Consider the following 56,743-nt stretch of genomic DNA (forward strand, 5'->3'; position numbering starts at 1 on the left):
GGTGAGATCACCGTGTTCGGCATTGCCGCACTGGTCGTGCATGCGCTGCTGCGGCGTACGCGGATGGCGCCGGAGCAGATCATGCCCGGCCCGCCGATCAAGCTGCCGGTGCCGGCCGATCTGGCCCAGATCATGTTCCCGCTGACCCTGACGGTCTCCATCTTCCTGTTCCTGCGCGGCCACAACGCGCCGGGCGGGGGCTTCATCGCCGGCCTGGTGCTGGCGGTGCCACTGCTGATCCAGTACGTGATCCAGGGCACCGCGTCGGTGGAATCGCGCTTCGGCTTCGACTACATCCGCTGCATCGGTACCGGCCTGCTGATCGCCATCCTCAGTGGTGGCGCCTCGATGCTGTTCGGCGTGCCGTTCCTGACCAGTGGCCACCTGGACCTGCACCTGCCGTTGATCGGTGATGTACCGCTGGCCAGCGCGATTGGTTTTGATATCGGCGTGTACCTGGTGGTGTTCGGTGGCGCGATGCTGATGCTGTCGATGATGGCCACCGTCAAACCCTCGCGGACGCGCACCGCGCGCAAGGGCGAGATCGACCTGCAACGCCGCTCGGCACGAACGGGGGAGATGCACTGATGGAACTGGCCCTGGCCTCTGCGATCGGCGTGCTGACCGCCATCGGCATCTACCTGCTGCTGCGCGCGCGCAGCTTCGATGTGATCCTCGGAATGACCTTCCTGTCCTACGCCACCAACCTGCTGATCTTCGCCGGTGGCCGCGTGGTGCAGGGCAAGGCGCCGGTGCTGCAGGAAGGCGTGGAGAGCCACCTCGGCAACTACACCGATCCGCTGCCGCAGGCGCTGGTATTGACCGCGATCGTGATCGCCTTTGCGATGACCGCCGTCAGCATCGTGCTGGCCATGCGCAGCCGCAGCGACAACCACAGTGACCATGTGGACGCACACGAGCCGGACGACGATGCACCGCCGCGCCGTGGCGAGGACCGCGCATGAATCATCTGGTGATCCTGCCGATCCTGGTTCCGCTGCTCGGCGCTGCGCTGTCGCTGTTCGTTGAACACCGCCGCTATGGGCCGAAGGTACAGCGTGCCGTGGCGTGGACCTCGCTGGGCGCGCTGGCGGTGGTGGTCGGCCTGTTGTTCGCCGACACCGCCGGTGGCGACATCCGCGTGTACCTGCTGGGCGACTGGCCGTCGCGGCTGGGCATCGCGCTGGTCGCCGACCAGCTGTCCGCATGGATGCTGCTGACCACCCTGCTGCTGGCCATTCCCTGCCTGCTGCATGCGTGTTCGGGGTGGGACCGGCGCGCACCGCACTTCCATGCGCTGTTCCAGTTCCAGCTGGTGGGCCTCAACGGCGCCTTCCTGACCGGCGACATCTTCAACCTGTTCGTGTTCTTCGAGGTGATGCTGATCGCCTCCTACGGCCTGCTGCTCAGTGGCGGCCGCGGCCTGCGCATGCGCATCGGCCTGCACTACGTGGTGTTCAACGTCACCGCCTCGACCCTGTTCCTGATCGCACTGGGCCTGCTGTACGCCTCGCTGGGGTCCTTGAACATGGCCGAGCTGTCGCAGCGCATTGCCGAGGTGCCGCCGGCGCAGCTGACCCTGGTGAAGGCGACGATGGGCCTGTTGCTGCTGGTGTTCTGTGCCAAGGCCGCGCTGATGCCGCTGTACCTGTGGCTGCCCGAATCGTATGCGCGTGCACCGGCGGCGGTAGCGGCGCTGTTCGCGATCATGACCAAGGTGGGCCTGTATGCCGTGCTGCGCATCCAGATGCTGTGGTTCGGCGAGGATGCGGGTGCGATGGCCGGCTACGGCCGCGACTGGCTGCTGTGGGCCGGCGTAGCGACGCTGGTGCTGGGCGGCCTGGGCGCATTGGCCGCAGCGCGCCTGCGCGTGCTGATTTCGTATCTGGTGATCGTCTCGGCAGCGACGCTGTTCATCGCCTTCTCTGTCGGCACACCGAAGGTGCTGTCTGCCGGCCTGTACTATCTGCCGCACAGCAGCTTCGTCGCCGCCGCACTGTTCCTGGTCGCCGACCTGATCCGACGCCGCCGTGGCGGCGCCAGCGACCGCAAGGAAGTGATCGCGCCGATGCCCGGCAAGGAGACGCCCGCCGTGCTGTTCCTGATTGCGGCGGTGTCGGTGGCCGGTCTGCCGCCACTGTCAGGCTTCCTGGCCAAGGCCGCGCTGTTGGCCGGTATGCCCGCGCAGTACACCGGCGCGGTGTGGACGGCAGTGCTGGTCAGCAGCCTGCTGGTCATCATGGGCCTGACCCGCGGTGGCATCCGCCTGTTCTGGCGCGTGCCGTTGCCTGATCCCGATGCACCGCCACCGCGCAAGGCACCGCTGCGCCGTGTCGAGCTGTTTGCCGCCTGCATCCTGCTGGCCTACGGCATCGGCATGACGCTGTTCGCTGCGCCGCTGATGCAGCACACCGACGCCATCGCCACCCAGCTGCTGCAGCCGGGCGACTACGTGCAGCAGTTGCGCGCGACCACGCCGGAGATCCGCCAGCCATGACCGCCAAGCGTTCCCCGATCCGCCGCCTGCTGCCCTCGCCCGCGCTGAGCGTGATGGTGGTGGTGTTCTGGCTGCTGATGTCCGACAGCTTCACGCTCGGCCAGTTCCTGCTGGGCCTGCTGCTGGGCGTGGTGATTCCGCTGTTCGCTGCGCGCCTGGACCGCGAGTTCGCCCGCATCGGCACCCTGCGGCCGCTGCCGAAGCTGTTGTTCGTGACCCTGTGGGACATCCTGATGTCCAACATCCGCGTGGCCATCCAGGTGCTGGGCCCGGAAAAGAACATCCACCCCGGTTTCATCTGGCTGCCGCTGGACATCGCCAACATCCACGGCATCGCCGCGCTGACCAGCATGATCACGCTGACTCCCGGCACGGTGTCGGCCGCGCTCAGCGACGACCGCAAGTTCCTGCTGGTGCACGTGCTGCACCTGGAAGACCCGCAGGACCTGATCGACACGATCAAGCGCCGTTATGAAGCCCCATTGATGGAGATCTTCCCATGACTGGATTCCAGATCATCCAGACCACCCTGGTGGTATGCATGCACGTGGTCGGCCTGGCCATGCTGCTGGCCACCTGGCGCCTGCTGCGCGGGCCGACCGTGCCCGACCGCATCCTGGCACTGGATACGCTGTCGGTGACTGCCATCGCCGAACTGATGCTGTTCGGCATGTACCTCAATTCGGCGATCTACTTCGAGGCGGCGCTGATCATCGCCATGCTCGGCTTCGGCAGCACGGTGGTGCTGAGCAAGTTCGTGCTGCGCCGGGACATCGTCGAATGATCACCTTCATCCAGATCGCGCTGTCGATCCTGCTGCTGTTCGGCTGCTTCTTCATCCTGGTCGGCGCGCTGGGGCTGGTGAAGCTGTCCACCTTCTTCAAGCGCCTGCACGCACCGACCAAGGCCAGCACGCTGGGCGTGGGCTGCGTGCTGGTGTGCTCGGTGTGTTACCACATCTTCCTGGGCCAGGACCCGCAGCCGCGCGAGCTGCTGATCACCGTGTTCCTGTTCATCACCGCACCGATCAGCGCGCACCTGATGGCCAAGGCGGCGTTGTCGCTGCTGATGGAAACGCGCCCCAGCCTGCCGGGCAACGAGCGTGCGGAAGAAGAACAGCTGCCGCCGCCGGAACCGGAGCGGGAAGAGGAAACCACCGCGCGTTGACGGTGGGTGCCGACCGTTGGTCGGCACTACCCCGGATCAACGCCAGTAGAGCCAGGCCATGCCTGGCTGCGAGTTCGCCGAGGTTGCCGGCCAGCGGCCGGCACTACCTCAGGCCGCGCTGACCAGCGCGATTTCCAATCCCAGCCAGGCCACGAACGCGCCCAGCAGCACCGCACCTTCGATGCGGCTGATGCGCAGGTCGCCGCGCAGCATCGGGTACAGCACCAGGGCGAACGCCAGAAGCGCCGGCAGTTCCAGGCGCACGAACGAAGCCGGCAGCGCCAGCGGCTGCAGCAGCCCCATCGCACCGATCACCAGCATCAGGTTGACCACGCTGGAACCGAGCACGTGGCCCAGCACCATGTCGCCGTGACCACGGCGCGCCGCCGCGACGGCGGCTGCCACCTCCGGCAACGCGGTGCCGATCGCCACCGGCAACAGACCGACCAGCAGCGGCGTCCAGCCCAGCACAGCACCCAAATCAGCGGCAGCACCGACCACCAGGCGCGCGCCCCAATACAGCGCCACGGCGGCAATCAACACGCGCAGCACGTTCAACGGCAGGCTGGTGCGGCTCAGTGCCGACTCGGCGATGATCGCCTGTACCTCGGCGCTCTCATGGCGCCCGCGTCGCAGCAGCAGGAACTGCACCACCACGAACCCGGCCACCAGCACGCCAGCCTCCCAGCGCAGCAGGCGGCCATCGAGCCCGAACACGATCAGCAGCAGGCCCGCGGCCAGCAACGCCCACCACAGCACCGTCTGCAGGCGGGCACGCAACAACAGCGGCGCGGCAATGGCAGCCATTGCCAGGGTCAGGCCAAGGTTGACCACGCTGCTGCCGACGGCGTTGCCCAAGGCCAGCTCCGGCTGGCCCATCACCAGTGCGCGGGCGTTGACCGCCAGCTCCGGCAGCGAAGTAGTGATGCCCAGCAACAGCAGGCCGGCGGTGAATGCGCTGGCACCGAAGCGCTGCGCCAGGCCGGAAACGGCTTTGACGATGGAGTCCCCGCCCAGGGCCAGCAACAGCAGGCCGAGCAGGAACCAGGCAATGGCAATGGCGATCATCGAGCACTCCCCAGCGGTCGTGGCGCGATTCTACGCTCGGCCCACCCGCTGCGGGTGAGCCGAGAAGGGTGGATCAGCCGCAGCCTTCGGCGTAGTCCACCTGCGGGGTCCTGCCGACCCGCCAGGCGCCGACCTTGCCGTCAGCGCCGAGGGCGAAATCGATGATCGCCGCGCCCTCCTGCGCCGGGCGCACGCGCAGGTGCTGGGCCTTGTCGTCGTACTTGTCCGGGCCAACGTCGGCGCGCTCGGGATAGAGCACCTGCAGCTCGCCGAGAGTCATGCCGACGCGGCCGCCACCGGGGGCGACGATGGACGGGCTGCGTACGTCGTAGCGGACCAGCTTGCGCGCCTCGAACATCAGGCGCGGGTCTTCGGCGTCCTGCGGGCGCAGGAAGTAGCAGCCTTCATTGGCATCGTCGGCAGGCAGCGGCTTGCCGGCGGCATCGGTACCCAGGCCCTGCAACGGCGTGCCGAAACCACTGCGGACCTCGGCGATGCCGGCGCCCAGCGTGGCACCGCCGAAGCCATCCAGGCGTGCCGGGCTGTCGCGGCGCGGGTCCACCGGCGAAGCGGTGGCCAGATCGGCGTCGGCGGGGACGGAGGCATCCTTCGCCGGTGTGGCGGCGGCGGCAGGTGCGTCCGCCGCGGCAGTTTCGGGACTACGGTTGCAGGCGGCCAGCGACAACAACAGCAGGCCGGCGATCGGGAGGTGCTTCATCGGTGCGGATCCTTGGCACAGGGTGGGTGCACGCTACCCCAGCGCGCGTGCAGGCGCTGCATTGTCATCGCGGTTTCATCGCCCTCATTCAGGCTGGGCAAGCACCGACTTGGCTGTCCTCCCCATGCAACCGCGCAAGACCGACCTCGCCCGAACCGCGCTGCAGGCCCACCGCGCGCCGCTGGACATGCGCCAGCGACGGCTGCTGATCCTGTGCGATGGCCAGCGCAGCATCGCCGAGCTGACCGCACTGCTGGGGCAGGACGCGGCAGCGATGGTGATCCAGCTGATCCAGGCCGGATATCTGGTGACCGGCGCGGACGCCGCCGTTTCCACGCAACCTGCGCCGAGTGTGGCTGCTGCCACTCTGGCGCCGTCAGCCGCCGCAGCGTCCGCCGCGCCAGTGGAGCGACGCCGCTCGCTGGTCGCCGCGCGCATCTATGTGCTGGGAATCCTGGAGATGCAGCGGCATCCCAACGCAGCGGCGTTGTTCCGCGACCTGCAGCAGGCGCGCGCGGAAGGCGAGGTCCTGCGGGTGATGCAATCGGCGCTGCAGGTGCTGCCGGCGCTGACCTCGGAAGGCTACTGCCAGCGCGTGCGGCAGCGGCTGATGGAGGCGCTGCCGGTGGAGCATTGCGGCGCGTTCGCGGCCATCGCCTGATCCGGCGAACAGCATCCACGCATGGCGTGGATCTACTGCATCACGAACGCCGATGGATCCACGCCAAGTGCGATCTCGCGCTTCCCGGTAGATCCACGCCATGCGTGGATGCGGACGATCAACGGAAATTGTTGCGCAGGCCGTTCCAGCACTGCTGGTAATCGCCCTGGCGGTGGCCCGCGGCCAGCGCCTGCGCGGTCGGGCGGATCACCCCACGGGTCTCGAACATGAAGGCCATGGTGTCCTTGATCACGTCCGGCTTGGACAGATCGGCACTGGAGGCCTTGTCGAAGGTCGGCGCATCCGGACCGTGGCCACTCATGCAGTTGTGCAACGACGCACCGCCCGGAACGAAGCCTTCGGCCTTGGCGTCGTAGGCACCATGCACCAAGCCCATGAACTCGCTGGCGATGTTGCGGTGGAACCACGGCGGGCGGAACGTGTTCTGCGCCACCAGCCAGCGCGGCGGGAAGATCGCGAAATCCATGTTGCTGGTGCCCGCGGTGTCGCTGGGCGAGTGCAGCACCAGGAAGATCGACGGATCCGGGTGGTCGTGGCTGATCGAGCCGATGGTGTTGAAGCGGCGCAGGTCGTAGCGGTACGGTGCGTAGTTGCCGTGCCAGGCGACCACGTCCAGCGGCGAATGATCGATCGGCGCACGCCACAGGCGGCCGTCGAACTTGGCGATCAGCTCGAAATCACCGTCGATGTCTTCGAACGCTGCATGCGGGGTTTCGAAGTCGCGCGGATTGGCCAGGCCGTTGGAGCCGATCGGGCCCAGGTCGGGCAGTTTCAGCAGCGCGCCGTAGTTCTCGCAGATGTAGCCACGGCTCGGACCATCAGGCAGCTCGACACGGAAGCGCACACCACGTGGAATCACCGCGATCTGCTGCGGTTCGATTTCGATCACGCCCAGCTCGGTCAGCAGGCGCAGGCTGCCCAGCTGCGGCACGATCAGCAGTTCGCCGTCGGCGTCGTAGAAGTAGCGGCCAACCATGTCACGGTTGGCGGCGTACAGATGGATACCAACACCGGCATGCGCATCAGGCGAACCGTTGCCGCCCATCGTGTACAGGCCTTCGACGAAATCGGTCGGCAGCTCAGGCAGCGGCAGCGGGCTCCAGCGCAGCTGGTTCGGCGAAGCGGGCTGCGCACCGAAATCGCCCTGCAACTGCGATTGCGCGAACGGAGTGAACTTGCCATGGGTCACCGCCGGGCGGATCCGGTACAGCCAGCTGCGGCGGTTGCTGCCGCGCGGTGCGGTGAAGGCGGTGCCGGTCAGCTGCTCGGCGTACAGGCCATGGGCCACCTTCTGCGGCGAATTCTGGCCGACCGGCAGTGCACCGGGCACGGCCTCGCTGGCGAACTCGTTGCCGAAACCGGACTGGTAGCCGCGGGCGGTGATGGCGCTGGACATGGGGGGCTCCTGGGTACGGCGGGACCGGAACGGAAAGCAGCCGAGCATGGCTCGGCTCTACAGATGGGCAGGCGCCGGGACTGGCCCGGCGCTACCGAAGACCTTACAGCACGCCGCGACGGATCTGGTCGCGCTCGATGCTCTCGAACAGCGCGGTGAAGTTGCCTTCGCCGAAGCCTTCGTTGCCCTTGCGCTGGATGATCTCGAAGAAGATCGGGCCGATGCAGTTCTGGGTGAAGATCTGCAGCAGCTTGCGCTGATGGGTTTCCGGGTCGGCGTCGATCAGGATCTTGTTCTTCGCCAGGCGGGCGACGTCCTCACCGTGGTTCGGCACGCGCTGGTCGATCACGTCAAAGTAGGTCTCCGGCGTGTCGAGGAAATCCACGCCCTGCGCGCGCATTGCTTCAACGGTCTCGTAGATGTTCTCGGTGAAGCAGGCGATGTGCTGGATGCCCTCGCCCTTGTACGCGTCCAGGTACTCGTTGATCTGGCTCTTCGGATCTGACGACTCGTTCAGCGGAATGCGCACGATGCCGTCCGGCGCGGTCATCGCCTTGGACACCAGACCGGTCTTCAGGCCCTTGATGTCGAAGTAACGGATCTCGCGGAAGTTGAACAGGCGCTCGTAGTAGTCCGACCACTGCTGCATGTTGCCGAAGTACAGGTTGTGGGTCAGGTGGTCGATGAAGGTCAGGCCGAAGCCCTTCGGGCGCAGCTCGGCGCCGGCGACCAGCTCGTAGTCGCCATCGAAGATGCTGCCAGCATCGCCGTAGCGATCCACCAGGTACAGCATGCAGTCGCCGATGCCCTTGATGACCGGGGCGTTGACCGCCTTGCTCTCCGGCTTGAAGGCGATGGCTTCAGCGCCATTGCCCAGCGCGGTCTGGTAGACCTCCGCACCCGGCTTCTTGAAGCGGATGGCGAAGCCGCAGGCGCACGGGCCGTGCTTCTCGGCGAAGTCGGCAGCGAACGAATCGGGGTCTTCATTGACCAGGAAGTTGACGTCGCCCTGGCGATAGACGGTAATCGGACGCTGCTTGTGCTTGAGCACCGCGCTGAAGCCCATCTTGCGGAAGTACTCGTGCAGCTCGGCGCCACGGCCGGCCGGTGCGGCGAATTCGACGAACTCGAAGCCGTCGATGCCCATCGGATTTTCGAAGGTGGTGACCTGCATGCCGGGGTTGGGATGCGAGGCGGACGGGACTGCGGTATTCATGGCGTGGCTCCGAATCGGTGCCGCATCGGCACAAACCAGGTGCGGGCGGGGTTGGACCCGGCGAGAATGCAGGGTACGGACCCAACACTTATAGTTACACTTGAAACCACCAGCAAGGTGCACCGCAACATGAGCCCCGCCGATCCCGCTTCCACCCGCCTGCGTGCCTCCCACGTCCTGCTCGACCTGGAACAGTTCCTGCCGTACCGGCTGAGCGTGCTGTCCAACCGGGTCAGCGGCAACATCGCCAAGCTGTACGGCGACCGTTATGGCCTGGCCATCCCGGAGTGGCGGGTAATCACCATCCTGGCGCTGTATCCCGGCTCGTCGGCCAGCGAGGTCTCCGACCGCACGGCGATGGACAAGGTGGCGGTCAGCCGCGCGGTGGCCCGGCTGCTGGAGCGCGGTTTCATCAAGCGTGAGACGCATGGCGATGACCGGCGTCGTTCGGTGCTGGCGCTGTCGGCGGCGGGGTTCGAGGTGTACGAGACGATCGCGCCGATGGTGATCGAGATCACCCGCAAGCTGATGTCGGTGCTGAGCGAAGAAGAGGAGCAGGTGCTGGAGAAGCTGATCCTGCGCCTGGCCGGCGATGGCCTGGAGCGGATGGGCGAAGGGGTCTGACCCCTTCGGGGCGGCGCCCACCCCGCCGCTCTTGGTAGGTGTCGACCTTGGTCGACACATGGACCCACGCCAAGCGTGGATGATGTCGCGGGCTGCGCTGTGAGGGGTCAGGCGCAGGCCATTGATGACGTGCAACGCGCGGGGTTCATGGCCCGCCGACGAACGGTCTTTCGGCCGGGTTCGACTCGACTTGTCGCGTTTACCACCTGATGTTTCGGCATCGGGCCGGTAGAGTCCTGGCCGACAGAGCGGTTGTATCGAAATTCGCGCATCGAATGGCATTGCCTATTGGACTGCCGGTCCCATCGGCCCGAGGGTAGGCGCGCAGCGGAGCACCGCTGCCGGGGTTGAAAGCCCGATGATCCGAAGGAAACCACGCCGCACCCGTCGCCGCCCATCGCGGGCGGCGGCGACTCGCGCTGCCCTGCTTTGGCGGGCGGTGCGTGGGGCCGCATGGCCGCCGTTCTTCCTTCGGATCACGGTCTTTCAACCACGCATCGCCTGCCGCCTTTCCGGCAGCCTCTCCCCGGAGCTTCGCCATGACACGCCCCAATCACCCCACCACCGAGCCCATCGACCGCGAAGCCGACCTGCAACGCATCGATGAGGCGTTGGCCACGTTGGAAACGGTCACCCAGGCGTGGTTCGAACATCAGCGCCTGAAGGCCTGCCAGCCGGGCCTGCTGCTGTCGTTGCACCGGCTGCTCGACCTGACCAGTCTCGCCAAGGGCTATGCCAGTGCGCTGCGGGTGATTGCTGAACCCTGACCCTGCTGGAAGGCACCTCATGGATGACACACCGCCCCTCACCCTGCCGCATACCCACGATCTGCTGGCTGATATCCGGGCACTGATATCCACGGCCCGCGCCGGGATGGTGAGGACCGTCAATGCCGAACTGACGCTGCTGTACTGGCGCATAGGACGTCGCATCCATGTCGATCAGATGGGTGGACGCCGGGCACGCTATGGAGAGGTCCTGTTCAAGCGCATCGCCAGGATACTGTCTGCCGAGTTCGGCGGTTCGTTCGGTGAAAAGAGCCTGCGCAGGATGGTGCAGTTCTCCATCGCATTTGCCGACGAGCAGATTGTCGTATCACTGCTACGACAATTGAGCTGGACCCATTTCATCGCGCTGATCCCGCTGTCTGATCCGCTCAAGCGCGACTTCTACGCCCAGATGGCCAGCACGGAAGGCTGGAGCGTCCGCATGTTGCGCCAGCGCATCGACTCGATGCTGTACGAACGTACGGCACTTTCCAGCCAACCCGAGCAGACCATTGCCAATGAGCTGTCGGCGTTGCGCAGGAACCAGCAGCTCTCCCCGGGCCTGGTCCTGCGCGACCCGTACGTACTGGATTTTCTCGGGCTGAAGGAATGCTGGGACGAGCAGGAGCTGGAAGGCGCCATCCTGCGTGAGATGCAGGGATTCCTGCTTGAACTCGGGGCAGGCTTCAGTTTCGTCGCCCGCCAGAAACGCATCCAGATCGACGACGATGACTTCCATCTCGACCTGTTGTTCTATAACCGCCGCCTGCGCAGGCTGGTGGCCGTCGAATTGAAGATCGGTGACTTCAAGCCTGCGTACAAGGGCCAGATGGAGCTCTATCTGCGTTGGCTGGATCGGTATGAGCGAGAGGAAGGTGAGGAGGCGCCGCTGGGCATCATCCTTTGCACAGGCAAGAAGGCAGGCCAGATCGAGTTGCTGGAACTGGACCGCTCAGGCATCCATGTGGCGGAGTACCTGACATCCCTTCCCTCCCGGGAAGTCCTCAAGCAACGGCTGCAGGCCGCCACGGAGCGTGCACGGCAGCGCATGGAGTTCACTGCTGCAGAGATCGACCGTTAGGGGGTCAACAGATCCACATCACGCGCGGATGGCCCACGCACTCAGCTCAGATGCTTGCGCCGCGCATGGATCCACGGCACCGCCAGCGCGCCGATGGCACCGCCGGCAAAGCCCAGCGAGGCGGCAACCGTGGCCGCTTCAACCGCCCCCGGCAGTGCCAGCGCAGCGGTGACCAGCAGCAGCGATGGCAGGCCAACAAACGTCCCAAGGAAGAACGGCCAGCGCGGCGACCAGGTGTTCAGCTGCAGCAGGCTGACCGGCTGCCACGCCTCGGACGCGGCGTCTTCGGCGATCTTCGCGACCACTCTGCCCAGATCCACTTCCGGCAGCAGCTTGCCCGGACGGGCGGCGGCAATCGCCTCGGCCACGGCCTCGACGGGCGGGAAGCTGCCCGGCCATGCCACCGGTGCGGGCACGCCATAGGCGGTCAGCAGGGGCACGCTCAGCCACGGCGCAACCAACGGGCGCAACCTGCGCCGGCCATGCACGCACCAGAGCTGCGGCTGGCCGTGCGCGGTCACGCTGTACAGCGCCAGCTCGCCCGGTGGCGGGTAGCCCAGCATGGTCACCCGCGCCGCCAGGCTGTCCTGGTCCATCGCACGCAGGAAGCCGGGGCGGCTGCGCCCTTCCTGCATCCAGGCCAGCCCCAGTGCGCCGACCAGATAGGCCTCGGCAACATCCTTGCTGCCCGCGTTGGCGCGGTCATCGCTGGCCAGGTACCAGGCCAGTGACTTCGGTTCGGGTACATCGACCAGGCCCCAGCGGCTGTCATCGCCCAGCACGTGGCGCACCGGCAGGCGGGCCGGTGCGGTCTCACCACGCTCGGCGGGCTGCAGGAACGGCAACACGCCCTGCACGAAACTGGACAGGTCGATCGCGCGCACGCCGTTGCCGTGCCATTCCGGCGGCAGCAGACCGGCCAATTGCCCTTCGGCGGCCAGTCGATCCAGCCGCGCCTTCTGTTCCACCAGCTTCTGCACCGCGCCCTTCAGCACCACGTTGTCGGGCAAGGCGATCTGCGGCAACCGATGCCGTGGCGGTGCGAGTTCAAGCGTTGCTGCGCCGGTGCCGGTGTCATCCAGCAGGGCTTCCTGCGGTGGCAGGCTCACGCCATCGCCTGCTCCGCCTTCGGCCAGTTCAGTGGCAGGTTCGTGCAGACGTTCGGCGTGATCGCTGTGCATGGGCGTTCCGGTAGGTTGCATCGACGGGTCGTCGACTGAAGTCCTTGCCGGTAACGGCGTGCGCACGCTGAAGTTGAGATGTGGAGTCGGAGAGTGTGACGGCGCGCGCAGTAGATCCACGCCATGCGTGGATGGCCGGGCAGCGGAGAGGCTGCCGGGCAGGCCCGGTGCTACCGGTCAGGCGCCCACTGCTTGAGGAACGCCATCACGCGTGCGGTCTGCACGGTCTTGCCCTTGTGCATCGCTTCGCTGGGCTGTGGCGCCAGCAGGGTGCCGTCGGCATCGATCACCAGCAGGTGCGGGTGTTCGCCTTGCAGCGGCGGGAACTGGCCCAGGAAGGCCGCGTTCGGGTTCTCGGCGCTGTCGTTGACCTTGACCCACACGTAGTGGGCATCACGGAAGCGGCGCAGATCGCCATTGCCTTCCACGGCTTCATCCAGCGCATGGCAGGGCTCGCAGGCGGCGTTGCCCACTTCCAGGATGATCCGCTTGCTGCCGCGCTGGGCTTCGACCTTGGCCGTTTCCAGGTCGGCAACGGGGTCGCGGGCCGGGTCGAACTGCGCGCCAAGCCCGGCGATGGCGGCGATATCAGCCGCCGCCGGAGTGTTGCCCGAGGCCACCGGTTCGCTGGGGTCAGCGACCGGTGGCTCGGTGGGGCGGGTATCGAGGGGCTGCGTGGGTTCGGGGGCCGCGGGAGGTTGAGGCTGCGAACAGGCGCCGATCAGCGCCGCACACACCACTGCCACCACTGCACCACCGAACGTTGTACGCATGCCCACTACCCTCTCATTACTTCACGCCGTGCATCAGCTTGTTGATCAGCGGCGCGACCAGGAACAGGACCACACCCGAACCGATCAAGGCCCAGAAGCCGAAGGTATACCCCTTCAGGGCCGATTCGACCGTCATGCCGCCTTCACCACTGACCGCACCGGCGAAGATGCCCGACAGGTTGTTGCCGATGCCGGTGGACAGGAACCAGCCACCCATGCCGAAGCCGACCAGGCGTACCGGGGCCAGCTTGGTCACCATCGACAGGCCGATCGGCGACAGGCACAGCTCACCGACCGACTGGATGACGTAGACCATGAACAGGGTCCAGAACGGGATCTTGCCGTCCACGACCATGGTCGACAGGGCGAACATCAGCAGTGCGAAGGCAGCGCCGTTGAACAGCAGGCCGAGGCCGAACTTGCGCGGGATGGACGGATTGGCGCGGCCCAGGGCCACCCAGATCCAGGCGATGATCGGCGCCAGGGTGATGATCGCCACCGAGTTGACCGACTGGAACCACGCGGTCGGGAAGGTCCACTCACCCAGCTGGCGGTTGACGATGTTCTCGGCCAGGAAGGTGAAGGAGCTGCCGGCCTGTTCGAAGAACATCCAGAACATGACGTTGAAGGCGAAGATGATCAGCATGGCGATCACGCGGTCGCGCTGCACCTTGCCCTCGCGGATGCCTTCCACCAGCAGCAGCACGGCCAGGGCGGCAAACATCACGCCGAGGATCCAGGCCAGCGCGGTGGCGCCGGTGGCGAGCAGGAAGTAAGCCACCGGAATGGCGAACAGCGAACCGACCAGCACCATGATGATGCGGCCGAAACCTTCAGCACCAGCCGGCGGTGCACCGATGCCCTTCAGGCCGGCACGACCGATGTAGAACCACACCAGCGAGATCAGCATGCCCACGCCGGAGGCGATGAACACGACCTTGTACGACGGCATTTCCGAGGTACCGAAGACCTTGCGGGCCAGGTACTCGGTCAGCACCGGGGCGATCATCGCGCCGATGTTGATGCCCATGTAGAAGATGGTGAAGCCCGAGTCGCGGCGTTCGTCCTTCAGGCCGTACAGCTTGCCGACCATGGTCGAGATGTTGGGCTTGAACAGACCGTTGCCGACGATGATCGTGGCCAGGCCGAGCTTGAAGATGTGCTCCTGCGGCAGCGAGATCATGAACAGGCCGACAGCCATGATGATCGCGCCGGTCAGGATCGAGCGCTGGTAACCCAGTACCCGGTCGGCCACGTAGCCGCCGAAGATCGCGGCGGCATACACCAGCGCCAGGTAGGCGCCGTAGATGCGGCTGGCGTCGCCTTCACCGGCGGCGTTGCCGTTGTAGAACTGGGCAACGATGTACAGCACCAACGCCCAGCGGATGCCGTAGAACGCAAAGCGCTCCCAGAACTCGGTCATGAACAGCATCCACAACGGGCGCGGGTGGCCCATCGTGGTGTTGAAGTCCGGCAGCGCCGGCTCTGGGGTGTTCGCAGTGGCGTTTACGCTCATGCGGAATTCCTGGTTCGGTGGATGGAGGCACGTCCGATGTGCGGTGAAGCAACGCGCGAGGATCACCGACTTCTGGCGTTCACGTCAAATACACGCCGTTTGAGGCAGGTCGCAGCCTGCTCGCTGAACTTGCATCTGAAACGATCCAGCCAGCCGCGGGCGGCCAAGCTGAATGGGGATCAGGCCAGATCCGGTGGGGGCGCGACCTGCAGCGTGGTGCGCACCTGGAACAATTCAGGGAAGAAGGTCAGCTCCAGCGCCTTGGCCAGGAAGCCCACGCCGGAGGAGCCGCCGGTGCCGCGCTTGAAGCCGATCACCCGCATCACCGTGCGCATGTGTCGGAACCGCCACAGCTGGAAGGCCGTTTCCAGGTCCACCAGGTCCTCGCACAGCGCGTACTCGCGCCAGTAGCGGTCAGTGTCCTGGTAGATGCGTTCAAAGACCGGCTGCAGTGCGTCATCGGCCACATGCGGCTGGGTCCAGTCGTGCGCCTCGTACACCGCCGGCACGGCATGGCCGAAGCGGGCCAGGTACTTCAGGAACTCCTCGTACAGGCTCGGCGCCTCCAGCACGGTGCGCAGCTGCGCCTGCCCGGCCGTATCGTGCTCGAACACCTGCAGCATCTGCGCGTTCTTGTTGCCCAGCAGGAACTCGATGTAGCGGTACTGCAGCGACTGGAAGCCCGAGGACGGGCCCAGCACGTCGCGGAAACCCATGTACTCGGACGGAGTGAGCGTCTCCAGTACCGACCACTGCTCGGTCAGCTGGCGCAGCACCTGCTTGCTGCGCGCCAGCACCTTGCGGCACTGCCAGACCTCGTCGCGCTGCAGGAAACCGATTGCCGCACCCAGCTCGTGGCCCAACAGCTTCAGCCACAGCTCGGAGGTCTGGTGCTGGATGATGAAGAGCATCTCGTCGTGATGCGGCGGATTGGACAGCGGCTGCTGCGCGCTGAGCAGCTGGTCCAGCCGCAGGTAGCCGCCGTAGGTCAGCCGCCCCTGCAGATCGGTGTGGATACCGGCTTCGAGATCGCGTTGGTTGTTGTCGACGGACATGGGCGGGACCAGATCGGGGGCGGCAAGGGTAGCGCGTTGCCGCCGCGCTGGCAGCCGTGATGACCGTACCGGGGCGTGCGGCGCAGCTGTGGAACGGCCGTTGCGCGTGGAACCGTTTGCGCCGTTCTACTGGCGCTCAGCCCAAGGGCATTTGTGATGCTTTGCAGCAATGGCTGAATACGTTGAAGTTATTGGCATCAAGCGCCCGGAAGGGGGTACAAAGGCCGGCAGGCCGTGCTGCGCCGCAGGAGAGCTTTTTCGTACGCATTCCTTAACATGGCGATTCATATCATTTGTAACTTCTCTGTCGAAGGTGCAGTACGCAATGACGGTTGCCGCTGAGTTCAAGATCGAATACCTGCAGTATCTGGACACGGACGGCACGCTCGTCCGCGATGACCTGCCCGAAGCCCTGCGCGACCCGCGCGCGTTGCTGCCGATGTTCAAGCAGATGCTGTTCGTGCGCGTGTTCGACGGAAAGTCGATCGCGCTGCAGCGCACCGGCAAGCTGGGCACCTACGCCGCCTGCCTCGGCCACGAAGCCGCGCATGTGGGCATCGGCGCCTCGATGCAGAAGGACGACGTGTTCGCACCGTCCTACCGCGAGTACGGCGCCATGTTCATGCGTGGCGTGCGCCCGCACGACGTGCTGATGTACTGGGGCGGCGACGAGCGCGGCAACGACTACGGCGGCAATGCAGCCAAGGACTTCCCGTTCTGCGTGCCGATCTCCACCCAGTGCCTGCACGCCGCAGGCGCTGCGCTGAAGTTCAAGCTCAACAAGGAACCGCAGATCGCGGTGGCCGTGTGCGGCGACGGCGGCAGTTCCAAGACCGACTTCTACGCTGCACTGAATTCGGCCGGTGCCTACAAGCTGCCGCTGATCCTGTGCATCGTCAACAACGGCTGGGCCATCTCGGTCCCGCGTTCGGCCCAGACCGGTGCCGAGACGCTGGCACAGAAGGGCCTGGCGGGCGGCCTGCACTGCCTGCAGGTGGACGGCAACGATCTGATCGCGGTGATGGCCGCCATGCTGCAGGCGCGCGAACGTGCGCTGGCCGGCGACGGTGGCACCGTGCTGGAACTGATGACCTATCGCCTGTCCGACCACACCACCGCCGATGACGCGCGCCGCTACCGCGACGACGCCGAAGTGAAGGATGCCTGGCAGCGCGAGCCGATGCTGCGCCTGCGCAAGTACCTGACCAACGCCGGTGTCTGGAGCGAGGAAGAAGAAGCGGCCTGGACCGCCGAGTGCGGCAAGCGCGTGGACGAGGAAGTGAACCTGTACCTCAACACGCCGGTGCAGCCGGTCGAGGCGATGTTCGATTTCCTCTATGCCGACCCGCCGCAGGACCTGCTGGCCCAGCGCGCCCAGGCGATCGCCCTGGAGCAGCGCCATGGATGAGATCAAGAACGGCGCGTCCAGCGCGCACACCAACGCCGCCGACAGCGCTGCCGTCGCGCGCGGAGAACAGAACATGACCGACACCCCGATCACCCTCATCGAAGCCATCACCCAGGCACTTGCCTGGGAGCTGGAGCACGACAAGTCGGTGCTGGTGCTGGGCGAAGACGTGGGCGTCAACGGCGGCGTGTTCCGCGCCACCGCCGGCCTGCAGCAGCGCTTCGGCGCCGACCGCATCCTCGACACCCCGCTGGATGAAACCACCATCGCCGGCCTCACCATCGGCCTGGCCGCGCAGGGCATGAAGCCGGTGGCCGAAGCCCAGTTCGATGGCTTCATGTACCCGATGGTCGACCACATCATCTGCCACGCCGCGCGCCTGCGTTACCGCACCCGTGGCCGCCTGCACTGCCCGATGGTGCTGCGCGTGCCGTGGGGTGGTGGCATCCGTGCGCCGGAACACCACAGCGAAGCCAACGAAGCGATCTTCACCAACGTGCCGGGCCTGCGCGTGGTGCTGCCGTCCTCGCCGCAGCGCGCCTATGGCCTGCTGCTGGCCGCGATCCGCGAGCCGGATCCGGTGATCTACATGGAGCCCAAGCGCATCTATCGCCAGTACAAGGAAGTGGTCGTCAACGACGGCGAAGCCTTGCCGCTGGACGTGTGCTTCGTGCTGCGCGACGGCACCGACGTGACCCTGGTGACCTGGGGTGCGCAGGTGAAGGAAGCGCTGGAAGCGGCCGACAAGCTGGCCGGCGAAGGCATCAGTGCCGAAGTCATCGACGTGGCCACGCTGCGTCCGCTGGACTTCGCCACCATCGCCGAGTCGGTGGCCAAGACCGGCCGCTGCGTGATCGTGCAGGAGGCCCCGAAGACCGCGGGCTTCGGCGCGGAAATCGCCGCACGCCTGGCCGAGGAATCGCTGTACGACCTGCTGGCTCCGGTCGAGCGCGTTACCGGCTACGACACCCACATTCCGCTGTTCCGCCTGGAGATGAAGTATCTGCCGAGCGTAGAGCGGATCGTGGCGGCGGCCAAGCGCGCGGTGGCGGCAGGCTGACATGCGGGCCCGCCTTCTCGGGGCTTACCGCAGCCAGTATCCCAACCCGCTCCGGTTCCGCACCGGCCAGATCGTCGAAGTAGGCGTACGTGACGAGGAATGGCCGGCGTTTGCCTGGGTGCGCACCAGTGATGGGCGCGCCGGATGGGCACCAGTAGCGTGGTTGCAGCTGTTGGACGATGGTCGCGCAGAAGCCCTGCGCGACTATGACGCCCGCGAGCTGGATGTGGAGAACGGCGAGATGGTCAAGCTTCATCACGAACACGGCGGGTGGTGGTGGTCCGAGCGCGCCAATGGCGCGACGGGCTGGTTGCCTGCCCGCGAACTGGAACTGCTGGAAGAGAACTGCAAATGAGCCAGACCAAGAACTTCAACCTGCCCGACCTGGGCGAAGGCCTGCCGGACGCGACTATCGTCGAGTGGTTCGTCAAGGAAGGCGATGTGATCAAGCTGGACGAGCCGCTGGTCTCGATGGAGACCGCCAAGGCCGTCGTCGAAGTGCCCTCGCCGTTCTCCGGCACGGTGCTGAAGCTGTCCGGCGCTGCCGGCGACATCATCCCGACCGGCGCGGTGCTGGCCAGCTTCGCGCTGGACCCGAACCTGCCGCAGCGCGCTGACGGCCAGGACACCGGCCACAGCCACGGTCATGCCGCTCCGGCGGCTCCGGCCGCACCGACGCCGCCGCCGCTGCCGACCGCAGCCGCCCCGGTAGCCGCTGAAGAAGCCAAGCCGGCGGCCGCCGAGCGTGATGACGCCGGCACCGTGGTCGGCGCGATGCAGAGCTCCAACGCAGTGCATGCCGAACAGGCGCTGGCCGTTGGCGGCGTCAAGGCCGTACCGGCCGTGCGTGCCACCGCGCGCAAGCTGGGCGTGGACCTGAGCCGCGTGCGTGCCACCGGCACCGATGGTGCGGTGACCATGGCCGACGTCAAGCAGGCCGCTGCCGATGGCAGCGCGAAGATCGGCGCCGCACCGGCAGCGGTTGCTGCACCGGCTGCTGCCGCATCGGCTCCGGCACAGGTGGCCGCGCCGGTACAGTCCGACGCACGCACCCCGCTGTCTGCCGCTGGCAAGCCGATGCGCACCCAGCCGCCGGGCGTGGTCGCCAAGGGCCAGCCGGAACCGCTGAAGGGCGTGCGCCGCAACATGGCCCGCGTCATGGCCGATGCGCACAGCAAGGTCGTGCCGACCACGCTGAACGACGACGCCGACATCCACGCCTGGCTGCCGGGCAACGACGTCACCGCGCGCCTGGTGCGCTCGATCGTGGTCGCCGCGCAGAAGGTGCCGGCGATGAACGCCTGGTTCGACGGTGAAGCGCTGACCCGCACCCTGCATGCGCAGGTGGACATCGGCATCGCCGTTGATACCGACGACGGCCTGTTCGTGCCGGCGCTGCGCAATGCCGACATGCTGGATGCCCGTGGCATCCGCGAAGGCGTGAACCGCCTGCGCGAGCAGGTGGAAGCGCGTTCGATCGCGGCGTCGGAACTGAGCGGCTACACCATCTCGCTGTCCAACTTCGGCATGTTCGCCGGCCGCTACGCGACCCCGGTCGTGGTGCCGCCGTGCGTGGCCATCGTCGGTGCCGGCCGTGCCCGCCACCAGATGACCCCGGTGATGGGCGGCGTGGAAGCGCACAAGGTGATCCCGCTGTCGGTGACGTTCGACCACCGTGCTGCTACGGGCGGTGAAGCGGCCCGCTTCCTGCGCGCGATAATGGACGATCTGGCGCTGGCCAGTTGATCCGGTAGGTGCCAACCTTGGTTGGCACATGAATGAAAAACGCCGGGCAATGCCCGGCGTTTTTTGTGCGTCTTCATCCACGCATGGCGTGGATCTACTTCGCGCTGATCAATCGCGCGCGACCATGCCCTCGGCGCGGCTGTAGACACGCAGGCGGTGGCCATCGGGATCGACGCCGACGAAGGTGTGGCCAAATTCCAGCGTCACCGGTGCCTGGGTGATCTGCACGCCAAGCGCGCGCCATTCGTCGTGCATGCGCTGCACCGTTGCTGCATCCGCCACCACCATCGCCAGTTCGGCTGCACCCGCTTCGGCAATGACAGGCGGCTGCACGTCATCGCGTTGCCACAGGCCCAGCGCGGCGCCATCGCCGAGCAGGAACAGGGCAAAGCCGGGCGACTGCTCGACCGGCGGCGTGCCGAGGATGCCGCTGTAGAAGGTGGCACTGGCGGCGACGTCGCGCACGTACTGCAGCAGGGTGCTGGGCTTGAACATGGGGAACCTCCGTTGTTGGAAGCGTTCATGGTGACCCTGCCCTGCTGACAGTTCCTGTCAGCAGTGTCGAGCCTGCTCGCGCCCTGGCTCTGGTAGATGTCGAGCTTGCTCGACTGCTGTTGCTCCCGCTTTGGTAGATGTCGAGCTTGCTCGACTGCTCTCCGCGAACAGCAAGAGCAGTCGAGCAAGCTCGACATCTACCAAGAGCAAAGAGCAAAGAGCAAAGAGCAAAGAGCAAAGAGCAAAGAGCAAAAGCGTCGAGCAAGCTCGACCTCTACCAAAGCTGGTCCGTCACGAACGGTCCAGCCAATCCGGGGCGATGCCCTGCGCCTTCTGCCAGCGCCGCAGCAAGGTGGCACGCGGCACCAGGTAGCACTCTTCCAACGCACGCACATGGCGGATGCGATCCAGGCGGAAATGGCGGAAGTCCTCGCGACCCTCACACCACGCCGCCAACATCGGCACTTCATCGAAGTAGCCCAGTGCGAACGGCCAGACCACGCGCTCGGTACGCCGTCCCTGTGCATCCTCATAGGCGAACTGCAGCCGCTGCTGCGTACCCACCGCTTCGCGCACGGTCTGCAGGCGCGCCGGGGGCACCTTGGCCGCTGTACGCGAAGGACCCACCCGCAGGCCGCTGTCACGCAGTGCTTCGCGGCGTGCCGCTGGCAGCACGTGGGCGATGCGTGCCAACGCATCACGCGCGGCCTCGGCCAGCGCCGGCTCGGTGCGTGCCGCTACCCAGCGCAGGCCCAGCACCAGCGCGTCGATTTCCGCCGGTGGCAAGGTCAGCGGCGGCAGCACGTCGCCCGGTTCCAGTTGGTAGCCAACACCGGCTTCCCCGCGCAGGTCGGCGCCCTGTTCGCGCAGCGTTTCGATATCGCGGTACAGCGTGCGCAGGCTGATGCCCAGCTCTTCGGCCAGCGCCTGCCCGGCCACCGGCCGGCGGTGGCGGCGCAGCACCTGCAGCAGCTGGGTCAGACGCAGCGCGCGCGACATCAGTCCACCAGGTCTTTCGAAGCCACCACGTGCTCGCCCGGTGCCGGCGCCAGTGCCGCGTTCACCAGCGCCCGCGCAATACGCGTGGCCGGGTTGATACGCCACGCTCGCGGCAGCACCGGCCGCAACGCACCAAGCACCTGCAGGGCGAACTGTTCGCCGCGGCGCGCCTGTGGGCGGTGGCCGCCGATCAGGCCCGGCCGGACCAGGGTCAGCGAAGCGAAGCCCAGCGCGCGCAGGTCGCGCTCCAGCTCGCCTTTTACCCGGCTGTAGAAGATGGCCGAACCCGGATTGGCCCCCGCCGCCGAATTCAGTACGAAGGCACGCGCGCCCTGGGTCCTGGCCAGGCGGGCGAAGGCGAGCGGGTAGTCGTGGTCGATCCGGTAGAAGGCCTCGCGGCTTCCCGCCAGGGCCATCGTGCTGCCCAGCGCGCAGACCACTGCATCCACCGGTGCCCAGCCCGGCGCATCCGGCAGCTGATCGAAGTCCAGCACCGGGGCGTGCAGTTTCGGGTCGCGCAGGTCCAGCGGTCGCCGGGTCGGGGCTACCACAGCGCGGCAGCGCGGGTCGTCCAGCAGCATCGGCAGGGCCAGCCCGCCCACCAGTCCCGTCGCCCCCAGCAACATCACACGCATACCCACCTCCACTGCGGCATCCTGTCGCCCATCCTATCGGTTCAAGCCACCGCCAGTTGCGCCGATATGCTGTGACCAGCCCCCTGCCACCCCAGGATTCGTTCCATGACGGACCAGCCCGACCCCCGCCCTGCCCCCGGTACCGCCATCGGGCCGCCTGCGCGCGTGCGCGCGGTGGTCGATGACGGGCGCGGCGATCGGGTGGTGCTGCAGGGCGGCAGCGGCGTGGCATTGCAGCAGCTGTTCGCCGGAGCCGATGCACCCGAGCCGCTGCTGGCCGCCTTCGCCAATGGCATGGCCACCCTGCCCGGCGAGCTGGGCGACATGGGCGATCGCCTGCAGTCGGCGCAGGCCAGTGCCGATTGGCCGCGCTATGGCCGGGCGATGCGGCAGCTGATCGACAAGTACATCCGCACCATCGACCAGCATTCGCCCGATGGCCAGCCCGACAGCCTGCGCCTGTCCGAGCAGTTGCGGTTGCTGCTGGGCGGGGCGGTGGTGGCGCTGCTGCAGCACGATCCCGACCTGCGCGAGCAGGCCCAGGCACTGTCCGTACGCCTGCGCCAGTGGCAACCGGGCGCGGCACTGGAGCCGATCGAACAAGGTGCGCGCGAGTTGGGTCACCAGATCGGCGTGCGCGCCGAGAGCTGGCAGGAACAGCAGGCGTTGTTGCTTGAGTTGTTCGCACTGCTGCTGGAGAACGTCAGCGAGCTGCTGGATGACCGCAGCTGGCTGCAGGGCCAGATCGCAGCCGTGCGCCAGTTGCTGGCCGGGCCGCTGGAAGCCGAATCGGTCGAGCGCACCCGCGCCGAGCTGCGCGAAGTGATCTACAAGCAGGGCCTGCTGCGGCAGGGAATCGACGATTCGAAAGCAGCCATGCGTAGCCTGATGGGTGAGTTCATCGAGCGCATGGACGGCATGGCTGCCAGTACTGGTGAATACCACGACCGCATCGGCAGCTACGCGTTGCAGTTGCGCGAGGCGCGCAGCATCGCCGACCTCAACCACCTGCTGCAGGAAGTGATGCAGGACACCGGCAAGGTGCAGCAGCAGGCGGCGCAGGCACGTGATCACCTGGCCAGCGCACGGCAGGAGGTGGAACGCGCCGAGCAGCGCATCAACCAGCTGGAACAGGATCTGCGCGCGGCCGGCGATCTGGCGCGTATCGATCCGCTGACCCAGGCCCTGAACCGGCGTGGTCTGGACGAACTGCTGCAACGCGAACTGGCCCGCGCCGCCCGCAACAACTCGCCGTTGGGGCTGGCGGTGATCGATCTGGATGATTTCCACCAGACCAACGACGAACACGGCCACGCCGGCGGCGACGCGCTGCTGCAGCACCTGGTGTCGGTGTGCCGCCTGCTGCTGCGTGCCACCGATGGCATCGCCCGGCTGGGTGGCGACGAGTTCGTGCTGGTACTGCCGGAAACCCCCGGCGCGGACAGCATGGCCACGGTGCAGCGGCTGCAGCGTTCACTGGCGCATCGCGTGCTGACCGTGCAGGACCGGCGGGTACCGGTGCATTTCAGTGCCGGGCTTTCGCAATGGCAGCCGGGCGACGATGCCGATACGTTGCTGCGACGCGCCGATGACGCCCTGTATGTGGCCAAGCGCGAAGGCAAGAACCGGGTGCACGCCGGGTAGTTCGCGAGCAGGTGCCAACCTTGGTTGGCACGCGCGGCAAACAAACCGCCGACCAAGGTCGGCCTCTACCGGGGAAGGAGCTGGCGCTATTTGCCGCGCAGCTTCTGCACGCCGGTCACCACCGACAGCACGATCGCACCGGCAATGATGCCGACCACCATGTTGCCCAGCGCGTTGACCAGCCAGCCCCAGTGGCCTTCACCGCCCAGCGCCTGCACCGCGTGGTGCAGCGCCGGCACGTTGTGCACCAGGATGCCGCCGCCGACCAGGAACATCGCCGCGGTTCCGGCCACCGACAGGAACTTCATCAGCCACGGTGCCGATACCAGCAGCCCACGGCCGACGGCCGCCAGCGCCGCGCCCTTGCGCGACAGGTACAGGCCCAGGTCATCCAGTTTGACGATGCCGGCCACCAGCCCATAGACGAACACGGTCATCGCCAGCGCAATCACCACCAGGGTACTGACCTGGTTGATGAACGAGGCCGTGGCGACCACACCCAGCGACAGCACGATGATTTCGGCCGAGAGGATGAAGTCGGTGCGGATCGCGCCCTTCACCTTGTCCTTCTCCCACGCGACCATGTCCACCTGCGCATCGGCCAGCGCCTTGCGCCGCTCAGCCTGGTGTTCGGCGTCCTCGTCGGCGGAATGCAGGAAACGGTGCGCCAGCTTCTCCACGCCCTCGAAGCACAGGAAGGCACCGCCGATCATCATCAGCGGCACGATCAGCGGCACGTTCCAGCCACGGCTGTGCAGCCAGGCTTCCAATGCGCTGATCGCCAGCGCGGCTGGCACCAGGATCACCTTGTTCACCAGCGAGCCCTTGGCCACCGCCCACACCACCGGCAGTTCGCGGTTGGCGTTGACGCCGGTCACCTGCTGCGCGTTCAGCGCCAGGTCGTCGCCCAGCACGCCGGCGGTCTTCTTGGCGGCGACCTTGGTCAGCACCGAGACGTCGTCGAGCAGGGAGGCGATATCGTCGAGCAGGGCAAACAGGCTGGCACCGGCCATGGGGGATCCAGTAAAGGGAATGAGCGGATTCTGACCGATCCTGCGCCGCCTGCGGTAGCGGATTCACCGCGCGCCTACCGCAGCGCAGGGACACTGGCAGCGTATTCCGATCCCGCCGGGCATGGCCCGGCGCTACCCGGCCGCCGGATCATGGCCACCGGGTCGTCGCTTTCGAGGAGTTCTGTTTGAGCAAGCCACCCACCGCCGCAGGCAATCCCCCGCTGATCCGGGGCATGAACCGGCGCAGCCAGATCCTGCGCCTGTTGATGCGCTACCGCCATTCCGGCGTGTTCTCCGGCATGAATCTGGACGCTGCCGGCAGCCACACCGATGTGCCGCCCGACGGCAATCCCGAGCAGTTCGTCAGTGACCTGGAAGCGCTGGGGCCGACCTTCGTCAAGCTCGGGCAGATGCTGTCCACCCGCCCGGACATGGTGCCGGTGGAGTTCGCCACCGCGCTGGAGCGGATGCAGGAGAAGGTGGCCGAGATCCCGGTCGAACGCATCCACGCCATCGTCGAGCAGGAGCTGGGCGCGCCGGTGAACAAGCTGTTCGCCGCATTCGACCCACAACCGCTGGGCTGCGCATCGATCGCCCAGGTGCATCGCGCGGTGCTGCATGACGGCCGCGAGGTGGCGGTGAAAGTGCAGAAGCCCGAGGTCGCCGCGCAACTGCGTTCGGATCTTGAAGTGCTGCGCAGCTTCGCCCTGGCCGCCGACCATCTGACCCAGATCGGTCGCCGCGTGCGCCTGCGCGACTGGCTCAACGAGTTCTCCAAGACCCTGATGCAGGAGCTGGACTACCACGCCGAGGCTGAGAACCTGTCGCGCTTCGGCCGTCATCTGAAGCCGTTCCGGCGCCTGTGGATTCCGCAGCCGCTGTGGGATTACTGCAGTCATCGCGTGCTGACCATGGAACTGGCCAGCGGCGTACGCGTGGATGCCATTCCCGATGTGCGCCGTACCGAACAGGCGATGGACCCGCTGGCGGCGGCGCTGATCCGCGGCTATCTGGACCAGATCTTCGTGCACGGCGAGATCCATGCCGATCCGCACCCGGGCAATCTGCGGGTACTTCCCGATGGGCGCCTGGCGATCTTCGATCTGGGCATGGTCGCGCACATGCCGCCGCGCCTGCGCGAGCGGCTGCTGAAGATCCTGTTCGCCGCCGTCGATGGCCGTGGCGAGGAAGTGGCCGACGACCTGATCAGCATCAGCACCCGGCTGGAGGCGTTCGATGAAGAACGTTACCTGCGCGAGACCGGCCAGCTGATCGCACGCTATGCGGCCAGCGCGAATTTCTCCGAAGGACGTGTGGTGCTGGACATGGTGCGCATCGCCACCTCGTCCGGATTGCGTACGCCGCCGGAGCTGAGCCTGCTCGGCAAGGCGCTGCTCAATCTTGAAACCGTATGCCGCCTGCTGGCACCGGACCTGGATACGCGGCGCATCGTCGAGCGCCAGTTGCAGCATGTGATGCGCGCGCGCCTGAAGAAATCGCTGTCGGCCGCCAACCTGGCCAGCGAAGCCATGGAGGTGCAGCAACTGCTGCGCGACGGACCGCGCAAGCTCTCGGACATCATGGCGCTGCTGGCCGAGAACCGCCTGCAGATGAAGGTGACCGGGCTGGAAGAGTCGCGGCTGATGGAGAACCTGCAGAAGATCGCCAACCGTGTTGCGGCCGGCATCATCAGCGCAGCGTTGATCATGGCGGCGGCGATGATGATGAAGATCGATACCGGCTGGCATGTGCTCGGCTATCCCGCCATCGCCTTGGTGCTGTTGTTGATCGGCGTGGTGCTTGGGCTGGGCATCGTGACCAGCGCCTTGTTGTTCGATCGGCGTGCGCGTTCGCGTGAGGAACGTGGACATCGATAGCGTTGATGCGTTGTCGTATCCACGCGTGTGGTGGATCTACGAAAACAGCGCATTCATGCGTTTTTTAATGCAATCGAGCGTGAGTTTTCACGCTCGATTTACGTTCGCGGCGTGATATCGCACGCGCGATTTCAACAAACATTTCAGTCAGGTTCGTGCATGCACTATCGGGTCATCGGCCTGTCATGCAGATGTGCTTGCAGCAGCGCCGGTCGGATGGACACGCGTCGGTACGACGTCCATCGCCACCCCGTCACTGCCGAAGCTGCCCATGCTCTGGATTCTGCTGCTGTCGCTGTTGTTGTTGTCCTGGTTGTTCCTCGCGTCCGCAAAGTGGGTGTGGTGGAAAGCCGGCTTGTTCTCGCTGTTGCTGCTGGCGCTCAGCGCCTGGTGGCTGATCGACAAGCTGTCCGGCGACGGACTCAACGCCGCTACCCTGTACCACCTGGGTGCGGACATGGAAGGCGCCGGTGTCGCCGACTTCAAGGGCTATATCGCCGGCTTCATCGTGCTGGCCGCTGTGTCGCTGCTGCCGCTGTTCGCGACGCGGGTGAAGCGTTGGCGCCGCCCCACGTCCGGTGGTGCGTGGTTTGCCGGTTTCGCCGCGCTGTGGGTGGCCACGATCATGATCAGCCCGCTGGCGCGCGATGGCCAACGCCTGTACCAGCAGCTGCGCCCGGTGGATTTCGCCCGTATCGCCCCCGAATACCAGGTGCCCACGCAGGCTCTGCAGCGCCCACGCAACATCGTCTGGATCTACGGCGAGAGCCTGGAGCGCACCTATCTGGATGAGGCCGTGTTTCCCGGCCTGATGCCCAATCTCAACCGCTTGGCGGCCAAGTCGCTGGATGTGCGCGGGCTGGTCTCGGCCGAAGGCGGCGGCTGGACCATCGCAGGCCTGGTGTCGTCGATGTGCGGCGTGCCGCTGACCACCTCGCAGGGCGATGAGAACAGCATGGACCGGATGGGCAGCTTCCTGCCCAAGGCCGTGTGCCTGGGCGACTACCTGAAGCAGCAGGGCTACACCAACCACTATCTGGGTGGCGCCAACGGCCAGTTCGCCGGCAAGGGCCAGTTCCTGGCCAGCCATGGCTTCGATGAAGTACATGACCTGGCCTGGTTCAAGCAGCAGAAGAAGATCGGCCGCATCCACTATTCGGCGTGGGGCGTGCATGACGACGTGCTGCTGGACACTGCCTACCAGCGCTTCGAGCAGCTGTCGCGGCAGGACGCACCGTTCATGCTGACCACGCTGACCATGGACACGCATCACCCGGCCGGGCATCTGCCGGTGGCCTGCAAGGGCGAGCGCTACCAGAGCCAGTACGGCAACATCGGCATGCTCAACGCACTCAAGTGCACCGACCGCCTGATCTCGCAGCTGGTCGAGCGCATCCAGGCCAGCCCGTATGGCAAGGACACCTTGATCGTGATCGCATCCGATCACCTGGCCATGCCCAATGACCTCAGCCATATCCTGACCAGGCAGAAGCGCGAGAACCTGCTGCTGTTCCTCGGTGACGGCGTGGCCCCGCGCCAGCTGGCCGCCGAAGACGGCTCGACGCTGGACTCGGGTGCCACCCTGCTCAGCCTGCTCGATCCGAACCTGCAGACGATGGGCTTCGGCCGTTCGCTGCTGGACGACAAGCGCACACCGAGTGCCAGCGCCGCCGCGCGCCGCGATGGCGGCCGCGACTATCCGCAATACCTAGCCTTCGCCCGCTCGCTGTGGCTGGGTGAACCGACGCGGCAGCTGAAGATCGACGGTGACGACCAGGTCGTTGTCGGCCTGCAGCACGTGCAGCCGCCGGTGCTGCTGGAGTACGACAAGGACTGGGACTTGAAATCGGTGTATCTGGAAAACACCTCGCGCCAGTTCGACGATGCCGACCCGGACAACACACTCGCCTACGTCGATCGCTGCACCGCGTTCGAGGATGGCTCAGCCGACGGCGACTGGTGCGCGCTGCTGGTGAACCGCGACAACGGCATCAAGCTGTACCGCGATGGCCAGCTGCGCAACGGCATCGACGTGGATGCGCCGCTGGATGCGTTCCAGGGCCCCCGCCCCAGCGTGCGCCAGGCACACATGATCACGCAGAAGGGCCGCCGTACCCGCGCCGGCCAGTACATGCTGCAGCTGGTGGCGAGCACGCGCCCGGATCGCGGTTTCTGGATCGAAGCGGTGTCTTCGCAGCGCAAGGTGGTGCTGGCCCAGCAGTGGGTGCAGCCCGATGCAGACGGCAAGATCAACGTGTCGTTCGGCCTCGACCACGAAGTGGACGATCTGGAAATCCGCGCGTGGTTGAACCACGCCGAGAAGCTGGCAGTGGATACGTTCGCACTGGTGCCCTCACGCGGGCGACCGCGGGGGTAAAGGGGGTTCGGCAGGGCTGCGCCCTGCACCTGCAGAAGCCGAAGCAACGGCAACAGCCGAACCAAAAGCGGGTTTCCTGTGGGATGGCGGGGTGGGTCCGGTTGCGGGGGACGCTGCAAGTACATCCATGTAAGCTCGGTCGCGCCATCCATGGCGCTCACGCCCCCGCAACCGGACCCACCCCGCCTTCGACAGATTTCCGCGATCTGTCGGAATGTCATGGCCTGCTTCTGGTGGGTGTCGACCTTGGTCGACACGTAGATCCACGCCATGCGTGGATGCTTTTTGATCAATTGTCGAAATATTCGATTTCGATGGAGATTCATCCACGCATGGCGTGGATCTACCAGACATCGGGAAACTGTCGAAGGTGGGGCGGTGTCGGATTGCGGGGTGTCAGCCGCATGGATGCGGCTGCCAAGCCTACAAGGACGTACTTGCGGCGTCCCCGCAATCCGACACCGCCCCGCCACCCCACGGAATACCCGCGTTTGCTGTTGCTTCGGCTGTTGCCGTTGCTTCGGCTTCTGCAGGTGCAGGGCGCAGCCCTGCCGACCCACCCTCTTACTGCTGCGGATCGCGGGTGATGTGGATGTCTGTTGGCGTGGACAACGGAATGTTCCGCCCGGCCAGGATCTGCAGCAGGCTGAAATACAGATCGCTGCGCGTGCCATACACCTGTCGCGGGCTGGCCACGTAGGCGAAGCTGTTGATGGTGATCTGGCCGCCAGCGATGCTGTCGATGTACACCGACGGCGCCGGCTGCTGCAGCACCGTGTTGTGCGCACCGTAGGCATCCAGCAGCGCCTGTCGCAGGCTCGCAACGTCGGTGCTGGCTGGCACCGCGAACTGGATCTGGATGCGGCCCTGGTTGTTGCCCATCGTCATGTTGCGGATGGTCTTGGTGATCAGTTCGGAATTGGGCACGATCAAGGTGGACTTGTCGCTCACCTGGATCTCGGTCGAACGCACGTTGATGCGCTTGATATCACCTTCCTGGTCACCCAGCTTCACCCAGTCACCGATCTTCACCGGCCGCTCGGTCAGCAGGATCAGGCCGGACACGAAGTTCTGGATGATCGCCTGCAGGCCGAAGCCGATACCCACCGAGAGCGCGCTGACCAGCAGCGCCAGGTTCTTCAGGTTCAGGCCCATCGCGGTCAGCGCCCACAGGCCCACCAGGATGATGCCGACGTAGCCGGCGATGGTGCTGATCGAATTTCGTGCACCCAGGTCGAGTTCGGTCTTGGGCAGGTAGGTATCGGTCAACCAGCGCTGCAGCAGCTGGGTCAGGCCCATGCCCACCAGCAGCACCAGCACGCCGGTGACGATGCGGCCCGGCTGCAGCGTCAGGTCCTTGTTGATCACGATGCCATTGGCCAGCGAGGCAATGCGTTCAACGATCGTGCCGATGTTGCCGAACGGTGCGGCCAGCGCCAGCAGGGCGATCAACACTACCAGGGTGCGCAGCATCGCCGACAGCAGCACGCCCGCCTGTTCCAGCTTCGACACGCTCAGTCCGGTGCTGAGCAGGATGGTCTGGCCAACCTTGCTGTCGGCGTTGAGCAGCCAGGTGGAGAAATCGTCGACGAACTTGAACAGCAGCGTTGCCGCCAGCACCACGATGCTGCCGCCGATCAGCTGCTGGTTCACGAACTTGGCGAAGTTCACATAACCCAGCAGGGTGGCGATGATCGCGGCCACCACGGCGATGTTGCCCGCCACGCGGGCCAGCACCAGCCAGCTGCTGCGTCGTACCGGCAGCTGTGCGCCAAGACCGTCGGCCTGTGCTTCCAGCTTCGCCTCGGCCTCGGCGGTCTGACGCCGGTGCAGGCGCGCCAGGGTCACCAGCATGGCCATGATCAGGCCCAGGTAGGTCAGTGCGATCACGCCGTCCAGCGCCACCGTGGTGACATCGCTGGTGCGCGTGGCGCGATCAAGTGCCACCAGCACCGTGCTCAGCCAGGCCAGTGCCGCAGCGCCCCAGGCGTACTTGCGCAGTTTCAGCGCGGCGGTGTCATCGAGGTTCAGCAGCCGCCACGAGGGCCGCTTGGGCACCAGCAGGCAGGCGCTCAGCGCGGAAATAAAGGCCGCAGCGAACGTCGCCGCCTGCACGCCTTCAGCCACGCTCTGCAGGCGCGGCGGAATCGCGCCGATGGCATCCAGCGCAGCCACCAGCACCACCACGGCGTAGCCGGGCAGCAAGGTACCCACCAGCAGCAGCCACATGGCCAGGCCGGAGCGGCGCAGGCGGCCGTCGGGGGCACGCTCGGACGCAGCGAACCGGCGCCCCAGCGCGCGCAGCCACAGACGCAGCGGGAACATCATCACCAGTGCCGCCGCCAGCCCCAGCAGCAACGTGCCCCAACCATGGGTGGCAATGGCCGTGGTCAGCGCAGCACGGCCCTGCTGGGCCAAGGGCGTGACGCGGGCGATGTCGTTTGGCAGCTGGTCGGCCACCTGTCGCCACAGCGTCGGTGACAGCGGCGAGGCGACCTTGCGCCCCAGTTCTTCGGTGCGCTGCGCGTTGCGCTGCTTGTCGATGTCCGCGCTCAGCTGCTGCGCACGCACGGCGCTGGATCTGGCCTGGGCAATCGATGCCACCAGGGCATCGCGCTGGCGGGTCAGCGTGCGCCGCTGCGCGGCCAGCTCCGGCGGTTCAGTGGTGTCCTTGGGCGCATCGCCCAGCTGCGTCAGCTGCTCGTTGAGCTGGTCCAGCTGCGGCTGCAGGGTCTTTTCCAGCGCCTCGGCATCGCGCTTGGCCTGCGATGCAGTTTCCGAAAGCGTGCCCAGCGTTTCGGTGGCTTCGGCATCAACACGCTTGCGCTCAACATCCTTCAGCGTGCTGTCGATCTGCGCCAGCTGCTGCTTCGGTGTGGGGTCATCATCCTGGGCCAGCGCCGGCACAGCCAGCAGCAACGTGCAGCACAACAGCAGGCCCAACCACGGGCCACGCACCAGGATCGTTCGGAAGAAGGAAGACAAGCCAGCCACACCGGTTCACGCGGACCACCGCGCCTGCGCGCGACTATACGGCAGGTGCTGTAAACGGCGGATGCGCAGGCGCTGGCGGGTGGCGGCGGCTCAGTACTTCAGCCGCAGCTCTTCCACCTGTGGCTGCTGCAGTGCGTACCAGTCCTGGAATTCTTCCTCGGTGATCTCGTCCGGTGCGTACACCGCGATCGGGTGCCAGGCATGGTCGGTCGGCAACGGCTGGCGCGGCCCGGCGCGCAGGCTGTAGGCCACGCCTTCGTAGTCCACCAGATCGTCGACCTGCGGCCACTGCTCGCGGGCGAACTGGGTTTCACTCTTCAACAGGATCACCTGGTACATCGGCACCTCCACTGCGGTTGGATCGGAAAAACGCGGCGCTGGCGGAAGCATACCGCTGCGCCGATGACGGCACGCGCTCCGCCGGGGCGACGGAATGTTCTGGACATGGCCCTCGCCCCGGCTTCACCCGCCCGTGGCAGTGTCCTCGTCATCTTGGAGGTCCTCTCCTGCCACGCCTGACAATGACCGACCTGCCGCCCCTGAAGACCGTCACCGACCTCAAGCTGCCCCGCTACCTGGGCACCTGGTACGAGATCGCCCGCCTGCCGATGCGCCACGAGCCGGAGGGCTGCACCGATGTGTCGGCCCATTACCACCTGCTCGACAACGGCAGCGTGGGTGTCACCAACCGCTGCCGCATGGACGGCGAGGTCGAGGAAGCCACCGGTGAGGCGTGCGCGATCGACAACGACAGCGCGCGGCTGGAAGTCAGCTTCCTGCCCAAGGGCCTGCGCTGGCTGCCCTTCGCCAAGGGTGACTACTGGGTGATGCAGGTGGCGCCGGACTACAGCGTTGCCCTGGTCGGCAGCCCGGATCGCAAGTACCTGTGGCTGCTGGCGCGTGAGCCCCGGCTGGATGCCACCGTGCAGGACCATTATCTGGCAGCCGCACGCCTGCAGGGCTTCGATCTGTCCGAACTGATCCAGACCCCGCATACTGGCCACCCCACTGCCTGAGCACCAACGCGCATGGACCTGAAGAGTGGCTACCCGTGGTGGGCGGTGCGCAACGGCCTGATCCAGGCCTTTCCGCCGCTGGAACAGGATCTGCAGTGCGATGTGCTGGTGGTCGGTGGCGGCATCACCGGCGCGCTGATCGCCGATGAGCTGTCGGCCCATGGGCACGACGTTGCAGTGATCGAGCAGCGCGACATCGGCTGGGGCAGCACCGCAGCCAGTACCGCGTTGCTGCAGTACGAGATCGACACCCATCTGCTGGAGCTGACTTCACAGTATGGCGAAGACGCTGCGGTGCTGGCCTACCAGGCATGCGCGGATGCGATCCCGGCCCTGCGCCAAGTGGCACGCGGCCTGAAGGACGTGGATTTCAAGCAGATGGACAGCCTGTACCTGGCCAGTCGCCGCCGTGACGTACCGCGGCTGATGGCCGAAGGCGAGGCGCGCCGTGGCATCGGCCTGGATGCGCGCTGGCTGGACCGGGAGGCGCTGCAGGAACGTTTCAGCGTCGATGCCGGCGGCGCGTTGCTGACCCGCCAGGCCGCGCGCGTGGATCCGTACCGTCTGGCCTATGGCCTGCTCGAGCGTGTGCGTCGGCGCGGCGGCGTGGTCCACGACCGCACCGTGCTGCATGCCCTCACCCCCAGCACGCGCGGCGTGACCGCCCGCACCGAATCCGGCATGCAGATCCGCGCCCGCCACGTGGTGCTGGCGATGGGCTATGCCAACCAGCAATGGCTGGACCCGCGCGTAGCCCGCAACCGCAGCAGCTACGCCTTCATCACCGACCCGATCAACGCCGACGAACTGGGCTGGCTGCAGCGCACGATGGTCTGGGAGAGCGCGCGTCCCTACCTGTACTTGCGCGCCACCGGCGACCGCCGGTTGCTGGTGGGCGGGCTGGACGATGCCATCGATATTCCCGCCCGCCGCGATGGCCGGGTGGAAAGCAAGGCCCGCAAACTGATGAAGCAGCTGCTGCAGTGGTTCCCGCACCTGCAGCCAACCCCGGCGTTCTCGTGGGCAGGCACCTTTGCCGAGACCGCCGACGGTCTGCCGTTCTTCGGCCCGCATAAGCAGTGGGGCCCGCGGGTGCAGTTCGCCATGGCCTATGGTGGCAACGGCATCACCTATTCGATGATCGGCGCCGGACTGCTGCGGGCGCGGATCGAGCGGCGCCGGCACCCGCTGCAGGAGCTGTTTGGATTCGGGCGGTTGTAGCGTGCAGCCAGGCATGGCTTGGCTCTACCGCAAGCGGGCGCCGACAGGCATCATTCAAGCAACGCCTGCTAGCGTCGGCCTGTACCGCCGCGTGCTGCGCGGCCCCTCTCCGTTGGAGCGCCGTCATGATCCGCCCCCTGACCCTGCTGCTGTGCCTGGCCGCCCTGCCCGGGACCGCGTTGGCGCAGTCCGCCGCCGGCGCCACCGCGCCGCAGGCCTCCGGCCTGGACCTGTCCGTGCCGCAGACGCCGATCCGCTATCTCAACGATCCGACCCTGCAGCAGGATCCGCCGGGCACGTTCTACGGCGACAAAACCGGCCCGCGCGTGAACGGCGACGGCCGCATCGCCGACGTGACGGATGACAAGGTCAAGGTGTCCGGCAGCTTCACCACCGGCATCGGCTACGCCAAGAATTACGGCAACACCCACTACAACGCCGCCACGCTCAACCTCAGCAAGAACTACACCAACGATGAAGGCAAGACCCGTGGGGTCAACGTCAACATCCACGTGAGCGAAGGCAAGGGCCCGGGCTTCTTTGGGCCGTATGGTGGTGGTGGCTACTACGGTGGTGGCCCGGGCTATTGGGACTACCCGCCGCCTTACGGCTGGTAATCCACGCCCTGGGTAGGTGTCGACCTTGGTCGACAGGCTCTTCCGGCCCTGTGCCGACCAAGGTCGGCATCTACCAAAGCGCAGCTCAACCCAGCCAGCGGCCGGCTCCACCCGCCATCAATCGGTAGGTGTCGACCTTGGTCGACACGCTTTTCCGGCCCTGTGCCGACCAAGGTCGGCATCTACCGAAGCGCAGCTCAATCCAGCCAGCGGCCGGCTCTACCCGCCATCAATCGGTAGGTGTCGACCTTGGTCGACACGCTTTTCCGGCCTTGTGCCGACCAAGGTCGGCATCTACCGAAGCGCAGCTCGACCCGGCCAGCGCCCGGCTCTACCCGGTAGCTGTTGACCTGGGTCGACACACCCACCCCATCAGGCATCAATCCAGCCAGCCATCGCGCTCGCTGTGCAGAATGCGGCCGTCATACCCACTCAGGCGCACTTCCACGCGCTGGTTGCGGGCATTGCGGGCTTCCAGCGACCACGTTGCACCATCGCGTTCCAGCGAATGGATCTCACGCAGCCCCTGCGACTGCGCCTTGGCCAGCACCTGTTCGGTACTCAGCTGTGCACGGCTATCGTGCTCGTCGAAGATCTCGCCGGTCTTCGGGTCCACATACACCTCGCTGAAGCGACCGTCGGCACGGCTGACATCGGCTTCCCACAGGCCATCATCGCGCTCGATCTCATGAATCTGGGTGTAGCCGGCCTTGCGCAGGGTCTGTTCGACCTGGGCCATGCCCAGCGGTGCGGCCTGGGCAGCGGGAGTGACGGCGAACGCGACGACAGTGGCGAGGGTGAGCGACTTCAACATGGGGGTTCTCCTGTTTGGTGCCGGACCATCCCGGCAACGCCACGATGCGCCGCGTGGTTAACAGCCACTTAGCCGGCGCTGTTAGCCAATGGTTAGTCAGCGGCCGCACACTGGTGCCTGTTCCCCATTCCCCATCATCCACGTGCCGATCCTGTCTTCCCTGCCCTTGCTGCTGGCGCTGGCCAGCGCCCCGACCGCCACCGGCCCCGCCCAGGACCCGGCGCAGCAGGTGGCGCGCCGGGCCGTGCAACAGGGCCGCTACGTGCCGCTGGAAAGCGTGGTGCGCGATGCGCTCAAGCGCCACCCCGGCCAGCTGCTGGAAGTGGAGCTGGACGATGGCGTGTACGAAGTGGAGATCCTGCGCGCCGACGGCGTGGTGGTGGAGCTGGACTATGATGCGCGCAACGGCAGGCTGCTGAAGACGGAGCTGGACGACTGATGCGCATCCTGTTGGCCGAAGACGATGCCGCGTTGGCCGAGCGCCTGCAGCCGCTGCTGGAACAGGCCGGTTACGTGGTCGACGTGGTGGCCGATGGTCGCCAGGCCGAGGAGATCGGCCAGGTGGAAGACCTGCAGGCCGCCATTGTCGATCTGGGCCTGCCCGGGCTGGATGGACTGAGCGTGATCGAGCGTTGGCGCGGCAATGGCCGTGACTTTCCGGTGCTGGTGCTGACCGCGCGCGGACGCTGGCACGACAAGCTGGCCGGCTTCGACGCCGGCGCCGACGACTACCTGACCAAACCCTTTCAGGCCGACGAACTGGTGCTGCGCCTGCGCGCACTGATCCGCCGCAGCCACGGCCATGCCAGCCCACGCCTGCAGTGCGGCCCGCTGCAGCTGGACGTCAATGCCGGGCGCTTCGATCTGGACGGCCAGGCACTGGCACTGAGCCCACAGGAATTCCGTCTGCTCAGCTACTTCATCCACCACAGCGGCCAGGTGATCGGCCGTGACCGCTTGGGTGAACACGTGTTCGATGGCGGTCACGATCCCGATTCGAATGCGCTGGACGTGCTGCTGGGGCGCGTGCGCCGCAAGCTCGGCGCCGACCTGATCCAGACCGTACGCGGCCAGGGCTGGCGGTTGACCGCGCCGTGAGCCGGCAACCGTCACTGCGACGCCGGCTGCTGCTGGCCGGTGGCATCGGCCTGCTGCTGGTCTCGGCACTGGCCAGCGCGCTGCTGGGCGAACTGTTCAAGCGCAGCGCGCGCGACCGCTTGGACAACGAACTGCAGCAGGACATGCTGACCCTGCTGGCACAGGCCGAGATCGATGCCGACGGCCAACTGCAGCTGCGCCAGGAGCCCAACGACGCGCGCTTCCAGCGCGTGTTCTCCGGTGCTTACTGGCAGATCGCCGATGGCAGCGGCAAGGTGCTGCTGCAGTCGCGTTCGCTGTGGGACGAGACGTTGCCCGTGGCCGCCAATGGCGCGGCCGAACGCAATTTGCCTGGCCCGCTGCAGCAGTCGCTGCGCGCGCGCGTACAGCAGGTGCGCCTGCCACGCGCGAACGAACCCTATGTCGCCGTGGTCGCCACTGATCGCAGCGCACTGGACGCGGATGTGGCCGCGTTCCGCCAACGCAGCGCGATGGCGCTGGCGGTACTGGTTGCCGCGTGGCTGGCGGTACTGGCCAGCCAGGTGCATTTCGGCCTGCGCCCGCTGCAACGCCTCGGTACGCAGCTGGAGCGTGTGCGCCGCGGCGATGCACAGCGCATCGATACAGCGGGATTAGGCGCTGAAATCGCGCCGCTGGGTGAGGAACTCAATGCACTGCTGGACCACCAGCAACGGATGGTGGCGCGCGCGCGTACGAGTGCACAGGACTTGGCGCATGCGCTGAAAACACCGCTGAGCGTGCTTGCCGCCGAAGCCGATGGCGAAGGCCGCGAGTGGCGTAACACGCTGCGTGAGCAGGGCGCGCGCATGCAGGCCAGCGTCGATCGCTATCTTGCCGCCGGGCTGACCGCTGATCATCGCGAACGCACGCCGGTGGCAGCGGTGGCGCAGGCGATGTGCCGGTTGATGGCACGGGTGCATGGCGAGCGTGCGTTGCAGTTCCAGGCCGCGGGCATTGCCAGCGACCTGCAGTTCGCCGGCGCCAGCGCAGACCTGGAAGAAATGCTTGGCAACCTGCTCGACAACGCCGGCAAGTGGGCGCAGCGGGACGTGACAGTAACGGCGCGCGTCGACGAAGGGCAGTTGCGCATCGATGTGCGCGATGACGGCCCGGGTCTGGCAGCCGAGGCGTTGGCGCAGGTCACCCAGCGCGGCGTGCGGTTGGATGAGCGCGAAAGCAGCAGCGGCCTGGGGCTGGCGATCGTCGGTGATATCGCCGCCAGTTATGGCGGGCGGTTGGCGTTGGAGAATGCGCAGCCGGGGTTGCGCGCTACGCTGTGGTTGCCGGTGGGGTGACGCGCCGCTGCGCTCGCCGGGCATGGCCCGGCGCTACCGGATCACGCGCCACCCGGTAGGTGTCGACCTTGGTCGACACGCATCAAGAGCGCCGACCAAGGTCGGCATCTACCAAAGCAGTGCGTCAGTTCCGTGGGTTATCGTGCGCCCCGGTAGGTGTCGACCTCGGTCGACACGCATCAAGCATCAACGGTGGTGCATCCACCAGCAGTCGATGGCATCCAGCACAATGTGGATCATCAAACCAATCCCCACCAGCCGCGTCTTCTTCGGAACGCACAGGCCCGCATACACGGCGATCGCCGGCGCGGTATGCAGTGGATGGAAGCCGATGCTGCAACGGTTCGGGGCGTAGATCGGATCGGCCAGCAGATGGTCCAGGTCGATGATCCAGCCCAGCAGTAGCAACAGCCACGCCGACGCAAAGCGCTTGCGCCAGAACAGCCATGCCAGCAGGGCTGGCACGGCGGCATGCAGGAACAAGTGGAAGATCGCGCGCGCGCTCATCAGCACCGGTAGCGCCGGGCCATGCCCGGCGTTCCCGTCACCCTCAGATCAGCGGTTCGTCGGACAGGTAGGTATAACCAGTCAGGCCCGCTTCCAGCGCTTCGGACAGTTCCTGCGCGCGCTCCGGCGACAGGTCCGCCGATGCCACGCGGTCGGCGTAGGCCGCACGCAGGTCATCCAGCTTGTAGCCCACGTAGTCCAGCATCACGTCGGTGGTGTCGCCGCGACGCTGCTGGGTGATGGCGTAGCCATCGGCATCGGCCAGCACTTCCACCGCGTCGGTATCACCGAACAGGTTGTGGATGTCGCCGAGGATTTCCTGGTAGGCACCGACCATGAAGAAACCGATGCGGTAGCTCTCGCCGTGCTTGATCGCGTGCAGCGGCAGCGAGCTGTCCAGGCTTTCGTTCTCGACATAGGTCTTGACCATGCCATCGGAATCGCAGGTCATGTCGGCGATGATGCCGCGACGGTCCGGTGTCTCGTTCAAGCGCTCGATCGGCACGATCGGGAACACCTGGTCGATCGCCCACGCATCGGGAATCGACTCGAACACGCTGAAGTTGACGAAGTACTTGTCGACCAGGCGCTCGTTCAGTTCATCCAGCGCCGGGCGATGGCTCTTCTCGTCGTAGCTCAGGCGCGCACGCACACCATGGGCGATGGCATAGAACAGATCGTCGATGCGCGCACGCTGCGGCAGGTCGATCTGGCCCAGCGCATAGCTGGACAGGCCTTCGGCATGGAAGTGCTGCGCTTCCTGGAACAGCTCCACCGCCGGACGCACGTCCAGCTCTTCGTGGATCTCGCGCAGGTGGCGGATCGAGGCCGGCTCGTCGTCGTGCTGGTCCGGCACGCGGCCTTCCTGCGCCTGTTCCACTTCGGACACGTTGGCGATCAGCACCGCGTGGTGCGCGGTCATCGCGCGGCCGCACTCGGTGACGATGCGCGGCGGGGTCAGGCCGTGTTCTTCGCAGGCGTTGGCCAGCGGCTGCACGATGTTGCTGGCGTACGAATTCAGGCCGTAGTTGATCGAGCAGAAGCTGCGCGAACGGGTGCCTTCGTAGTCCACGCCCAGGCCGCCGCCCACGTCGACGTGGGTGATCTTCGCACCCAGCTGTGACAGTTCGACGAAGTAACGGGTGGCCTCGCGCATGCCGTTGGCGATGTCGCGCACGTTGGAGATCTGCGAGCCCATGTGGAAATGCAGCAGGCTCAGGCAGTCGGCGTATTCGGTGTCGCGCAGCGACTTCCACAGGTCCAGCAGCTGGCGCGGGGACAGGCCGAACTTGGCCTTGTCGCCACCGCTGTTCTGCCACTTGCCGGCGCCCAGCGAGGCCAGGCGCATGCGCACGCCGAGGCCCGGCTTCACGTCCAGCGCCTTGGATTCTTCCAGCACCAGCTTCAGCTCGGACGGCTTCTCGATGACGATGAAGGTCTGCAGGCCCAGCTTGCGGCCGATCAGGGCCAGGCGGATGTACTCGCGGTCCTTGTAGCCGTTGCAGACGATCAGGCCACCCGGGCGCGACAGCGCCAGCACGGCCATCAGTTCCGGCTTGCTGCCCGCTTCCAGGCCGAAGCCCTCACCGTGGTGGCTGGCCAGGGTACCGGCCACGCCGCGGTGCTGGTTCACCTTGATCGGGTACACAGCGGTGTAGCCGCCCGGATAGTCCCAATCCTGCTGGGCCTGGGCGAACGCCGCCTGCAGCTTGCCCAGGCGCTGGCCGAGGATGTCCGGGAAGCGCACCAGCAGCGGCAGCTTGGCGCCGGCCGCGCGCGCGGCATCCACCACCTTGGGCAGCGACACCACCGGGCCATCCGCCCCGGTCGGTCTCACCACCATGTGCCCGGCCTGATCCACGTCGAAATAGCCATCCGCCCAGTGCGGGATCGAGTAGGTCTTGCGGGCTTGGTCGAGGGACCAATCGGTCATTGCAGTCGGCCTTGTGGCAAATAAAAGGGGGGGCATGATAACGCCTATATGCCCACAGGTTCGTTATCATGCGCGCCCGCGCCCGCGGCAGATTCCAACCTGAACGGGCCGATCCGTCCGGATGCGTGGCACCCCGCCTTCAGCCCGGCTCCATCCCTTCCGAACAGGAATGCTTTCCCATGACTGACAACAGCAACTGGTACATCGAACACTTCGAGCGCACCGGCTCGGCCATCGGCTACCGCATCACCGGCAAGCTGGACGAAGTGCAGTCGCCGTTCCAGAAGATCGAGATCTTCCAGACCACCGACTGGGGCAACCTGATGACCATCGATGGGGCCATCATGCTGACCAGCAAGGACAACTTCTTCTACCACGAGATGATCAGCCACCCGGTGCTGTTCACCCACGCCGCGCCCAAGCGCGTGGTGATCATCGGCGGCGGCGACTGCGGCACCCTGCGCGAAGTGCTCAAGCACAAGGGCGTGGAGAGCGTGACCCAGTGCGACATCGACGAGCAGGTGACGGTGATGGCGCGCAAGCACTTCCCGGAACTGTGCGATTCCAACAACGACCCGCGCGCCGAGCTGATGTTCGATGACGGCGTGGCCTACATGGCCAACTGCCCGGCCGGCAGCGTGGACGTGGTGATCGTCGATTCGACCGATCCGGTCGGCCCGGGCGAAGGCCTGTTCAACAAGGCGTTCTACGAGAGCTGCTTCAAGGCCCTGAAGGACGACGGCATCCTGGTGCAGCAGTCCGAGTCGCCGCTGATGCAGCTGGAGCTGATCAACGAAATGCGTACCGAGATGGGCAAGGCGGGCTTCGGCTCGTTCAAGACCCTGCCGTTCCCGCAGCCGTGCTACCCCACCGGCTGGTGGAGCGTGACCCTGGCGCGCAAGGGCGACAGCAGCTTCGACTTCCGCCAGGCCGATTCGGCCGCCAAGACCTTCGACACCCTGTACTACACCGCCGCGCTGCACACCGGCGTGCTGGTGACCCCGCCGTTCGTGAAGGCGGCGCTGAAGGGCTGATCGAAACGCGTGCCAACCAAGGTTGGCACCTACCAAAGCAAAAACCCGCGCTGGCGACAGCGCGGGTTTTTCGTTTTCCGGTAGCGCCGGGCCATGCCCGGCGGCCGTCCGCTTACAGCGCCCAGATACCAGCGATCACCGCCACCACCAGGCCCCACTTGATCACCTGGTAGGCCACCACGCTGCGCTCGCGCAGGGCCTTGGCCTTCAGCCGCACCTTGTAGACGCTGCCGAAGGCCTTGTTGACGCCGCCGGTCGGGTCACCCGGCAGGTTCGGCGATGCACCACCGGCCAGCAGCGTAGACGCCACCAGGCGGTTGAACAGGCCCGGCAGGCCGAAGCGCAGCGGACGGGCGATATCGCAGAACAGGATCACCCGGTCATCGGGCGTCTCGTTGTGCGCATGGTGGATGTAGGTCTCGTCGAACATCATCCACTCGCCGTCGCGCCAGCTCTTCTTGATGCCGTCCACTTCGATGTAGCAGGCATCGTTGTTGGGCGTAGCCAGGCCCAGGTGCAGGCGCAGCGAACCGGCGAACGGATCGCGGTGCGGGCGCAGCTCGCTGCCCGACGGCAGCTGCGCGAACATCGCCGCGCGCACGTCGGGCAGCGATTCCAGCAGCGCGGTGGTCTTCGGGCACATCGCCTTGGCGGACGGGTGCGAGGGGCCGTACCACTTCAGGTAGAAGCGCTTCCAGCCGCGGCGGAAGAACGAATTGAAGCCGGCATCGTTGAACGTGCTGGAGGCAGCAATCGCCTGCGCATCGCGCAGCGCCAGTGCCTCGTCGCGGATCATCTGCCAGTTCTGCCGCAGCGGCTCCAGCTGCGGGAATTCCTTGCCCGGGTCCAGGAACGGCGTGGTCGGCACCTTCGAGAACATGTACATGACCACGTTGATCGGGGCCATGAAGCTGGAATGGTCCAGCAGCTGGCGCGACCAGCGCGCACGGACCTTGCCACGGAAGTGGATGTACAGCACGCAGGACACGAACAGCGCCGCAAGTACGATTTTGATGATCAAAACACTTTCCTCCAGCACACGCCGGACAGGGAAACAGGGCGATGCGGCCGCAGGGCCGGCATCAGTGGGGGAACGCGGCAGGAGACGGGGACGTGCCGGGTGGGTGCGGCCGTCGATGTCGCGTGTAACAGCTTATGGTCGGCAGGCCGTGCGCTGGGGTCAAGCCGGGCGTGCGCGGCGCACAGCGCTGCCGTGTGAGCGGAGACGGCCGGCCTTGCAAGCCATTGAAATTCAATGCCTTTTAAAAAAGTGAGACAGAATTGTCCGAATGTATGTGACGAACTGTTCCAGCCACGACGCCGACATTTCTCCGACAAATCGTGGAATAGCGAACTCGCCGGTACTAAAATTGACTTAACGAAAGTTTAGCCAGTTACCCAAGTCGTACCGGTTCGCTTGACGCTTCAGCGCCGCCCACCGGGTCGCCCGAGACCCCACATGATCCCTTCCATTACTCCCTCCCCGTCCTGCGGCGATGACGCCGTGGCACCGCTGCTGCTCAAGCGCGGTGAGCGCTTCCTCGCCCCCGATGTCTACCGCACCTGCCTGGACGGTCGTCCGGCGGTGGTGAAGGACTACTCCCGCTACCGTGGCACCCCCGTGTCGCCGATCGCCCGGCTGATGGTGCGCCGCGAGGCGCGCATGCTGGAACGCCTGGGCGGCTGGAAGCACGCCCCGGCCCTGCTCGGCACCCTCGGCGGCCTGGCGCTGGGCATGGAATTCATCCCCGGCCAGACGCTCAGCACCGCGCAGGCGGTGGGCAATGAAGTGTTCGAGCAGCTGCAGCACGCGCTGAGCCGCCTGCACGCCGCCGGCATCACCCACAACGACCTGCATGGCACCAACGTGGTGGTCAGCGCCGGTGTTCCGGTGCTGCTGGACTTCACCTCGGCCTGGCGCGTACCGCGCTGGCTGCGCCGCAACCCGCTGAGCCGGCAGCTGAGCCGCAGCGACATGAAGAATCTGCTGAAGATGCGCCAGCGCGTGACCGGCCAGGCGCCGAGTGCTGCGCAAGCGGCCATGGTGGCCGACCCGGGTTGGGTGGCGGCCGTGCGGCAGGGCTGGAAGCGGTTCTACAATTGGGCCAAGCGCCGGTAGGCGCTTCGCTCTGGTAGAGGTCGAGCTTGCTCGACCGCTTCACCCGCTTTACCGGTTTACCTGTAGGGGTCGAGCTTGCTCGACCGCTTTTCTGTAGAGCCGAGCCCACGCTCGGCTACTCTTTGCATCAGCCGAGCATGGGCTCGGCTCCACAACAAAACGGCTTACAACGCGTCCGCGTCCAGCTCACCCGTACGAATACGCACCACGCTGCCCAGGTCGTACACGAACACCTTGCCGTCGCCGATCTTGCCGGTGCCCGCCGCCTTCACGATGGCTTCCACCACCACTTCCACCTGATCGTCGGTCACCGCCACTTCCAGCTTCACCTTCGGCAGGAAGTCGACCACGTACTCGGCGCCGCGGTACAGCTCGGTATGGCCCTTCTGGCGACCGAAGCCCTTCACTTCCGTCACCGTGATCCCGGTGACCCCGCGCTCGGCCAGCGCTTCGCGCACGTCGTCGAGCTTGAACGGCTTGATCACCGCCATGACCATCTTCATCGTCTATCTCCTGTATTCCGGCGTGGAGGATAGCGCCTGAACGCGGCCGGTGCGAAACCCGCAGCGCCTGTCCGGCAGCCCGGGGCCAGCAGTATCCTTATCGCCGAACAGCCGTGGCCGCGCCGGATGCGCAGGCCCACCACCCCACGGAGCACCCCATGATCGACCTGAACCAAATCGATGACCTCGCCCGTCGCCTCAGCGACCTGGTGCCGCCGGGCCTGCGCGAATCGCGCGAAGAACTGCAGGCCACCTTCAAGAGCGCGCTGCAGGCGGGGCTGGCCAAGCTGGATCTGGTGACCCGCGAAGAGTTTGAAGTGCAGCGCGCGGTGTTGTTGAAGACCCGCGAGAAGCTGGATGCGCTGGAAACAGCGGTGCGCGAGCTGGAAGGCCGCAGCAAGGCAGAATGAAAAAGGAGGCGCGCCGCGCCTCCCACTTACAGAGTATTTCCCTGATGGGGCCTTGCCGCAAGGCCCGCCCGGCGCCCTAGACTCGCCGGCCTGTCGATCCGGCAGGACAGGTAGGGGCAGTGCCGATGGCACAGGACACCGAATGGACACCCGTTTCGCATGACACCTGCGACCAGGTCGCCGGGCCGTTCTATCACGGCACCCGCGCTGACCTCGCGGTGGGCGAACTGCTGAGCGCGGGATTCCGCTCCAACTACCGCGACAGCGTGGTGATGAACCACATCTACTTCACGACGATTGCCAAGGGCGCCGGGCTGGCTGCGGAGATGGCTCGGGGTGAGGGGCGGCCGCGTGTGTATGTGGTGGAGCCGACCGGGCCGTTTGAGGACGATCCGAACGTGACCAACAAGAAGTTTCCTGGGAATCCGACGCGGTCGTATCGGAGTGCGCAGCCATTGCGGGTTGTTGGGGAGATTACGGAGTGGGAAGCCTACGATGCGGAGTTCGTTCGGCAGCTGAGGGCGTTTGTTGCTTCGGGGAGTGGGGAGATCATCAATTGAAGAATAGCGCCCACCTTGGCCTACGGAAGAGTGATAGACCTGATTGTCGGGCCATGTGCACTTTCGACCAGAAGCAGGCTTCGGAGTAACCGGAAATTCAAGCATAAACGCCATGTCCGGCCAGTGAGTTTGGCTTACCTAAAACCTCTCCAACTCATGGTCTCTTTGCAAATATTGGACCCACCATCGAGTCCTTTTCTGCGATTCAAATCGACTCTCCGAAGCGCTACGCCCACCGACATTCTTACTCCCACCCACTCACCACTGCGCCCAAAATGATTGTCAATGGCGCCACATCGGGATTCCCATGCCCAATTTCCAGCTTCAAAGAGATCAATGTCCTCGCTCATTTCAGTTATTCAACCAGACCCATCGAAAGGATCTGGCGAAGCGTGGCGCCGAGCTACAATCGCTTAAGATTGTTTTCTTTGAGAAAAACACGGAATAGTGGGCGATTGATGGGGTAGCCAGTGAACGCTGCGTGCTCCTGATCAATATCGCGATCCATCAGGGCGTGCAAAGCTTCTGCGGGCGACTTCTCCTCTGCCAGCGCAGCCTCGTAAACTTTCTGAATGGGGAGCTCATCGATAACTCGCTGCGTCCCTAAGGCTAACACCTCGCCTTCAGAAACTGCACGAGGCTTGGCCACTAGCCTTAGCTGCCCGAACTCCATTTCGCGCTGCGGTTGGAAATGATAAAGTGAATGCACTTTGGAGACAGGGCACCACACCCCGAAGGCGAAGGTCGCATTGGCCAGTCTCACGTCCTTTTCGCTTTGACAATGAGTCACCACGGATTGAAGAGCTGATTCAATGGCCTGGGCGACGACGCGGGAAAAATTTTCGGCCGTAAAGAGCAATTCAACATCTGCCTCGAAGAATGTTTCCTCGTCGAATGCCACGCCCTGATCGCGCATAGGATTTTCATCCCGGCCGTTGATCATAATAAACCGCTTGGGCTCTCCTTTTTGAAAGTCAAATCTATAGCTGACCACAAGACTATTCAGATTATTACGAACTGCGTTCAACACATGATGCGCAGAGTTGGCATTTCCGGCAAACGCCAGAAACGCCCTACCTTCATATGCGGGGGTCGAAAGGTAGCTCTGAAAACGCCCATTGCGTAAGATGTCAGGTCTCAGAACTTTAATATTCAGTTCATGGACCTTCTCCAGGCCCGTAAGTAGCGTCCGATAAGACGCCCTTCCATCTTCCAGCCCATCCTTCCGGGTCAGAGCACTATCCGCTACCGCGAAGAGCCCCATCGGACGAGCTTTCTCGTAACGGAGAGAGCTATGAGCATCCGTCCGACTGATTTCATGCCCCAGCAAAATAAGAGTCAAAGGTTGTTCCTCGCTTTAGTCAGTTGATAGTACGGGCGGCCCCTCTGTAAAAGCCAGCCGTTGTTAATATCCTGCCACGGAGGGAGCTGAGAACTTTCCCCTTAGGTCCTTTTCGGCACCAGATTAGTTTAATCTGCCATCGATAGATGTTCCTAGTCTCAACACAGCTAAGCATCAGATTTCAGCCATGAAGAGACATCTGATTTCCCCGCACTTCTCATCCGAGGGCAATCAGTACAGTCGCGGGAAGGTCCATATCCCACACTGAATATGGAAAGGACCATTAGCCCACGCCCCCTCGACTTCTCGGACGTCATCGTCGTGAGCCGCCACTTCCTGTTCAATCCCTTCGCTCTAACCGTTCACGGATTGCAAAGAAATCTTCCGGTGGACGGTCTCGCTGCAGCGGAAATTTGCACATACCATCTGTGCAGTAAAACTCATTCGAGCCTATTTTCAACCTCGCCGAGAACTGTTCCAACGGACTGCGCCGCGGCACTTAAAAGTGCGCGGATGGAAGCCTCTCCTCGCTCGACTGCAGCAGCTGTCTCTAGCAGCGCGGGAAGGTGATCTGGCGATGCGAACAAGATTGGGCTCGAGGCCAACCGTTTCCACGCCACAGAGAATCGACGCGCCACAGGCTTGCCGAAAGCGCTCTGAAGCAGCAGGCCTTCGGAGTGGCATACAGTGGCCGACGCTGCAAGACGCTGGATGCCAAACGTTTCTTCGGGAGTGAGCGAGGACTCCTGCATCAGCACTAGCGCCGCCCCGAAGGCTTCGGCATTTGAGCACTCTGCTCGGCCGCTCACAGCGGCAAGGGCATCTTGATTCGGCAGTGCCAGCCCGCGGGTCATGTCGGCAAGTACCGAGACGATCACACTGTCGCCCCCCCAAGTTTGCGATGCGTTACCTTGCCACGCGGCGATGGCTTGCGCTGGACTATCACAGCAAATGGCAGCTGCCGCAAACAGCGCAAACAATCCGTCAACGTTCAACTTTGACGGAGTCAGGGAGATGTCACCGCCTTCACTTTGCCCTTCCTGAGGGCGCCCAGATGCTGATGAGAAAGTTTTGAACGTCCGCTCATAAGCCACGAGCGCGGAAACAAACCCTACCCCTGTCCCAGCATTGAACTCGAATGCGAGCGTGGCATCTGCGACGCATGATCTCACTAGCACAGAATTCGATGTTTCCAGCGCCCCCAACTGAGCGCGGTACTCTGAGGATATGGATCCAAGCTGCGAAGCCAATAGACCGGCTTTCGCGATGGCAAGCTGAGTCCGCACGGCCTGGTTGGGCTGTGACGAACCAAAGCTCAGGCCAGGCTCAGAGGCCTTACCGAAAGGCAAACTCAGTGCAAGGGTGTCTTTCTGTCTCGCAATTGCGTCGATGAAGTTGCACACGCCGTTGACGAGTCGGATTAGTGCCTCCCAATCTTCATGCCCTTCTTCCTGAGCCGCCACTGGCAAATCAGACAACATGTCGGCAAGCATTCGTGCGGCGCGCTGAGGCGCGCCAGCCATGGCCACAACATAGCTGGCGTCAAGCACAAGTCCAAATCTCGTGATATTGAGACTGTACTCGTGCCGAACAGCGGCACCAGCAAGAAAATATTCCTCAGCCGACGCCCATCGTTCGAGACGACAGGCGCATATTCCTGCTCGTCGGAATGCGAACGCGTCTATGTATTTCGCAGCGTCGGGGTCAGAGATGAGGGATTCCCATTCTGCGAGGGCGCCGACATTATCATTTGCTTGGAAGAGTGCATTAACTCGCTGTTCGCGAATCGTGGAGGTCTCTCCGAAGGTCGCGGCAGCCTTCGTTAGAGTCTGCATCGCAGCTGCATGATCATGAAGATACTCACCCTGGACGATCGACAGGGCTTTGGAGACCTCACTTCCGAACTGGGCAAGTCCGAAGCGACTCGCGAGGCCGTCAGCTCGAATCAGCAACGAGAGCGTCGGGGCCCATTCGCTCTCGCTGCCGCTCTGCGAGGCCCACGCCCCGTGTACGAATGCTCCGCAAGAGTTAACCAGGGGCCAACGGAGAACGGCTTCGAAGGCTTCCCTATCATCGGCATCAGAATCCAGCTCAAGCCAGTCGAGCACTTCCGTCAAACCACGCAAGTCCCGCACAAAAGACGCTTGCAGCGAGAGATAGAGTTGCGTACTCGTCGCGCCTTCCGGTATGCCGTCGAGCGGATCAATTGTTTTCTCTAAAAACTGACGGCCAAGTTCCTCAGCCGCATCGGCAGCTTCACCCCTTAGTCTGCTGAGGGTGCCAATTGCAGTTATCTTGGATCTTAATGAAACCCGCGGATTTCTGTTGCTGAGCAACTTGGAGCAGCGCATGACTTGCAATGCCGCACGCGGCTCAGCCTCAGGAATCTGATCAACCTCTTCGGTCCAACGGGCCAAGATGGCTGGAAGGGCCTCAGAGTCAATCTCGCTTGCCACGGAGAACTGAAGCTGGCGCAACATAGCACTCACGAAAGGCTGCGGTTCAAAGAATCGCTGACCTTCGGACAACGACACATACGGCAACCAAACCAGATGCTGAAACACAGCGGCAGACACCGTCTCCTCGCCAATGGACTCCAGAACTCGAGCGCAGTGCGCCAGGCGGCGCGCGTCCTGCGCGATGTAGGCATGAAACAGGAGCGCCGCAGCGTCGGCGTCATCAAGGCCCCCAACGCCTGCGATTGCGTCGTAGATATGGCCGTGGGCAAGCTGCCTGCGCTCCACTGACCAGACATCTACAGCAGCCCCCTTCAACAGCGGAGTGACACTTAACCGACCGCCGCGAACCTGCTCTAGCCACTTACCATGCAAACAATCAATGACATCGCCGCCATTTATGATGCCTCCCACAGCTCGAGTAAGGCTCAGCAACATCGGACGGGTCAGAGCGAGCGTCGCCTCTGCGGCGGTGTATACAAATGCTGCTGTCTCCGGCGCGACGGCTCCGCTCAGCATCCGCCTTGCGATATGTTTGGCATTAGTGATAGCTGGCGAAGCTGACATGAGCTCAGCTGGCGCAGGTGGCGGCCACCCTTTCATTGCGAGCTCAGAGATCCTCACCTGAACCAACTTGGGGTGCCCTCCGGTAGCTCCTCGAATGAAGGTTGCCCAAATTTGCGAAAGATTCTCGGCGCAGCCATTGCTCAGACAGTGCTGTTGGACATCTTCGACGTGCATTTCTGGAACATCGATGGCCTGTACGCCATCAAAGTCCGAAAGCTCTGCCGCTTCAACCGACTCACCGCGCGCGGTCAGAAGCAAGCCACGACCCGAGCGTCTGGCGCGACTGACCAGCAACGCCAACGTCTGCCCATACACCGCATGTGCGTTAGGAGATAGGTCTATGTTGTCGACTACAACAAGTGAGGGCGTTGATTCATCACTAATGCATGCCGCTATCGCCTTCAGTAGATTGTCGATGTCAACGACATTACGAGAGGCCACCGTGAACCACCAGGCATCTGGGCAGAGTGCATTCGCTACGAGTTGCGCGATAGTCGTCTTTCCCTTGTGGATGGTTCCGGTTAAAAGTACTGCCTTCCGCTGCGCAATTTCAAAGCTAACGTGTTCAACGAGACTTGCTCGATTCAGGAGTGGCTCTGGCGTCTGTGGAACCGGCAGCCGCATCACTCTCAGGAGAGCAGCCCCGGGGTCAAAGGCACCCGTTTGAAGTGCGGCTTGGAACTGCTGATACTGATGCGCGGGGACTGAGACGTGTTCCGTCGTAGCTGCGTCAATCTCCCGGAGAAGGTCTGCAAGACCTAAGCGGCGCTTTGCAGACTCTGGGCGGACAAGCACATCGCAGGCGAAGGAATGAAGCCGATCCCGGACCGGCCCCACGTAGGATAGCGAGATCTTTTCCTCATTTAGTCGAGCCACCAGCCTGTCGTCAACGCTTTGCTTCACCTGATCGAGGCCGGGCTGGGCCAGAAACCAATGAAATCGGCTAATTAGCCTTTCCCTGACTTGCTCCGTCGTGGCTAACATGAGGAATGATCTTAGTGCACTGTTGGGAGCTAGCTTTGTTAGCAAGTAAGCCTGAATTCGCGCCGCCATTTCAGAATTTGTTTGAGCAATTCGCCAAGCCTCAAGGCCCGCGACACCTTCGAACTGTGCGTCTCTCTCCATTGCGGCGGACGCGGTCGTGATGTAATGGAACTCAACGCGCCTTGTCGATTCACGCTGGCTGAGCACCCAGTAGTTCTCCAATGCTTCATGGGACCGCTGGTTGTTGAGTGAAAGCCTGTCTGCCTCGTGCTTGATTTGTCCGGCGATGGCTCCGCTCGATGCTACTTGGTCAAGATCTTCGGCGCCCTCCAAGAAGATGATTTCATCCGGCGAGCTCAACCTTAGCCATGCATCGATCGACCACCAAATCTGATACACGATGCCTCGAATAGAGGCAACGGCTTGGCGCGCAGGGTCGCCCGGAAGCTCGCGAGGGCCCGCAAGAGGCTCTGGTAGATCGCTGAAAGTGGAGGACATATTGGCTAAGGACTTTCTTCTAACAGTAAGAATGTTATGCCGGGAGCTGCCCGCCCCAAGCTTGGGCTGACGTATAGCACGTTGCAGCCGCATGAAACACCCGATGTTCCGTGGGGAGAGCAGAGGGCCATTTTGGGGAGCGCCCCCTCCCAGTGAGCAGTCTTGCTCCACTGCACCGTCCAATTGGGAGCATCAAGCCGGCCATGTGGCCGCTGGAATGCTGAGGAGGTCGCGAATCAACGGTCGAACACTTGATCGATCCTCTGCAAGCAGCTGGGGCAGATCAGCGATGATCTTGAGCCCCCCGGCCAGAAGAGAGAGATCGTGCGAGCGCCCTTTCGGATGTATCTACGGATAAGCATCAAACGCACGTCCCCGGACCGTATAAATTTTCTTGCACAGCACAATGAGTCAGACTCGCCCAAAGCGCTACCCGGGACATGAAATTGATGGATTTTAATCAAAGTCCTAGTCACTACCCATAGGCTTCTTCACAATTCTGTTTGCGCCACCGATAGACCGGACGTAACTAGAGCGCTACTCATTGTCAGCAGCATTCTCGACGTAAAGTGATTCGAGATCATGGGCGACCATTATTTGTCGCAACCCCATCCCAAAGATTTTTCTTTCAATGATCGGCTCTGGGCGCACGATCTTGAACTGAGGAAAGGCCGGCCAAGCAAGCCTAAGTCAGAGGCAAGCGTCAATGGACTTGAGCCTAATGAGCTGAGACGACATCTCGCCGGGCAGATTGAGGGTCCAGTGCAAGACCAGGTCGATCGAATCTGGCAACGCCAATCTGTGGGCCACTCCGAAAGAGAGATACTGGCGACCTACCTCTTATCGATGTGGAAGCGTGTGCCCGTTGGCAAGGAGTGGCTGGAAAATAGTCTACCAATGGTCGCAAGGGGCACCAGTCTGACCAATGCCACTCAATCATGGGAAAGCCACCATCTGCACGATCCGCCGCCGCGGCGGCTTAGAGACGGGGCGAGACACGTTAGGCCGCCTAAGCCTGATTCCAGCCAGAAGCGCGCATCGTGCCGATCCGCTGGCGCAGCAATTTTCAGCATCTTCCAGTCCCATCGCATGGACGTCCCAGCAGTATCGCTAGACAAGCATGTCGCAATTGCCATGTCGCAAATCCTCCTTCGGAGGAACTGGTCAACAAAGCCCGATGACCACTGAATCCGTTGTCCCCCAAAGGCTCTTGCAGCACGTCCACCCATGCGACAATGCCAAAAACGTCTTGGGTTTTGGCGGCATTGCCCCCACCCCCTTGGCAATCCGCACAACAGCAGGTAATCGTTACAGCGCCACCGTGCATCGGTGGTCGGGCCTCGAAAACCCGCTGTTGTGATGATGTTTACGCTTGCCAGCCGGCACTGCTCTGCGTGGTGCCGGCTGGCAATCCGTCTGCCGGCTATGGCGGGCGGTGCGTGGGGGCCTTGCGCCCGCCGGGGATCATCACACGCCGGTTTTCGAGCCACGCATCGTCCGCCACCTTTATCGGTGGCGGCTTCTGCCTGCTTGCACGGAGCCTGCCATGACCACACCGCACTCCCCTCCCCCGCGCCCCATCCAGGAGGCGCCCTCGCCTGCACCTGCTCTGGACCCCAACAGCCTCATCGCCATCCTGCGCAGCATCGGCGCCGGCGCTGCAGCCGATGGTCAGCCGTGGCCGGAGCGCCATCACCTGCGCAGCCGGCAGATGCAGTTGTGCGACGCCGACTGCGCGCTGACGGGCCAGCGCATCGTGCAGGAACTCCTGCTGGCAGCGGAGCGCACGCGTCAGAACGGTGAGCCCGACCAGTACGTGGGCGACCGGGTGATGGAAGGGCTGGTGATGGCCGATATCGCACTTACCGCCTTCATCCACGAACGGGTACGGCCAAGGGAGTGACAGCGCGCTTGTGAGCATGTCCTTCTTCCTGTGTGGGGTGATGAATGAAGAAGCTCGGGCTTGCAGTTGTGGCACTGTGCGGCGTCTTGGCCGTTGCGGTGTGGATGCACTGGCCCGAACCTGCAGGCGAGCAGGTGTGGGCCTACCAGACGCTGCACGAGGTCGATTACCGGTTGCTGCGCGGCGATGCGCTCGGCTTCGTGACCGCGAAGACCCAGGAGGGCTTTGAACTGCACACGCGCTATTCCGAAGCGACGTACTTCGAGATCCGGTGCAAGGGCGTTCGGGTGATGGTGGTGGAGAATGCATCCTCGCGTGTATTGATCCGAATCCCTACGGATGCACTAAGGCGCGCGCCCGATATCGCGCGCCTGCACGCCAATGTTCCGCGTTGGCTGGATCACGACCAGAGCCATGATCTGTTGCTGGTGAGCCCTGACGAGCCATCTTGGTTCCTGACGGTACTGCGTCGCCTTTTCGAGCGAGTGCCCCGTAAGGATCGATGTGTACTGGGTGGTGACAGAGGCGGAGACCGTTGGCCGAGCAAGCTAGACACTACGGTTTTCCAGCGCGGCACCAAGGACTACCTAGACTCGCCCAATGCCACGGTCTGAGCATTGGCGGATGAAGAAGACTGCTCGTGACTCATCATTTAGCGTCGTGATCGATTGATCAGCTCACTATTGGGAGTTCTCATACAGCTGCGCTGGCGAGTCAGGGGAGATATTGGCACTCGATAGCGAAGCGTGTTCCCAGGAAGTAACTTAGGAAACATATTTCTAGAGACTAGCGGGAGGGTGCGGGAGGATCGCCAATGTACCCGCCGCTCATCAAATAGCTCACCAGACTGTGGTTGACAACCAAGAACTTTGCGTTCGGAGGAACCTCTCCTCGCTGAAGACTGGGCAAAGGGGCGCTCTTTCCCTCTGGCCAACGGGCAAACCTATGAACAACCACTGCAGACATCGGCTCAATTGTCTTGGCGCCCTCATCAGCACTGACCACTCCGTGTCTACCGTAGAAGCCAGGCCCGCCCGAAACAGCGAGTCGCGCCAAGATCGTGTAGAAGCGTAGGCGCCAGTGGTCCTCATGCTCCTCCAAGATCACCTTATGGACATCCAGGATCACGTGACCCTTGATCGTCTCGTACCTCGCGAGCAAGCGTGCGGCTGTGAGCCAAGCAACTCGATCACGTATAGGCAATCCACCGGGGTCATCTTTGTCTTCAAGTGCAGCATATGCCCTCTCCAAAGAGAGTAAAGCCTGATCGAGCATATGCTTTCTGCTCTGGCTAGCTTTTGAGTCCTGCAACGTCCGCGCGGATATCAATGCAGAAACCGCGGCAAAAGCCGCAGACAACCCAGCGGCTATCGTCGCAGTCAGCGAAATCGCATCAATCACACCTCCCGTCAGCTAATCCATTACTGTGCGAGATCCAAGCTGCTCGAAGACCAAGTTGCTTACGCTCATGGGCGTGAATTCCCATACGTGATATTCACCTCAGGAGTCAGAACGCTTGCGTAACCAAGACTACCGGCCATGGATCTTCGTCGCAAACAGATCCAAACCGTTCAAGCATCGCTTCACACGCTCATCGCACTCGGGCTCGGCAAGGTCCGTCGTGATGCTGAGCACGCCATCGTCGTCCCGCTCAATCATGCACTGCCCGCCCTCGAAGTAGTATCCGATCTCATCGAAGAACAGCCGAAGGTTTCGCTCCACCTCCTCCTTTTCCAAGTGGTCACGAAACGGATCAGCCCGGCTAGCACCGTTAAAGGCGTAGTAGGGCTTGTACTTGAATTCAGCCACGTATTCCTCCTCTGCCAGGCAGCACTTAGCTTCAAAGCAGTTTGAAAACCCGATAAGCAGCGGAGACCGTAGTTAAATTTGACAACGTGTGCAGCGTCTTGCCTTGGAGCCTTCCCTCATCCGCCTCAATCGCTGAGCCGGCATAGTGTAGAAGGATACGAAACGCTCCGCCCCATGTACGCCCACAGCGCGTCCTTCGCCTCTAATCTGTGGAGCATCACCTTTCATCGTTGCGCCGCAGGATGGGGCCAACCAGCGCCATCGCGATATCGCGAACAGCCCGATCGTGGCGCTCCGCACGATCCATCACACCATACAGATAGGATCCGAGCATCTCAACATCTGCGAATGTAAGCACCACACTTTTCATACTAAACCTAGTGGCTCCTGCGGCCACAGGAGTCGCGCACACTGGAAGTTGCCAGCGGGAGCACCAAGTCACAATTCGAACATTGGTGCCTAGAGCGGACTGGGCTTGATCAGCTAGAACTTGCATAGTTCAAAGAAAATAGGTTAAACCTGCAAATGACACAGAGCCTCTCTAACGTTTGCACCAATCAGCCAGAGGCAGCTTGCGCCATAATCTTGACGCAACGTAAGAACGTCGAGCGGGGATACAGGGATCATCAACCAATATGGAGAGAGAAGCATGACACCACAAGATCTAGTGAACCGCGCGAAGACAGATGCATTGAACGGCTTCTCACATGCGATCTTTCCAATCTATCTATTCCAAGAGGGAGAGAATCCTGAACATGTTGGCACCTGTTTCGCAATTGAGTATTCTTCCAAGTATTTTTTGATCACTGCAGCGCATGTTATCGACCATCAGAAAGCAGGCCAGCTTGTCGTGGGGAGCACATCGCAGAAGCTGGTGACTGTGCAGGGGGCGTGGCACGTGTCCGACGCGGGGGAATCAGGGCGCAACGACGACCCTATTGATCTCGCTTGGCATGAACTAAATGATGAAGAAAGGTCCATTTTGCAGGTTGTTCAATCAAGCCAGATCGAGCGAGAGCCCCCCACTAGCCAAGAGTCCCGGGTTCTTACAATGATTGGATTCCCACGATCCAAGAACAAGAAGATTTCCGCAAAAAATACCAGAGCAAAGAATCTTAGCCCTGTCAGAGCTCAGTACGCCGACTTGGAGACGATTCCCCATGAACATTTCAAGAGCAGGGGAATGTCCAGCGATACCCACATCGCAATGCGGAGGGGAAATCAATCAATGGGCGAGAATGGCGATGTCCAGAACACCATTGGTCATATTGGCTTCAGCGGCGGCCCAATGATATTTGCTGGCCTAGTTGATGCAGACCCTCCCATCAGACCGCAGACGATTGTCGGCATGGTAATCGAAAGTGGCGATAGCAATGACTGCGTGGTCGCGCTTCGCATGTCTGAAATAATTTCGCGCATCGACCGCAACATGGGGCAAACGCCCACAACACCGAACTAAGAGTTCTTCAAAAGCTGGAAAGTAGTGGCGCCTGGCCTTGTTGCCAAGCCAGGCGTCTATTCGCACCACTCTGTGTTTCGGGAATACAGAAATCTCCGCCCCTAGTCAGCACGATGCTTGCAAATTGCATCGATGTAGACGCTCTATATTGAAAGAAGACTGCTCGGCGAAGGCAATCAGGAGTCGCTGGCACATGCCGTTGAAGTTCTGCAGCTGTCGGAGCTTGCGATGCGCCCAGGTCCGGGCGCGGCACGGACCATGGCCTTCCTGGACGGATGTGAAGCTACCCAGATCACGCATCTAGCCAAGACTATCGGTTATCCGCAACCTTCCGGAATTCCCCGAGTCGTCTTAGCAGCAATTCCCGATGGAAACCCGCAGATCGCCGCCGCACCATCAAGCGCCCTCCGCAGGAAACCACACATGAGCCTGGCGCTGGTCCACAGCCGTGCCCGCGCCGGGGTTGATGCCCCGCTGGTGCGGATCGAGGTGCATCTCTCCGGTGGCCTGCCGGTCACCCAGATTGTCGGCCTGGCCGAGACCAGCGTGCGTGAGTCGCGCGAGCGCGTGCGTGCCGCCATGCTCTGC

At 64.2% G+C, this 56,743-nt stretch carries 51 protein-coding genes and 2 pseudogenes (2 of these 53 running past the window's edge); 31 read left to right on the forward strand and 22 right to left on the reverse strand.

The window, feature by feature from the left end; translation table 11 throughout:
- The 6 genes in view from QP457_RS19880 to QP457_RS19905 are tightly spaced (each overlapping or abutting the next) and all read left to right on the forward strand, a layout consistent with a single transcriptional unit that may run on beyond the window.
- On the forward strand, positions 1-588 hold the final stretch of the coding sequence (locus QP457_RS19880) for a monovalent cation/H+ antiporter subunit A (protein WP_205405216.1). 2,241 nt of this gene lie to the left of the window's left edge; only the last 588 of its 2,829 coding nucleotides appear in the window; its start codon lies beyond the left edge, outside the window; its stop codon occupies positions 586-588.
- Positions 588-965: a Na+/H+ antiporter subunit C gene (locus tag QP457_RS19885; protein WP_025874601.1), complete on the forward strand. Its 378-nt coding sequence runs from the start codon at positions 588-590 to the stop codon at positions 963-965. The genes QP457_RS19880 and QP457_RS19885 overlap by 1 nt, the downstream gene beginning before the upstream one ends.
- Positions 962-2,497: a monovalent cation/H+ antiporter subunit D gene (locus QP457_RS19890; RefSeq protein WP_089237390.1), complete on the forward strand. Its 1,536-nt coding sequence runs from the start codon at positions 962-964 to the stop codon at positions 2,495-2,497. The genes QP457_RS19885 and QP457_RS19890 overlap by 4 nt, the downstream gene beginning before the upstream one ends.
- Positions 2,494-3,000, forward strand: coding sequence for a Na+/H+ antiporter subunit E (locus tag QP457_RS19895; RefSeq protein ID WP_089237392.1), 507 nt, complete (start codon positions 2,494-2,496; stop codon positions 2,998-3,000). Before QP457_RS19890 ends, QP457_RS19895 begins: the two co-directional genes overlap by 4 nt.
- Positions 2,997-3,281: a K+/H+ antiporter subunit F gene (locus tag QP457_RS19900; RefSeq protein WP_025874598.1), complete on the forward strand. Its 285-nt coding sequence runs from the start codon at positions 2,997-2,999 to the stop codon at positions 3,279-3,281. Before QP457_RS19895 ends, QP457_RS19900 begins: the two co-directional genes overlap by 4 nt.
- Complete coding sequence (locus QP457_RS19905; RefSeq protein WP_205405217.1) at positions 3,278-3,664, forward strand: Na+/H+ antiporter subunit G; 387 nt, start codon at positions 3,278-3,280, stop codon at positions 3,662-3,664. The genes QP457_RS19900 and QP457_RS19905 overlap by 4 nt, the downstream gene beginning before the upstream one ends.
- Before the next feature lie 108 nt (positions 3,665-3,772).
- On the opposite strand, the gene QP457_RS19910 is transcribed toward QP457_RS19905, so the two are convergent.
- Both QP457_RS19910 and QP457_RS19915 read right to left on the reverse strand, forming a co-directional pair.
- Positions 3,773-4,732: a sodium:calcium antiporter gene (locus tag QP457_RS19910; RefSeq protein WP_205405218.1), complete on the reverse strand. Its 960-nt coding sequence runs from the start codon at positions 4,730-4,732 to the stop codon at positions 3,773-3,775.
- A 73-nt stretch (positions 4,733-4,805) separates the two neighbouring features.
- A complete protein-coding gene (locus QP457_RS19915; RefSeq protein ID WP_205405219.1) occupies positions 4,806-5,450 on the reverse strand; it encodes a hypothetical protein in 645 nt (214 codons plus the stop codon).
- Positions 5,451-5,574: 124 nt separating this feature from the next.
- On the opposite strand from QP457_RS19915, the gene QP457_RS19920 reads away from it, so the two are divergent.
- The gene (locus QP457_RS19920; protein ID WP_180165208.1) at positions 5,575-6,111 is read left to right on the forward strand and encodes a hypothetical protein; all 537 of its coding nucleotides are present in this window, start codon (positions 5,575-5,577) and stop codon (positions 6,109-6,111) included.
- Positions 6,112-6,229: 118 nt separating this feature from the next.
- Here the strand turns inward: QP457_RS19920 and hmgA are convergent, their stop codons facing one another.
- Entirely contained in the window at positions 6,230-7,528 is a 1,299-nt protein-coding gene (hmgA, locus tag QP457_RS19925) for a homogentisate 1,2-dioxygenase (RefSeq protein WP_205405220.1), read from the reverse strand.
- A gap of 103 nt (positions 7,529-7,631) precedes the next feature.
- On the reverse strand, positions 7,632-8,744 hold the full coding sequence (gene hppD, locus QP457_RS19930; protein ID WP_205405221.1) for a 4-hydroxyphenylpyruvate dioxygenase: 1,113 nt from the start codon (positions 8,742-8,744) through the stop codon (positions 7,632-7,634).
- A gap of 129 nt (positions 8,745-8,873) precedes the next feature.
- Between hppD and QP457_RS19935 the strand changes: the two genes are divergently transcribed.
- The 3 genes from QP457_RS19935 to QP457_RS19945 all read left to right on the forward strand — a co-directional run bounded on the left by QP457_RS19935 (position 8,874) and on the right by QP457_RS19945 (position 11,216).
- Positions 8,874-9,368: a MarR family winged helix-turn-helix transcriptional regulator gene (locus QP457_RS19935; protein WP_050815698.1), complete on the forward strand. Its 495-nt coding sequence runs from the start codon at positions 8,874-8,876 to the stop codon at positions 9,366-9,368.
- Between the two features lie 539 nt (positions 9,369-9,907).
- The gene (locus QP457_RS19940) at positions 9,908-10,135 is read left to right on the forward strand and encodes a hypothetical protein (protein ID WP_205405222.1); all 228 of its coding nucleotides are present in this window, start codon (positions 9,908-9,910) and stop codon (positions 10,133-10,135) included.
- A gap of 19 nt (positions 10,136-10,154) precedes the next feature.
- Positions 10,155-11,216 carry a PDDEXK nuclease domain-containing protein gene (locus QP457_RS19945; protein ID WP_180165204.1) on the forward strand — a complete coding sequence of 354 codons (1,062 nt, stop codon included), beginning with the start codon at positions 10,155-10,157 and terminating at the stop codon, positions 11,214-11,216.
- Between the two features lie 41 nt (positions 11,217-11,257).
- Here the strand turns inward: QP457_RS19945 and QP457_RS19950 are convergent, their stop codons facing one another.
- From QP457_RS19950 to QP457_RS19965, 4 genes are all read right to left on the reverse strand, one after another.
- The gene (locus QP457_RS19950; protein WP_205405223.1) at positions 11,258-12,397 is read right to left on the reverse strand and encodes a hypothetical protein; all 1,140 of its coding nucleotides are present in this window, start codon (positions 12,395-12,397) and stop codon (positions 11,258-11,260) included.
- A 170-nt stretch (positions 12,398-12,567) separates the two neighbouring features.
- The gene (locus QP457_RS19955; protein ID WP_205405224.1) at positions 12,568-13,170 is read right to left on the reverse strand and encodes a thioredoxin family protein; all 603 of its coding nucleotides are present in this window, start codon (positions 13,168-13,170) and stop codon (positions 12,568-12,570) included.
- 16 nt (positions 13,171-13,186) lie between these two features.
- Entirely contained in the window at positions 13,187-14,686 is a 1,500-nt protein-coding gene (locus tag QP457_RS19960) for an oligopeptide:H+ symporter (RefSeq protein WP_100553839.1), read from the reverse strand.
- A gap of 179 nt (positions 14,687-14,865) precedes the next feature.
- The gene (locus tag QP457_RS19965) at positions 14,866-15,741 is read right to left on the reverse strand and encodes a tryptophan 2,3-dioxygenase family protein (protein WP_205405225.1); all 876 of its coding nucleotides are present in this window, start codon (positions 15,739-15,741) and stop codon (positions 14,866-14,868) included.
- A 325-nt stretch (positions 15,742-16,066) separates the two neighbouring features.
- On the opposite strand from QP457_RS19965, the gene pdhA reads away from it, so the two are divergent.
- From pdhA to QP457_RS19985, 4 genes are read left to right on the forward strand one after another with little or no spacing between them, the layout of a single operon-like run.
- Positions 16,067-17,149 carry a pyruvate dehydrogenase (acetyl-transferring) E1 component subunit alpha gene (gene pdhA / locus QP457_RS19970; protein WP_032976633.1) on the forward strand — a complete coding sequence of 361 codons (1,083 nt, stop codon included), beginning with the start codon at positions 16,067-16,069 and terminating at the stop codon, positions 17,147-17,149.
- On the forward strand, positions 17,142-18,209 hold the full coding sequence (locus QP457_RS19975) for an alpha-ketoacid dehydrogenase subunit beta (RefSeq protein WP_089237416.1): 1,068 nt from the start codon (positions 17,142-17,144) through the stop codon (positions 18,207-18,209). Before pdhA ends, QP457_RS19975 begins: the two co-directional genes overlap by 8 nt.
- A gap of 1 nt (position 18,210) precedes the next feature.
- Positions 18,211-18,564 carry an SH3 domain-containing protein gene (locus QP457_RS19980; RefSeq protein ID WP_025874583.1) on the forward strand — a complete coding sequence of 118 codons (354 nt, stop codon included), beginning with the start codon at positions 18,211-18,213 and terminating at the stop codon, positions 18,562-18,564.
- Positions 18,561-19,955, forward strand: a complete 1,395-nt coding sequence (locus QP457_RS19985; RefSeq protein ID WP_205405226.1) for a dihydrolipoamide acetyltransferase family protein — start codon at positions 18,561-18,563, stop codon at positions 19,953-19,955. Before QP457_RS19980 ends, QP457_RS19985 begins: the two co-directional genes overlap by 4 nt.
- A gap of 108 nt (positions 19,956-20,063) precedes the next feature.
- Here the strand turns inward: QP457_RS19985 and QP457_RS19990 are convergent, their stop codons facing one another.
- From QP457_RS19990 to QP457_RS20000, 3 genes are all read right to left on the reverse strand, one after another.
- Positions 20,064-20,450: a VOC family protein gene (locus tag QP457_RS19990; RefSeq protein WP_205405227.1), complete on the reverse strand. Its 387-nt coding sequence runs from the start codon at positions 20,448-20,450 to the stop codon at positions 20,064-20,066.
- Positions 20,451-20,741: 291 nt separating this feature from the next.
- Positions 20,742-21,449, reverse strand: coding sequence for a YafY family protein (locus QP457_RS19995; RefSeq protein WP_205405228.1), 708 nt, complete (start codon positions 21,447-21,449; stop codon positions 20,742-20,744).
- Positions 21,449-22,084 (reverse strand): NAD-dependent dehydratase, encoded by a 636-nt coding sequence (locus tag QP457_RS20000; RefSeq protein ID WP_180165192.1) that lies wholly within the window; start codon positions 22,082-22,084, stop codon positions 21,449-21,451. The genes QP457_RS19995 and QP457_RS20000 overlap by 1 nt, the downstream gene beginning before the upstream one ends.
- 105 nt (positions 22,085-22,189) lie before the next feature.
- On the opposite strand from QP457_RS20000, the gene QP457_RS20005 reads away from it, so the two are divergent.
- Complete coding sequence (locus QP457_RS20005; protein ID WP_205405229.1) at positions 22,190-23,728, forward strand: GGDEF domain-containing protein; 1,539 nt, start codon at positions 22,190-22,192, stop codon at positions 23,726-23,728.
- A gap of 86 nt (positions 23,729-23,814) precedes the next feature.
- On the opposite strand, the gene QP457_RS20010 is transcribed toward QP457_RS20005, so the two are convergent.
- The gene (locus tag QP457_RS20010; RefSeq protein ID WP_205405230.1) at positions 23,815-24,741 is read right to left on the reverse strand and encodes a DUF808 domain-containing protein; all 927 of its coding nucleotides are present in this window, start codon (positions 24,739-24,741) and stop codon (positions 23,815-23,817) included.
- Positions 24,742-24,962: 221 nt separating this feature from the next.
- On the opposite strand from QP457_RS20010, the pseudogene QP457_RS20015 reads away from it, so the two are divergent.
- Positions 24,963-26,618 (forward strand): annotated as a pseudogene (locus QP457_RS20015) (AarF/UbiB family protein); the annotation flags it as partial.
- A 271-nt stretch (positions 26,619-26,889) separates the two neighbouring features.
- Positions 26,890-28,995 (forward strand): phosphoglycerol transferase I, encoded by a 2,106-nt coding sequence (locus QP457_RS20020; protein WP_205405232.1) that lies wholly within the window; start codon positions 26,890-26,892, stop codon positions 28,993-28,995.
- A 564-nt stretch (positions 28,996-29,559) separates the two neighbouring features.
- On the opposite strand, the gene QP457_RS20025 is transcribed toward QP457_RS20020, so the two are convergent.
- Together QP457_RS20025 and QP457_RS20030 are read right to left on the reverse strand one after the other, a co-directional pair.
- A complete protein-coding gene (locus tag QP457_RS20025) occupies positions 29,560-31,989 on the reverse strand; it encodes a DUF3772 domain-containing protein (RefSeq protein ID WP_205405233.1) in 2,430 nt (809 codons plus the stop codon).
- Positions 31,990-32,079: 90 nt separating this feature from the next.
- Entirely contained in the window at positions 32,080-32,328 is a 249-nt protein-coding gene (locus QP457_RS20030; RefSeq protein WP_025874572.1) for a hypothetical protein, read from the reverse strand.
- 182 nt (positions 32,329-32,510) lie between these two features.
- Here QP457_RS20030 and QP457_RS20035 point away from each other — a divergent pair, with 182 nt between their 5' ends.
- The 3 genes from QP457_RS20035 (at position 32,511) to QP457_RS20045 (ending at position 34,843) form a co-directional block, all read left to right on the forward strand.
- Complete coding sequence (locus QP457_RS20035) at positions 32,511-33,005, forward strand: lipocalin family protein (protein ID WP_205405234.1); 495 nt, start codon at positions 32,511-32,513, stop codon at positions 33,003-33,005.
- Between the two features lie 12 nt (positions 33,006-33,017).
- Positions 33,018-34,226, forward strand: a complete 1,209-nt coding sequence (locus QP457_RS20040) for an FAD-dependent oxidoreductase (protein WP_205405235.1) — start codon at positions 33,018-33,020, stop codon at positions 34,224-34,226.
- 125 nt (positions 34,227-34,351) lie between these two features.
- Positions 34,352-34,843, forward strand: a complete 492-nt coding sequence (locus QP457_RS20045) for a hypothetical protein (protein WP_099819724.1) — start codon at positions 34,352-34,354, stop codon at positions 34,841-34,843.
- Between the two features lie 379 nt (positions 34,844-35,222).
- On the opposite strand, the gene QP457_RS20050 is transcribed toward QP457_RS20045, so the two are convergent.
- Complete coding sequence (locus QP457_RS20050; RefSeq protein ID WP_205405236.1) at positions 35,223-35,657, reverse strand: PepSY domain-containing protein; 435 nt, start codon at positions 35,655-35,657, stop codon at positions 35,223-35,225.
- A 148-nt stretch (positions 35,658-35,805) separates the two neighbouring features.
- On the opposite strand from QP457_RS20050, the gene QP457_RS20055 reads away from it, so the two are divergent.
- Genes QP457_RS20055 through QP457_RS20065 form a run of 3 tightly spaced genes read left to right on the forward strand, consistent with a single transcriptional unit; the run spans position 35,806 to position 38,071 of the window.
- Entirely contained in the window at positions 35,806-36,096 is a 291-nt protein-coding gene (locus QP457_RS20055; RefSeq protein ID WP_191077731.1) for a PepSY domain-containing protein, read from the forward strand.
- The gene (locus QP457_RS20060) at positions 36,096-36,755 is read left to right on the forward strand and encodes a response regulator transcription factor (RefSeq protein WP_205405237.1); all 660 of its coding nucleotides are present in this window, start codon (positions 36,096-36,098) and stop codon (positions 36,753-36,755) included. The genes QP457_RS20055 and QP457_RS20060 overlap by 1 nt, the downstream gene beginning before the upstream one ends.
- Positions 36,752-38,071 carry a HAMP domain-containing sensor histidine kinase gene (locus tag QP457_RS20065; RefSeq protein ID WP_205405238.1) on the forward strand — a complete coding sequence of 440 codons (1,320 nt, stop codon included), beginning with the start codon at positions 36,752-36,754 and terminating at the stop codon, positions 38,069-38,071. Before QP457_RS20060 ends, QP457_RS20065 begins: the two co-directional genes overlap by 4 nt.
- A 186-nt stretch (positions 38,072-38,257) precedes the next feature.
- On the opposite strand, the gene QP457_RS20070 is transcribed toward QP457_RS20065, so the two are convergent.
- Positions 38,258-38,578, reverse strand: a complete 321-nt coding sequence (locus QP457_RS20070) for a DUF6122 family protein (RefSeq protein ID WP_033832425.1) — start codon at positions 38,576-38,578, stop codon at positions 38,258-38,260.
- 43 nt (positions 38,579-38,621) lie between these two features.
- Positions 38,622-40,511, reverse strand: coding sequence for an arginine decarboxylase (gene speA / locus QP457_RS20075; protein ID WP_099819728.1), 1,890 nt, complete (start codon positions 40,509-40,511; stop codon positions 38,622-38,624).
- 179 nt (positions 40,512-40,690) lie between these two features.
- On the opposite strand from speA, the gene speE reads away from it, so the two are divergent.
- Positions 40,691-41,545 carry a polyamine aminopropyltransferase gene (gene speE / locus QP457_RS20080; protein WP_191077689.1) on the forward strand — a complete coding sequence of 285 codons (855 nt, stop codon included), beginning with the start codon at positions 40,691-40,693 and terminating at the stop codon, positions 41,543-41,545.
- A gap of 112 nt (positions 41,546-41,657) precedes the next feature.
- Here the strand turns inward: speE and QP457_RS20085 are convergent, their stop codons facing one another.
- Positions 41,658-42,563: an aspartyl/asparaginyl beta-hydroxylase domain-containing protein gene (locus QP457_RS20085; RefSeq protein ID WP_049465655.1), complete on the reverse strand. Its 906-nt coding sequence runs from the start codon at positions 42,561-42,563 to the stop codon at positions 41,658-41,660.
- A 441-nt stretch (positions 42,564-43,004) separates the two neighbouring features.
- On the opposite strand from QP457_RS20085, the gene QP457_RS20090 reads away from it, so the two are divergent.
- Positions 43,005-43,664: an RIO1 family regulatory kinase/ATPase gene (locus QP457_RS20090; RefSeq protein WP_205405239.1), complete on the forward strand. Its 660-nt coding sequence runs from the start codon at positions 43,005-43,007 to the stop codon at positions 43,662-43,664.
- 164 nt (positions 43,665-43,828) lie between these two features.
- Here the strand turns inward: QP457_RS20090 and QP457_RS20095 are convergent, their stop codons facing one another.
- On the reverse strand, positions 43,829-44,167 hold the full coding sequence (locus tag QP457_RS20095) for a P-II family nitrogen regulator (RefSeq protein ID WP_032977217.1): 339 nt from the start codon (positions 44,165-44,167) through the stop codon (positions 43,829-43,831).
- Positions 44,168-44,325: 158 nt separating this feature from the next.
- Here QP457_RS20095 and QP457_RS20100 point away from each other — a divergent pair, with 158 nt between their 5' ends.
- A complete protein-coding gene (locus QP457_RS20100) occupies positions 44,326-44,577 on the forward strand; it encodes an accessory factor UbiK family protein (RefSeq protein WP_089237467.1) in 252 nt (83 codons plus the stop codon).
- 125 nt (positions 44,578-44,702) lie between these two features.
- The gene (gene arr, locus QP457_RS20105; RefSeq protein ID WP_205405240.1) at positions 44,703-45,137 is read left to right on the forward strand and encodes an NAD(+)--rifampin ADP-ribosyltransferase; all 435 of its coding nucleotides are present in this window, start codon (positions 44,703-44,705) and stop codon (positions 45,135-45,137) included.
- A 403-nt stretch (positions 45,138-45,540) separates the two neighbouring features.
- Here the strand turns inward: arr and QP457_RS20110 are convergent, their stop codons facing one another.
- Positions 45,541-46,479 (reverse strand): hypothetical protein, encoded by a 939-nt coding sequence (locus QP457_RS20110; RefSeq protein ID WP_205405241.1) that lies wholly within the window; start codon positions 46,477-46,479, stop codon positions 45,541-45,543.
- Positions 46,480-46,919: 440 nt separating this feature from the next.
- Positions 46,920-50,984 (reverse strand): hypothetical protein, encoded by a 4,065-nt coding sequence (locus QP457_RS20115; RefSeq protein ID WP_205405242.1) that lies wholly within the window; start codon positions 50,982-50,984, stop codon positions 46,920-46,922.
- 1,546 nt (positions 50,985-52,530) lie between these two features.
- On the opposite strand from QP457_RS20115, the gene QP457_RS20120 reads away from it, so the two are divergent.
- Together QP457_RS20120 and QP457_RS20125 are read left to right on the forward strand one after the other, a co-directional pair.
- On the forward strand, positions 52,531-52,887 hold the full coding sequence (locus QP457_RS20120) for a hypothetical protein (protein ID WP_205405243.1): 357 nt from the start codon (positions 52,531-52,533) through the stop codon (positions 52,885-52,887).
- A gap of 44 nt (positions 52,888-52,931) precedes the next feature.
- Positions 52,932-53,501: a cold-shock protein gene (locus QP457_RS20125; RefSeq protein ID WP_205405244.1), complete on the forward strand. Its 570-nt coding sequence runs from the start codon at positions 52,932-52,934 to the stop codon at positions 53,499-53,501.
- A gap of 916 nt (positions 53,502-54,417) precedes the next feature.
- Here the strand turns inward: QP457_RS20125 and QP457_RS20130 are convergent.
- Positions 54,418-54,696, reverse strand: a complete 279-nt coding sequence (locus tag QP457_RS20130; RefSeq protein ID WP_205405245.1) for a hypothetical protein — start codon at positions 54,694-54,696, stop codon at positions 54,418-54,420.
- Between the two features lie 649 nt (positions 54,697-55,345).
- Between QP457_RS20130 and QP457_RS20135 the strand changes: the two genes are divergently transcribed.
- Positions 55,346-56,155 (forward strand): trypsin-like serine protease, encoded by an 810-nt coding sequence (locus tag QP457_RS20135; RefSeq protein WP_205405246.1) that lies wholly within the window; start codon positions 55,346-55,348, stop codon positions 56,153-56,155.
- Between the two features lie 423 nt (positions 56,156-56,578).
- A pseudogene (locus tag QP457_RS20140) lies at positions 56,579-56,743 on the forward strand (YifB family Mg chelatase-like AAA ATPase); it runs 1,343 nt beyond the window's last position.

Source organism: Stenotrophomonas sp. As-7 (assembly GCF_030291015.1).
GTDB classification, from domain to species: domain Bacteria; phylum Pseudomonadota; class Gammaproteobacteria; order Xanthomonadales; family Xanthomonadaceae; genus Stenotrophomonas; species Stenotrophomonas lactitubi.

Bases quoted from the DNA above. Each gene is read 5' to 3' on its own strand.
- QP457_RS19885 (WP_025874601.1), top strand. From the start codon at position 588: ATGGAACTGGCCCTGGCCTCTGCGATCGGCGTGCTGACCGCCATCGGC.
- QP457_RS19890 (WP_089237390.1), top strand. From the start codon at position 962: ATGAATCATCTGGTGATCCTGCCGATCCTGGTTCCGCTGCTCGGCGCT.
- QP457_RS19895 (WP_089237392.1), top strand. From the start codon at position 2,494: ATGACCGCCAAGCGTTCCCCGATCCGCCGCCTGCTGCCCTCGCCCGCG.
- QP457_RS19900 (WP_025874598.1), top strand. From the start codon at position 2,997: ATGACTGGATTCCAGATCATCCAGACCACCCTGGTGGTATGCATGCAC.
- QP457_RS19905 (WP_205405217.1), top strand. From the start codon at position 3,278: ATGATCACCTTCATCCAGATCGCGCTGTCGATCCTGCTGCTGTTCGGC.
- QP457_RS19910 (WP_205405218.1), bottom strand. From the start codon at position 4,732: ATGATCGCCATTGCCATTGCCTGGTTCCTGCTCGGCCTGCTGTTGCTG.
- QP457_RS19915 (WP_205405219.1), bottom strand. From the start codon at position 5,450: ATGAAGCACCTCCCGATCGCCGGCCTGCTGTTGTTGTCGCTGGCCGCC.
- QP457_RS19920 (WP_180165208.1), top strand. From the start codon at position 5,575: ATGCAACCGCGCAAGACCGACCTCGCCCGAACCGCGCTGCAGGCCCAC.
- hmgA (WP_205405220.1), bottom strand. From the start codon at position 7,528: ATGTCCAGCGCCATCACCGCCCGCGGCTACCAGTCCGGTTTCGGCAAC.
- hppD (WP_205405221.1), bottom strand. From the start codon at position 8,744: ATGAATACCGCAGTCCCGTCCGCCTCGCATCCCAACCCCGGCATGCAG.
- QP457_RS19935 (WP_050815698.1), top strand. From the start codon at position 8,874: ATGAGCCCCGCCGATCCCGCTTCCACCCGCCTGCGTGCCTCCCACGTC.
- QP457_RS19940 (WP_205405222.1), top strand. From the start codon at position 9,908: ATGACACGCCCCAATCACCCCACCACCGAGCCCATCGACCGCGAAGCC.
- QP457_RS19945 (WP_180165204.1), top strand. From the start codon at position 10,155: ATGGATGACACACCGCCCCTCACCCTGCCGCATACCCACGATCTGCTG.
- QP457_RS19950 (WP_205405223.1), bottom strand. From the start codon at position 12,397: ATGCACAGCGATCACGCCGAACGTCTGCACGAACCTGCCACTGAACTG.
- QP457_RS19955 (WP_205405224.1), bottom strand. From the start codon at position 13,170: ATGCGTACAACGTTCGGTGGTGCAGTGGTGGCAGTGGTGTGTGCGGCG.
- QP457_RS19960 (WP_100553839.1), bottom strand. From the start codon at position 14,686: ATGAGCGTAAACGCCACTGCGAACACCCCAGAGCCGGCGCTGCCGGAC.
- QP457_RS19965 (WP_205405225.1), bottom strand. From the start codon at position 15,741: ATGTCCGTCGACAACAACCAACGCGATCTCGAAGCCGGTATCCACACC.
- pdhA (WP_032976633.1), top strand. From the start codon at position 16,067: ATGACGGTTGCCGCTGAGTTCAAGATCGAATACCTGCAGTATCTGGAC.
- QP457_RS19975 (WP_089237416.1), top strand. From the start codon at position 17,142: ATGGATGAGATCAAGAACGGCGCGTCCAGCGCGCACACCAACGCCGCC.
- QP457_RS19980 (WP_025874583.1), top strand. From the start codon at position 18,211: ATGCGGGCCCGCCTTCTCGGGGCTTACCGCAGCCAGTATCCCAACCCG.
- QP457_RS19985 (WP_205405226.1), top strand. From the start codon at position 18,561: ATGAGCCAGACCAAGAACTTCAACCTGCCCGACCTGGGCGAAGGCCTG.
- QP457_RS19990 (WP_205405227.1), bottom strand. From the start codon at position 20,450: ATGTTCAAGCCCAGCACCCTGCTGCAGTACGTGCGCGACGTCGCCGCC.
- QP457_RS19995 (WP_205405228.1), bottom strand. From the start codon at position 21,449: ATGTCGCGCGCGCTGCGTCTGACCCAGCTGCTGCAGGTGCTGCGCCGC.
- QP457_RS20000 (WP_180165192.1), bottom strand. From the start codon at position 22,084: ATGCGTGTGATGTTGCTGGGGGCGACGGGACTGGTGGGCGGGCTGGCC.
- QP457_RS20005 (WP_205405229.1), top strand. From the start codon at position 22,190: ATGACGGACCAGCCCGACCCCCGCCCTGCCCCCGGTACCGCCATCGGG.
- QP457_RS20010 (WP_205405230.1), bottom strand. From the start codon at position 24,741: ATGGCCGGTGCCAGCCTGTTTGCCCTGCTCGACGATATCGCCTCCCTG.
- QP457_RS20020 (WP_205405232.1), top strand. From the start codon at position 26,890: ATGCTCTGGATTCTGCTGCTGTCGCTGTTGTTGTTGTCCTGGTTGTTC.
- QP457_RS20030 (WP_025874572.1), bottom strand. From the start codon at position 32,328: ATGTACCAGGTGATCCTGTTGAAGAGTGAAACCCAGTTCGCCCGCGAG.
- QP457_RS20035 (WP_205405234.1), top strand. From the start codon at position 32,511: ATGACCGACCTGCCGCCCCTGAAGACCGTCACCGACCTCAAGCTGCCC.
- QP457_RS20040 (WP_205405235.1), top strand. From the start codon at position 33,018: ATGGACCTGAAGAGTGGCTACCCGTGGTGGGCGGTGCGCAACGGCCTG.
- QP457_RS20045 (WP_099819724.1), top strand. From the start codon at position 34,352: ATGATCCGCCCCCTGACCCTGCTGCTGTGCCTGGCCGCCCTGCCCGGG.
- QP457_RS20050 (WP_205405236.1), bottom strand. From the start codon at position 35,657: ATGTTGAAGTCGCTCACCCTCGCCACTGTCGTCGCGTTCGCCGTCACT.
- QP457_RS20060 (WP_205405237.1), top strand. From the start codon at position 36,096: ATGCGCATCCTGTTGGCCGAAGACGATGCCGCGTTGGCCGAGCGCCTG.
- QP457_RS20070 (WP_033832425.1), bottom strand. From the start codon at position 38,578: ATGAGCGCGCGCGCGATCTTCCACTTGTTCCTGCATGCCGCCGTGCCA.
- speA (WP_099819728.1), bottom strand. From the start codon at position 40,511: ATGACCGATTGGTCCCTCGACCAAGCCCGCAAGACCTACTCGATCCCG.
- speE (WP_191077689.1), top strand. From the start codon at position 40,691: ATGACTGACAACAGCAACTGGTACATCGAACACTTCGAGCGCACCGGC.
- QP457_RS20090 (WP_205405239.1), top strand. From the start codon at position 43,005: ATGATCCCTTCCATTACTCCCTCCCCGTCCTGCGGCGATGACGCCGTG.
- QP457_RS20095 (WP_032977217.1), bottom strand. From the start codon at position 44,167: ATGAAGATGGTCATGGCGGTGATCAAGCCGTTCAAGCTCGACGACGTG.
- QP457_RS20100 (WP_089237467.1), top strand. From the start codon at position 44,326: ATGATCGACCTGAACCAAATCGATGACCTCGCCCGTCGCCTCAGCGAC.
- arr (WP_205405240.1), top strand. From the start codon at position 44,703: ATGGCACAGGACACCGAATGGACACCCGTTTCGCATGACACCTGCGAC.
- QP457_RS20115 (WP_205405242.1), bottom strand. From the start codon at position 50,984: ATGTCCTCCACTTTCAGCGATCTACCAGAGCCTCTTGCGGGCCCTCGC.
- QP457_RS20120 (WP_205405243.1), top strand. From the start codon at position 52,531: ATGACCACACCGCACTCCCCTCCCCCGCGCCCCATCCAGGAGGCGCCC.
- QP457_RS20125 (WP_205405244.1), top strand. From the start codon at position 52,932: ATGAAGAAGCTCGGGCTTGCAGTTGTGGCACTGTGCGGCGTCTTGGCC.
- QP457_RS20135 (WP_205405246.1), top strand. From the start codon at position 55,346: ATGACACCACAAGATCTAGTGAACCGCGCGAAGACAGATGCATTGAAC.